Origin of the sequence: Paenibacillus sp. XY044, from assembly GCF_002257645.1 — a bacterium.
GTDB lineage: Bacteria > Bacillota > Bacilli > Paenibacillales > Paenibacillaceae > Paenibacillus_AQ.
This window is the reverse complement of sequence record NZ_NQMO01000001.1, coordinates 1-56,999: the sequence shown is the minus strand read 5'-3', so window position 1 is coordinate 56,999 and position 56,999 is coordinate 1. Positions and strand designations below refer to the sequence as shown.

Below are 56,999 nucleotides of genomic sequence, written 5' to 3'. Positions count from 1 at the left end.
CCAGCTTCACGAACGAGCTGCCATAACCTGTGCTGCCGCGGAAGTTCGGGCAGAAGATGTTGTAGCCCTGCGCGATGATATATTGGAACATCGACCGGAACTGCTTCCGCTCCGCGGCCTGCGGCCCGCCATGCGGCCAGAATACGGTATACCCGTTGGCCGCATCCGCCTTCGCCCGGTACAGAAGCGCCTCAATATCCATCCCGTCAAAAGATGAATAAGTAATCACTTCGGGAGCGGACAGATCCTCCTCGGTCAATCCCGTCAGCACGTTTTTCGTCAGCATCGTCCACTGCCCGTCTACATAACGGTACACATTCAGCGGCTTGACGGCGCCGCGGGCGAGCACGTACAAGTTCCCTGAGCGGGTTACGGTCAGCTGGTGCACCAAATCGGCGGGCAGCGGAATCGGAGTCAGCTCGCCGGTGTCCAGAGCATAGGCGTACAGCCGGTCTTCGACCCCTCGGCCCGTCACCAGATACACCGTCCGCGACTCCCGATGAAGACGGATCAGCTCCACGCTTTCCCGCTCGATGTGCAGCCGCTGTTTAAACGTGCCCGTCGTCAGGTCGAAGGAAGCCAAATAAGCAAATTCAGCGTCATAGTCAGTGGCAAAGACCACCTGCTCATCATCCAGAAAATGAACCTCGCCCGCGTTATGAACTCGCCCGGGATCAGGCGTCAGGCATAGATCCTCCTCGTCCCCTACCCGACGCAAATAACTGACATTGTATGTATTGGCATAACTCTTGGTGTAAGCGAAGGTCCGCTCATCCGGGCTGACGGCGTCAAGACTGGTCGTTGTTTCTTCGCCTTGCAGGAGCAGCCGGTCTTCCCCCGTATCCAGACGGTATACCCGGGAATTCAGGAACATCGGGTTGTCACGGGACGTGCTGTAATACAGGCGATTGCCGTCTTCGGACAGATGGACGAAGTAATGCTTCTCGTCCGGTGCGCTCTCCGGAAACAACGGCAGCGGCTGTCCGCCGTTCCACTTCAGCGCATGGAATTGATAGTTTTCGTCGCCGTCCCGGTCAAACGCCGTCAGCAGATGCTTCCCTTCCGGGTCCGGCTTAATAAAGCTGGCCATTTGATCGTTGTACGTCAGCGGGTACGGATACGATGTATCCCCTTTCAAGTCCATCGCCCACACATTGAATTTCCCGCTCAGGCTGGCGCTGAACACAAGCCGTGATTCGTCAGGGCTCACCCCGAAGCTGCTGATGACATAGCTCTGAAAAAACTGCTCCACATCCGGTTTTGGAAATGAAATCATGCCCTAGCCTCCTTTGATTAGGCAGGCGCTGCAGCGGTGCTTCATGTTGGCCGCGCCTGTGCTCTTCCTACCCATTATATCGAAAAAAAAGCCGGAGGAAGGGAGATTGTACGTACTTTTTTTCGCAAAAAAAATAGCCTCACCCTCAAGGTCCATGCATCCTTGTGCATCCTTCCTTGAGGGTATGGCTTTTTTGTCACAGCTATAAAACATCATCAAGACATCAAGATATCTTTACCTTGAATCAGGCTTTGCGGAGCAGTTGTCTTCCGCCGAGTTGACCTAGCATATCCTTCGTCATGGCGTCCAGGTCGTAACGCGCCCAGAATCCCCATTCGGCCTTCGCTGCCGAAGCGTCGATGGAATGCGGCCAGCTGTCCGCAATCGCCTGCCGCTTCGGATCGACGGCGTAGTCCAGCGTGAAGCCGGGGATCTCCTTGCGGATCGCCGCGGCGATCGCTTCGGGATCTACGCTCATGGCCGTCACGTTAAAGGAATTTCGGTGCGTCAGCCGTGATGAGTCAGCCTCCATCAGATCAATAATCGCGGTCAACGCATCCGGCATATACATCATATCCATGTTGGTGCCTTTGGCGATATAGGACGTGTACTTGCCGTGGGTGACGGCTGCGTAATAGATCTCCACTGCATAATCCGTCGTCCCGCCACCGGGAGGCGTCACGTATGAGATCAATCCCGGAAAACGGAGGCCCCGCGTATCCAAACCATATTTATGAAAATAGTAATCGCACAGCAGCTCGCCGGACACCTTATTTACGCCGTACATCGTGTTGGGGCGCTGAATCGTATCCTGCGGTGTGTTGTCCTTCGGCGTCGACGGCCCAAACGCCCCAATGGAGCTTGGCGTAAAGAACTGGCATTTCAGCTCCCTGGCCACCTCCAGTGCATTCATCAGTCCGCCCATGTTCAGATTCCAGGCCAGGAGCGGCTTCTCTTCGGCCGTTGCCGACAGCAGTGCCGCCAAATGAATGATCGTATCGACTTGATATCGCTTGGCGATTTCATGCATCGCTTTGTCATTGGTTACGTCCAGCAGCTCGAAAGGACCCGTCCGGGTAATTTCGTGTGCAGACGAACGCAGATCTGTCGCAACGACCGCGTCGTTGCCGTATAGTTCACGCAGCTTGGTAACCAGCTCGGAGCCGATTTGTCCAAGCGCCCCTGTCACCAGAATCCTTTTCACGCCTCATTCCTCCTTGGATGATTCTCACTAAAAATACGGTTTATCCGATCAGGTTCATCTCTTTGCCGACTTTTTCGTACACGGCAATGACCTGCTCCAGCATTTCCTTCGTATGCGCGGCCGTCGGCATGTTGCGGATCCGGCCCGTTCCCTTCGGAACCGTAGGGAATACGATCGATTTCGCGTAGACGCCTTCCTCTATCAGCCGTTTGCTGAACTGCTGCGTCTTTACTTCGTCTCCGATGATGCAAGGGGTGATCGGCGTTTCGCTCTGCCCGATGTTATAACCTAGAGCACGCAGTCCGTCTTTTAAGAAACGGCCGTTCTCCCACAGTTTGTCGATAAGCTCCTTGTCGTTCATCAGAATGTCTACCGCCGCGATGCAAGCCGCAATGACCGCCGGAGGCTGGGATGTCGAGAACAGGAACGGACGGCTTCTCAGCTTCAGCCATTCGATCAGCTGCTTCGAACCGGCGACATAGCCGCCCACGACGCCAATGGCCTTCGACAGCGTACCGATTTGAAAATCGATCCGGTCGGACAGTCCGAAATGCTTGACGGTGCCCGCTCCTTCGCCCAAAACGCCGGATCCATGTGCATCGTCAACATACGTAATGAGGTCAAATTCCTCGGCAATCTTCACGATTTCCGGCAGCTTGGCGATATCGCCGTCCATCGAGAACACGCCGTCCGTGATCACCATGATTTTGTTATATAAGCCGGATTCCTTGGCCGCTTTCGCTTGGCGTCTCAGATCTTCCATGTCCGAATGCTTGTAGCGGATCACTTTCGCTTTGGACAGCCGGCAGCCGTCAATAATGGAGGCGTGGTTCAGCTCATCGGACAAGATGGCGTCGTTTGCGTCCATCACCGCAGAAATGGCGGCCATGTTGCAGTTAAAACCCGATTGGTACACAATGACGGCTTCCGTATGCTTGAACCCGGCAAGCTTATCCTCCAGCTCGATATGAAGATCCAGCGTACCGTTGATCGTTCTGACGGCACCGGCTCCCGCACCGTGCGTCTTGGCTGCCTGCACCGCCGCGTCGACCAGCCGGGAATCGGTGGCGAGCCCCAAATAGTTGTTAGAGGAAAGGTTAATCAAGGACTTTCCGTCAATTTGGATCAACGGGCCGTTCGGTCCCTGAACCGTATCAATCACGTTATACAATCCCTTGGCTTTCAGATCCTCAATGTTCGAGCTTAGAAACAAGTCCAATGCCTGACTTGCCATATCAATCCCTCCTCAATATACATACGTCCTCTCTTGGTGGACAATTAAAATCCGCTTCATCCCTTGTTGTAAAAGGCTGTAATTAACTTTAATTTATCATCTTTTAATTGTTTTGTACATCCACTGAGGACAAAAAATATTTTAGTTCTTACGAAATGAAGTGGGAGCTGGGCCGATTGAGAGCTGAAATGAAAAACAACTAAACCCGAGGTATTCGGGGTTTAGTTGTTTTCTGGGTTTGCCGTTCCACAGGAAAACAGGACAGCGATGACTTGTTACCGCACGCTTACTTCATCGCCTATTTCGGCTGCTCTGCCGCTTGCTTCCTGGTCTTCCATTCCACTGCAAATTCATTCAAATCGATCGATTTTCCTTGATGCAGCCGCGATTCTTCCGCCGCAAACGCCATCAGATGGCTGCGCACCGATGCGCTTGCCGAAGTCAGGCTCTCCTGACCGTTGTAGCCGCGGACTTCCTTGAGGAAGCTGCGGACGATGCCGCTATCCCCGCCGCCGTGGCCGCTCGCCTGGGACGGGATGGCGATTTCCGTCTGCTGATGAGTCAGAAAGTCGAAGACGGTGATCTTCCCTTCCTCGCCGCGGAGCTCTCCGCGCGTGCCCATGACCTGAATCCGGCGCTCCTGCTCATAGGTAAAGCCGCACATGCTGAAGATCGCTGTGGCCCCGCCTTCAAACTCCATATTGACCACCTGGTGGTCCACGACGTTGTTGTCGCTGCGGTATACACAGCGGCCGTAGTCCGTTTCACGGAGGCCTTGGATGATGCTCGCCTTCGTCAGCTCCGGCGTAAAATGTCCGGCCCAGCCCTTGTACCGTTCGCTGAGGTAGAACCTCGGTGCCGAATACGGGCAATCCGGCTCGACGGCACAGTCCAGGCAGCGATCGGCCGCACCTTCCGGCGCATGGCCTTCATGGAAATGCATCAGGGAGCCGTACGAGCTCACCCGCATGCACGGCTTATCCATAAGCCAGGACAGCACATCCATGTCGTGGCAGGATTTGGCCAGAATCATCGGACTGGCCTTGTCCGAGTGATTCCAGTTGCCACGGACGAAGCTGTGGGCGATATGCCAGTAGCCCACGTTCTCGTTCAGCTGGATCGAAGCGATTTCGCCGATCGCCCCGCTGTCGATCACCCGCTTGATCGTGCTCCAGAACGGCGTGTACCGCAGCACATGGCAGATCGTCAGCAACCGGTTATGATCCCTGGCCGCCTGCTCCATGTCCAGGCATTCGCCCGGATCCGGGGACATCGGCTTTTCCAGCAGGACGTGATACTTTTGCCTCAGTGCCTGCATGGTCGGGCCGTAATGCATCCGGTCCTGCGTGCAGATGACGGCGATGTCCGCCATCCGTTCCGCGGCGAGCAGCGGCTCCCAGGATTCGTAGCACCGCTCCGGGCCAATGCCGTGCTTCTCGGCAAAACGGATCCGCCGCACCGGGTCCGCCTCGGCCACGGCCACGAATTCCAGCTCATGCGGATAGTCCAGCGCATATGGGGCATAGCCACCAGCTCCGCGTGCGCCCGCGCCGATCAGAATCGCTTTCAGTTGAGTCATATCTTGTTCGCTCCTTTGAGGTCACTATATAAGTTGAAAAATTGAAATCAACCTATATATTGCATTTATTTCGAATAACGGTCCGCCGCCGACTGATAAATGGCGATGTAGCGGTCCAGGCCCATTTTTTGCAGCGTGGACACGTACGAATCCCACTCGTCAAAGGAAGCGTTACCGGAGATGAATTTGTCGCGCATTTCGTCGACATAGGTCGTAATATCCGTCTGGACGCCCGTCAGGTCGGCCTGCTCCTCGGCGGTGAAGTTGAACGGCGGCCAGATTTGATCCTGCGGCACGACGTTAGGCTCCGCTTTTTTGGCATTGTCCACGGACGTCGGCAGCCCTTCGGCTCCTTTGAAGTACTTCTGGGTAACGAAGCCGGGATAATAGCCGCCTGGCCAAATCAGGTACTGCCCAACCGCCTGGTCCAGATTCATGCCATTCGGATTGTTCTTAATATCGTCCACATAGTCCACGCTGCCGTCCGCGTTTTCATTGTAGGTTTGGTCTTTCCAGCCCATAAAGAACATTTTGATGCCTTCGTCGCCGTAAAAATAGTCCATCCAGCGTATCATCGCCTCCGGATGTTTTGCTTTATCGGTCAGGACAAACATCCCGATGTTGCCGAGCGGCGATCCGGTCGCGCTGAACATTTGGTCTCCATGCGGCCCCTTCAGCACCGGCAGCCCGACATACCCTTTTTGGTTGTAAATCGCCACCGGGTCAACGTTATCAACCACCCCGATCAACCCTTCCATCCCCTTCGCATCCACTTCGGTGCTCTTGACCGACATGATGTCCTGTTCCAGCAGGCCGTCCTTGTAGAGCTTGTTGACGTACTGAAGCAGCTCTTTATACCGCGGATCGGTCGGGATAAAGCGGACTTTGCCGCTGTCTTGATCCGTATCGACATAAATGTTCGAGGTTCCGTGGTTGTTCAGGCCGAAAGAGCCGCGCAGGTAATTTACCAGCCCTGCCGCTCCGACGGCGCCCCAAGCGATTTCGTCCTTCTGTCCGTTGCCGTTCGGGTCGTTCTCCTTAAACGCCTTCAGCATGTTATAAAAATCGTCCAGCGTCTGCGGCTCCTTCAACCCCAGTTTGGTGAGCCACTCCGATTTCACCCATGGCGTGCCGTACAGCACGGACTTGAATTCCGGATCGTACAGCGTCGGTAAGCCGTAAATGTTGCCGTCCGGCATCGTAATCCCTTTTTCGATGATCGGATACTTCTCCATCAGCGCTTTAAAGTTGGGCGCATATTTGTCGATCAGGTCGTTAAGCGGAAGAAAGGCGCCCTGTTTACCGTATTTGAGCAGGTCGGCCCGGGGAAAAGCGGAGGCGTAGAACATCTCCGGGTAATCGCCGCCGGCCAGAAGCAGATTGCGCTTCTCCGCCAGATTGTCCTTCTGGACCGTGTCCCACTGGACGTGGATGTTGGTCATTTTCTCATATTCCTGCCACAGCTTGATGTTGTTCCAGTCGGCATTGGCGAAAAACTTGCCCGCAAAAGCAGTCACCGTCAGCTTGTCGTTTACGATCGGCATCCCGGTCTCATTGATCTGTCCCCCGGCCGATCCCCCGCCTTTCGATTCCGCGGCTGCGCCGCCTTCCTTGTCCCCTGAGCTGCAGCCCGCCGCCAGCGAGACCGTCAGCACGCAGGTCAGCAGCAGACTCCCCCATTGCTTCAGCTTCATCCATGATTCCTCCCTTTGATCTGATTCCAACCACGATTCCATCATTTATCCATGCAAGGAATTATCCTTTGATGGCTCCGATCATGACGCCTTTGACAAAATAACGCTGCAGGAACGGGTACAGCACAAGCACCGGAATGTTGGCCACCACCAGCACGGCGTATTTGATGCCTTCCACCTCGCGCTGCTGCTTGATCGCCGATTCGGTCGACATTTTGACCATGTCGTTCGTCTGCCCCTGGATCAAAATTTCACGGAGCACCAGCTGCAGCGGGAACTTATCTTTGTCCGTCAGGTAGAGCAGCGCGTTAAAAAACGCGTTCCAATGGCCGACTGCATAGAACAAAATCGTCACCGCAATGATCGGCATCGAGAGCGGCAGCATAATCCGTGTCAGAATTTGAATGTTGGAGCACCCGTCGATCGTCGCCGCTTCCTGCAGCTCATGCGGAATGGACTGCTGGAAGAAGGTCCGCATGATAATAATGTTCCAAATGGAAACTGCGTTCGGAATAATCATGACCCAGAGGGTGTTCAGCATGCCGAGGTTCTTGATCAGCAGGTATGTAGGGATCAAGCCGCCGCTGAAAAACATTGTGAACACCAGCAATGCCATAATGGCGTTTCTTCCGACAAAATCGCGCCGGGACAACGGGTAGGCCGCCAAAATCGTCATGACGAGATTGATTGCCGTCCCCAGGGTCGTGTAGATGAGCGTGTTGGTAAAGCCGCTGATGATGTCCTTGTTCTGGAAAATTTTCTCGTATGAGTTCAGGTTGATTCCCTTGGGCCACAGCAGCATTTCACCGCGCAGCACCGTCTGCGGGTCGCTGAACGAGGCGCTGAGCACAAACACCAGCGGGTATAGCACCACCAGCGTGACCACGATCAGGACGAAATAGTTGATGACGTTAAAAATGCGGTCTCCCTTGGATTCGATAAGCATGCCTCATGCCTCCCCTACCATAGACTTGTCTCGCTGATGCGCCGGGAAATCTGATTCACGACGACCAGCAGCACGAAGTTGATGACGGAATTGAACAATCCGATTGCGGCGGAAAAGCTGTATTCGGCATTCTGGATCCCGCTGCGGTATACATAGGTGGCGATGATGTCGGAGGATTCCAGATTCAGATTGTTCTGCATCAGCAGCACCTTCTCGAACCCGACACCCATGATGCTGCCGATGTTCAGAATCAGCAGGATGACGATCGTTGGCATGATGCCGGGGATATTGATGTGCCAGATCCGCTGAAGCCGGGTGGCTCCGTCGACGCGGGCAGCCTCATGCAGCTGGTTGTCGATCCCGGCCAGGGCGGCCAAATAAATAATCGAGCTCCAGCCCATCGTCTGCCATACGTCGGACAGTACATACAGCGACTTGAACCAGGCGGGTTCGGTCATGAAATTGATCGACTTGCCTCCGAACAGCTGAATCGCATGATTGATCATGCCGTAGCGGGGCGACAGAAAAATCATCATCATGCCGACGACGACCACGGTAGACAGAAAGTGCGGCGCGTAGGTAACGGTTTGTACGAATTTTTTGAATTTCTCGGCCCTTACCTCGTTCATCAGGAGAGCGAGAATGATCGGGATCGGAAAACCGACGACCAGGCTGTACAGGCCGATACCCAGCGTATTTTTCATCAGCCGCCAGAAAAAATAGCTGTGGAAAAAACGCTCAAAGTGGTCAAACCCGACCCATGGGCTGCCCCAAATGCCTTTGGTCGCGATAAAGTCCTTAAAGGCGATCTGGATACCGTACATCGGAACGTATTGGAACAGGATGTAATAAGCGATCACCGGGGAAATCAGCAAATAGAGCTGCCAGTTCCGGTAGATCCGGTTCCACTTCCACGCCTTGCGTTTTTTGCCGGCTGCCGTCTGAACGGCAGGCTGTACATGAATGTCAGCCAAAGGACATCACCTCGAATGAAGGATAGATAATCACTGGCCCCTGTTGAGCTGGGGATCACCAACATATGATCAATTTTTGTGTAATATAAGATGACACAAAAACGACTGACACTGAGTTTGGAGATGTTTCATGTTTACGAAAGGATTGGTTTGGATTATTTTTGGATAAATTATCGGTGATTATTTGGATAATATTTGGAGCTATACAATCATCTATTGGATAAAACCGGGAGTGTCCCGGGGAGCTATCATTAAAGGGAGGAATGACACCATTTTCATAATTCCTTTATTTAAAGCAAATGAAAACGCAATCATATAGGGTGTGGTTTGCAGATAGTTTGGATTCTTGCCCATCCAAAAGATTGAAAACGGAGCCAAACTTTGTTTAATTTTTCCCCATCATAATATAGCTTTTTGGGGATGTCAAACATTATTTTGGAATGTTTTGGTTTGAAAACCACTCCATTTTTGATTAAAAATGCAAAAAAGCACCCGCTGGATCTAATCTCCAGCCGATGCCACCTACAAAAATACGCTATTATTATGTAATATATTCAAACATATAATGTCAACTTCTGCTGTAACTGGACGACTCCCTAACGATTAACGAACAGGACAGCAAAATTTTGGTTCCTGCGGGATAATGTCCGTCCAAATAGTCGGCAATCGATTTGGCGGCTACCCGGCCGATTTCGTGTTTAGGCACCGAAACTGAGGTTAACGGAGGCGTTGTATATTGGGCGACATCGATATTGTCCATGCCAACGATAGCGATGTCCTGCGGAATCCGGCCTTGATGCTCCACAACGGCCCGCATCGCCGGGATCGCCAGCATGTCGCTGGCGCAAAAGATGGCCGTCGGCCATTCCGTTTTCGGAAGCCGGCCCAGCAGTTCGCTCATTCCGCTGTAGCTGCGGTCCACGTTCCAGCCCGTATTGATCAGCCAGTCCTGACGCAGTGTAAGTCCCTCCTCAAGCATGGCGAATTTATAACCGACAAAACGCTCCTCGCTCTCCATCTGCCTGGAATAGGCAGGCCCGCCGATAAATCCGATCCGCGTATGTCCCTGTTCGATCAAGTGGCGCACGGCCGCTCGCGAGGAGAAGATCCGGTCGCAGTCCACGACGGGCACCGACAACCGGTCGTCGTTCAGGCTCACGCCCAGGATAGCGATCCCTTCCTTCTGAATCAGGCCGAACAGCTCCTCGTCATACCAGCTGATCGCAACAACGCCCTGCGCACCGGTTTCCCTCAGCATCTGCTTCAGTCTCTCGGCATCCGAGACTTCCTCCGATGTGCGAACCATCGCCGGCGGCTGTCCCATCTCTTCCATCTTTTCATGGAAGCCGGCCAGCACCTTGGAGAAATACGGATGATCGTCCATCAGATGCTGGGGGACGATGCAGGCGATCCGCTTCGTCTCCACGGCCTGCTGCACCGTGCCCTTCGGCGACCCGTGCATTTTGTACCCCAGCTCCTGAGCCGCTTCCCGGATCTTTTGCTTCGTTTCCTCGCTGACCGGCCGGCTTGTGTCATTGCTGATTGCCCTTGAGACGGTGGAAATGGACACGCCCACCCGTTCGGCAATATCTTTTAGCTTCGCCAATCGAAGTCCCTCCTTTGCAAATTTTGGCTCCAAATTTGACAACCGCAAACTGATCATATCATAATCCCGCGGATGCGTGGCGTCAAAATTTAATGGCGGCGGCACCGCCATTAAATAAGGACCAAAGGCAAAAAAAGCTGTTCCCGGCACGGATGAATCCGCTTCAAGAACAGCCTAAAGTACCGCTATCTGTCGTAGGTGACTACATAGTTTTGAAGGCCGGTATGATAGTATCCGATGCTGTATTCGATCACCTGGCCCAGCTCGTCATAGGAGTAACGCAGCCTCTTGAGGACCGGGGTTCCCCCGTCCAAACCGAGCGTCTTTTGCACATGTTCCGGCGGAACGGCCACCGTAAATTCATCCCGCAAATTGCCGAGGGGAATATCCCTTCCCTCGAGCCACTCGTACAGGGACATGGCGTTCAGGTCTTCCATATCCACCTGGCCGGCATCCGGGGTCACATAATGCGTGTAATAAATGTACGGCCGGTCATCCAGGAAATACACCCGTTCCAGAACAAGGCTGGTCTCACCCAGCAGCCGCCAAGCTTCCGAGGATTCGTCATTGGTGACGCGCTTGACCTGAAGCCACAGCTTCCGGATCTGATGCCCTTCCTCCACCAAAACTTCCGTGAAATGCTTCCACTTGGCCAGCTTGGATACCGAGGTGTTGCGGATAACCTTCGTTCCCCGGCCGCTGCCCTTCTCGAGGAAGCCCTCGCTGACCAGCTCCGAAATGGCGGCCCGGATCGTAATTTTGCTGACCGCAAATTCCTTCTCCAGCTGCGGCTCCGAAGGGATATTCTCCCCTTTGGGATACACACCGTGCAAAATCCGTTCCTTCAAAATATGTTTGATTTGTATGTACAACGGCCTATCTTTGCGGGATAAGCTCACAGCAGCTCCACTACCTTTCTACGTCACCTGCGGATGCCGTCATCGCCTTAAGAATGTCCTGCGCGGTGGACATCGGCGTATCGCCCGTTACCGTATGGGCGAGCATGCCGGCGGCCGCCGCATAACGCACCGTCGTCTCCGGCGGCAGACCTTCCAGCTCGCCATGGATGATTCCGCTGGCAAAAGCATCTCCAGCCCCTATTCTATCATAGACGGCGAACGTCAGCAGGTCCGAATACGCAAATTGTCCGCCGCTAAACACAAACCCTTGCAGCGAATGGGTATTGTCGCCGTTCACGAAGCGGTGGGTCCCGGCGACCATGCGGATGCCGAACGTCCGGGCGGCAAGCGGAATCAGCTCTTCCAGCTGCTCCCGGCGCGCTTCCTTCTCCGTATGGAGGCCAAGCGTCAGCATGGCGTCCCGCTCGTTCATCAGGACGACGTCCGACAGATGGAGCATCTCTTCGTAATGCGGTCTTGCCCGGTCATATCCGTCTTCCCCCCACAGGGATGGACGGTAGTTGCAGTCAAAGATGACCGTGCCGCCCTGCTGCTTCACCGCCCGGGCGAGCGCCTTCATATGGGAGCGCACCCCGTCGTTCATGGCCAGGGTGATCCCGCAGAAATGAACGGCGTCCACCCGGCCCGCAATATCAGAGAAATCGTACGTTCCTTCTAGGGCGGTGTTGAAGCTGCTCTCCAGCCGATTTGTATAGGTAACCCGGCTCGGCCGGACACCAAAGCCGTTCTCGAGAAAATACATCCCGAGGTACTTGCCGCCGCGGCCAGCATAGGAGAGGTCGATACCGAGCTTGCGGAGATAGGCCGCCGCCGCATCGCCCAGCGGATTGTCCGGCAGGCGGGTCACGAGCATGCCGTCGTGCCCCATACGGGACAGCGCAGAAGCCACATTGACCCCGGTGCCGGAGAACGTGTAATGCAGCGTCCCCGACTGGGACAGCAGTTCAACGCCCGGAACCGTCAGACGCATCATCACTTCCCCGAAAGCCGCGATGCGCTTAGGCATAATTATCCGCCAGCTTCTTCATGATTCCGGTCAATGTCCGCACATGCAAGATGTTGGTATTGCCCGAATCTTTATCGATGATGGAGGAGTACACATGCGGAATCACCTGCGGCACGCCGCCCTCCAGCGCGATGCGCAGGATCGCTTCGAAATTGTCCATGTCGATACCGCCGGTCGGCTCCAGGGCAAAGCCTTCCGCGGCGCATGCCTTCACGACCTCACGATACTCGTCCTCGCGGGATAGCCCCTGCATCGGGAAATACTTGAGCGCATTCCCGCCCATATCGCGAACCAGCGCGATCGCTGCTGCTACGGGAACGATGGCGGGCTCGGATTGCGCGGCGCTGAACGGGCCGGTCGAAATATTAACATAGCCCGGGCGGCCGCATGGCGACACGAGGCTGTTGATCCAGCTGTCCTTCGCCCCGAGATTCGCCCGGGTCGCGCCGACCGCCGGGAACACCTGGTTGATGTGGCTTCCGGGGTAATGCTTCGCAATTTCCGCCACGACCGCAGCCTGGCGGTTGTCCCCGGCGCCAAGCCCGATCGACACCGCCTCGTCAATAGCCTCGCCGTACTGCTTCATCGCCGCTACGGCTTCTTCCACGCTGGCGTAGTTTTTGGACAGCACGCCGACGAGCACATGGCCTTCGGCCGCTTCAAAAATTTCCTTGGCATTCGCGATATCCTTCGCCAGTACGTTCAGGGCGACGCGGCCCTTATACCATCTCTTTTCTATATGGGACATCTTTTATTTTCCTCCTGTCAATTCACGGATTCGTGATTCAATCACGGTGATGTCATCACCCATCAACGGCCTCGGATCGATATCGAAATACCCCTGTCTTACGCCGTAATCCCGGGTATAAACCGCAATGCCGCCCTGCCTCAAGCCGTCGTTCACATCCTTGGCGGTCGTTCCCGCCTGCTGCGGATCGATCTGCACGCGCGCCCGGTAGATCGCCCGGCCGGCCTCATCCTGCACGATCGTCACCCGGACCCCCGGAACGTCGTTCAGCGGCATCAGCGCCTGCAGCGAAGCCTTCTCCTGTTCGCTCCGGTCCGCTTTGGTCATATATTCGTCCAGCGCTTGCAGCAGGCCGAACGAGGTTTCCTTGCCCACCTTCATGCTTCGTCCGATGCCGTGCAGCTGGACCTTTACCCACTCGATAAATTCCCGTTTACCGGCCACGATGCCCGACGTCGGGCCTTCGATCGCCTTGGAGCCGCTGTAAATGGCCAGGTCCGAGCACTTCACGTACTTTTGGATGTCCTCCTCCGCCGCGGCGTCCACGATCAGCGGAACGCCGGTCCGCTTGGCGACTTCCCACGCTTCTTCAACGGAGATCATGTTCTTTTGTACGGCATGATGCGATTTTACATACAGAATGGCGGACGTCTTGTCCGTCACCGCGTCTTCGATATGCTCCGCACGTCCCTCATTCGCATACCCAACCTCGACCAGCTTGCCGCCTCCGAGGTAGACCATCGTTTCCACCGGAGCGCCGTATTGCACGTTATGACCCTTCAGAATGATAATTTCGTTTTTCCCGATCGACTCCTTATGCAGCTGTTCGCTTCGGCGCCGGTTCCCCTGCGTGACGATGCCGGCCACCGACAAGGCGATGCCGCTGGATGCCGAATTGACGATGACCGCCGCCTCCGAGCCGAGAACTCCGGCGATGTAATCTCCCGCCTTGTCCACCAAGTCGGCGATTTCCACATAGCTCTGCCCGCCCTGCTTCATCGCTTCCATGACCGTGTTCGTCGGCGCGGACACGCCAAGGATGCTCATCCGTCCGCTGGCGTTGATGACCCGCTTGAGCCCATACTTAGAAAATAATGAATTCCCCATGAATGACCACTCCTTTGGTAGTAATGACTTGCTCAGCCGTTCTTTGCACGCCCTCGGAATCTACAAGCTGCGCGGGTTCGCCGCTCACCGTAAACAGGCTTAAATTCGCCGCGTCCCCGACCTGAATCCGTCCAAGTTCGGGCCGGCCAAGCCACTGCGCCGCACGGACCGTGACCCGGCTAATGGTTTCCTCTAGAGAATACCCCAGGCTGAGGAACTTGGAAAGTACATTTGCCAAGCTGTACACGGGACCGTTCAGCCGGTTGCCCCGGTAAATATCCGTGCTGATCGTATCCGGATGAATTCCGTGCCGTTTCGCATCTTCAGCCACCTGGAAGGAGAAGCTCGCGGTCCCGTGCCCCACGTCCAGATGGACGCCGCGCCGCACGGCATCGGTGAGCACTTTCAGTGGGCGGCCGTCTGCGTCAAACAGATTGTTGCTCTTGCCGTTTAAATAGTGGGTGATGATGTCGCCCTTCTCCAGAAGGGGAACCACGTCCCGGATATCCGGCGGCGCCGAGCCGATGTGCACCATCAGCGGCAGGCCGGTATCGGCCGACAAACCCCGGGCAAGGCGCAGCGGTTCAAGCCCGCTCTCCTTGACGACGCTCCTGCTGATGCGCGCCTTCAGCCCGACGATCAGCTCCGGATAGGCCTGCACCGCCTCGATCACTTTGCCTCGGTCGATCCATTCCAGCCGGGACAGTTCATCCACCCGTTTCAGACCGATCCGCGAAATGTTCAGGAAGGCGAGCAGATTCGTCTTGGCCGCACGTTTGCTCGCGGCCAGGTCAGCAATCCGGTCGGCCCCGCAGCTTCCTGCATCGACGATCGTCGTGACGCCCTGCTTGACGCCGATTTCGTCGATATCATCGCCGTAAGGGTCAAATTCGGGGAAGGCATGCACATGCATATCGATCCAGCCGCTCGACACGTAAGTGCCGCGGCCGTCCCAAACGGCGTCGCCTCTCCCCTCACCGGCAGCCGTAATGCCGGCTATGACGCCTTTAGCTATGACGATGTCGATCTCTTCTCCGCTCACAAGCTTCACTTGGCGGAGTACGGTAGTTTGCTCCATGTCATCACCTTCTTGATTATAACGTTATAATGTTTAAGATAGCACGGAAGGATCCCTAAGTAAATATAACATTATAATGTTTAAGGCGAACGACGTATTCCAAAAAAATATGGATGAAGGTTGTAGATCCGCAGCCTGCCGTCATAGATAATAGGATATGAATATTGACGATCGACGTACATTCTATGAAGCCAAGTCGCATTAAGCGGTAGTATTTCTTGCGGTATTAGGAAGCCCCGTCTCCGAAGTTTTTACTTTCTTATATCTGAAACGAAGCGTTTCCGATGGAACCGCCGTAATAAACTCCGTACGATACGGAAAGGGGAAACGGTCATGAAACTGACCCTAGCAAGGCTTACGGCCTACGGGCTGGATTTTATCATGCTTGCGCTCGTGCTCGTCGGCCTCCAGCTGGCGACCTATGAGCTGACTGGAGGATTCCCATTTGATAGGCTGGTTAAGGGCTATCAGATCGAATGCTGGGTTCTCGCCACGATGTCTTTCCCCGTGTGGATGTATTTTATCGTGACGGAGTATTTTTTCGGCGCCACATTAGGCAAAAAGCTGCTGCGACTCTCGGTGGCCCGCAGGGACGGAGGACGCATTTCCTTCATCCAAGCCGCCGGCCGGACCTGTCTTAAACTGCTGCCGTGGGAGCTGACCCATCTGATCATCTTGGTGCCGGACCCTTGGTGGGACATCCAAGAGCCGCCGGTTCCCGCTTTGATCCTGATTCCGAATGTGATGATTCTGCTGTACATCGTGTTCCTGCTGCTTAACCAAGGAATGCGGGCGCTTCATGATGTTCCCGCCGGCACTTCCGTCCGCCACCGGTGAAAGAGCTGCACAGCTCCGCTGAACGTTTATCATCTCAAAAAAACGGGCCATACCGCATGGTATGACCCGTCTTCCTTTGCTGCTATAGTCTTGCTGGAGAGCTGGCGATCGTTCGGCCCACTTGCGTCAAAATGTCGGACATGGACCGGGGATCGTGCACGTCATAGTCCTCGATGTTCAGGCGCAGAACCGGGCAGGCATGAAATCCGTTAATCCAGGCGGAATACCGTTCATGCATTTCTTCCCAATAAGACACGTCGGTCTGGATCTCCATCTCGCGGCCGCGCATCCGGATTCGGGACAGAATGGACGGCAGGCTCCCTTCGATATAGATCAGAACGTCCGGATGCGGAAAATAAGGCGTCATGACCATGGCCTCGAAAAGGCTGGTATAGGTACGGAAATCCGTTTCCGACATCGTGCCCTTGTCCGCATGCATTTTGGCGAAAATCCCGGTGTCCTCATAAATGGAACGGTCCTGGACAAAACCTCCCCCGAGTTCGAACATGCGCTTCTGCTCTTTAAACCGCTCGGCCAGGAAAAAGATTTGGAGATGGAAGCTCCAGCGCTCAAAATCATGATAGAACTTCTCCAGATACGGATTGTCGTCCACCTGCTCCAGCGAGGTTTTAAAGCCGAGCGAACCGGCCAGCGCCGCCGTCAGCGTCGATTTGCCGACGCCTACCGTACCCGCCACCGTAATGACCGCATTATCCGGGATATTATATGGATTCATACACAAGCTCCTTTATTTGCGAGGCTATGGTTTCAAATTGTTCCTCATTTTTGACAAAATCTACTTCGTCTCCATGAATCGTCAGCAGCACCGTCGATTCGCCGTCCGTGCCGGCGCTAAGCGTGTCCATCGCGGCATCATAATCTTCGATCAGCTGCTGGAGATAGGCCGGATCCATTCCTTCTTCAAAAGGGCGGCCCCGCCGGGCGATCCTTTGCATCAGCGTATCCAGGCTTGCCCGAATATAGATAATGACGTTCGGCTTCGGCAGATCGCCGGTCAGCACCTGGTAGACTTGCCGGTACTTCTCCCGCTCGACGCCGTGCAGCGTTCTTTCGCTGAAAATTAAATTTTTATAAATATGATAATCGGAGATGACCGGCTTTCCCTTGCCGATATAACCGTTCACCGTATTGGTGAGCTGCTTGTACCGGCTGCACAGAAAGAACATTTCGAGCTGAAAGCTCCAGTCGTCCATATTCTCGTAAAATGACTCGATAAACGGATTTTCCTCTACGATTTCCTTCACCACCGGAAAGCCCAATGTATTTGCCAGCATCGCAGCCAGCGTGGTTTTCCCCGCTCCAATGGGCCCTTCCACGGCGATAAACGGCACCTGTTTCATGAATGGTGTGACTCCCTCCCTACGGTATGCCAAAAAAAACGACTTACCTATTGTATCACAGCATCGTCTGTTTGATAGAAGAACATTTCTTGAAATCATAACCTTCAACGGCTCAGGCATACTGAGGCCACTGAAGACCCGGTCGGCCAGTGCTCCGGTCCTTGTTGACGAGCATGCCGACATAACACTATAATTTGTAGTGTAAAGGGAGTGCGCTGTATGAAGATGAACAAGTTTAATTATCAAGGACGGGGATTGGAGCGATTCTTCGGACCGCTTGAAGCCAAGGTCATGGAAGTGATCTGGAGCCGCCTGGAGGCGGTGACCATCAAGGAAGTGAACGCCAAGATCAGCGAAGACAAGCGCATGAGCTTCAACACGATTATGACGGTCATGAACCGGCTCGTCGACAAGGGTGTTCTTCAGAAGAAGCTTCAGGGCAAATCCTACGTGTACAGCCCCGTTCTGACGAAGGAACAGTTTCTGGAAGAACAGTCGAAAGAGCTGTCCTACGACCTGGTCAAGGAATTCGGTTCCCGGGCCGTCGCCCATATGATCGATGCGATGGAACAGGTGGACCCTGACCTGCTAGACCAGCTTGAGAAGCAAATCAAACAATGGAAAAAGGATCGGTAAGCCATGTGGGAAAAGCGATCGAAAGGGATGCTCGCCTTTGTCATGCTGACGGCCGTGTTGGTCTACGCGCAGATGACGCTGTTTGTGGTTCAGTTTATTTTCCATGTCCGCATGCCGGTGAACCTCTTTAATGTCTGCATTGAATTTTTGCGCTTTATCGGGTTCCCGGTCCGGATCAATGTCATGCTGTTTTTGCTGCTTACCTCGCTCCTGCTATCGCTTGCCGTCTGGCTCCGGGAAGGTATCGCTTCGATCCGCTGGAGAAAACTCCTGCATCGCTGCCTGGATCCCGATTTGTCGCAGGCGATCGGCGAAGAGCACGGTCTTGGGCACCAAAACTTGACCGTGATCGATCACCATGATCAGGTCGCCATGACGGTCGGACTCCTGCGCCCCCGCATCGTGGTGTCGACAGGCCTCATCTGCGAGCTGAGCGAAAGCGAGCTTGCGGCCGTCATGGCTCACGAGAAGTACCATTTGAGCGAGAGGCATCCGCTTAAAATTTTTCTGCTGACGCTGGTCGGCACCACGTTCTGGTACATACCGATCTACCGCTGGCTGATCGGCAAATACAAAATGCTAATCGAGCTGATGGCCGACCGGCAGGCCGTTCGCGCCACCGGGAGTATCGCCGATCTTGGCAGCGCCCTGCTGGTTATGCTGAAGCGGGAGACATCCGCCCCGCCGGCTCCGAGCAGCGCCTCGTTTGCCGACAATGCGATTAATCTGCGCCTGAAGCTGCTGGTGGATCCGCACTTTAAACCGCCGCTGCGTCCGCCGCTCATCCCCTGCATCGTCTCTCTGCTAGCATTCGTATTCGTCGTATTTGGCATAGGGTGATGCCGTAAAACAACGCCTTGCCGTTTCATATCAGGCAGCGGCGTTTTTTCGGAATATAAAAACTACATAATGTAGTGTTACTTAAAATTGAGGAGGAAATGAGATGAATTACTTATGGGATAACAAGCATTTTATTATTACGCATTTCCCGATCGTGCTCCTGCTGTTCAGTTTGCTGTTCGATCTGGCCGCACTGGTCTGGAAAAAACGCGAGTGGCATTCCGCCGCCCTCATCTGCCTCGTCATCGGCACGATCAGCACGATCGGTGCGGTACTGACCGGACCGAAAATGATGCGCAATCCGAACGTGGAGACCCATGAAATGTACGGGGTCTATACGATGTATTTGGCGATTGCGCTGTGCATCGTCCGCGGCGCGATTTTGCTCTGGAAGAAACGGGATATCGGCAGAAACCCGCTCTACCTTGTTGTGACCCTTGCAGCCGTTGTGCTTGTCATGTATACCGCTCATCTCGGAGGAGAAATGGTGCACCGCCCGTTCGAGCCCGGGCAATTCCCTCAAGGACAAATGGGCGGCGGCCAAGGCCAGGGCGCGCCTGCCGGGATGCCGGGCGGACAAGGTGCGCCCGACGGCCAGGGCGGTCAGCCGCCGGCAGACGGAACTTCCGGCTCTACCGGTTCGGACTCGGCTGGGTAGATCCTCCTTTTTTCCCCGCTGCACTCCCCTTTTTACGCTCTAAAACAGCAAAACAGCGGTCCCCGGCGGTACAGCCGGGAGAGACCGCTGTTTTTGTATGATCATTCATGCCGAACTCGGGACTTCCGCTCACTTCGTCGGATGACCTGCTTCAGGCGGCTTTACCCGATCCCTGCTTCCGTCCTTCCCTGCCTTTTGGATCGGGCTCGGCTTGGCCTTGGGTCCGGCTGGCCCGCCGGTCCTTGCCTGAATTTCCGCGGGGTTCGCTTCTGCCCCGTTGCCCGCCTTAGGCGCGTTGGTCTCCGCCGGCTTCTTCGGCTGGGGTTCCAGCCGGACTCCAGACCTGAGCGGCAGCCGCTTCACGTACCGGTCCGAGAGCTTCATCCGCTTTTGAATAAATTCGTAGTCCTTCCGATACCTCTCCGCGTTCGGGATGGGCAGAAGCGATCTGAGATCGTATGCTTTCCCATCCTCAAATCCGTTTTTCCCTGCGATAAACACGATGTCATCGTTAAAAAAGGAGCCGGCAGGCAGGTAATACCGCGATCCGACGATATTGTGATCGACGTTGGCTAAATCATGGCCGAACGCGGTAAATCCCTCCCGTTTCAAATCAATGCCCATCAAATTGGCCACTGTGGGCAGAATATCAACCTGACCCCCGGTCCGCTCGATCCTCTTGCCTTCGCGCTGGCCGGGCAGGTGGATGAGCAGCGGCACGTTGTACGTGCTGACTTGTTTATGATACGGAATGCTGAGCGCTTTACTGATGGTGGCGGGGTGATATAACTTTTTATGAAGGCCGAAATGGTCCCCGTAAATCACGACCACGCTGTTGTCCCAGAGCCCCGACGTTTTCAGCTTGTCGATAAAGGTCCCTAAGGCATAATCGGTATAATTGACAGCGGTCAAATAGTCGCCAAGGCGTTGATCGCCGAAGTCGGCAGGAAGATGAAGACGCTTGTTGGCTTCTTTGATTTTATAGGGAGCGTGGCTCGTCACGGTCACGAATTGGGCATAAAACCGCTTGTTCAGCTTGCGCATCGTTTTCATTTTACGGATACCGACCCGGAACAGCTCCTCATCCGACGCCCCGAACCGGCTGAATTTGACCTTGCTGAAATACGGCTTGTCATAATACGCATGGAACCCCAGTGCCGGATACAGTTGATCCCGGTTCCAAAAGGTCACGTCATTCACATGGAACGTAGCCGTGACGTAATTTTTCCTTCCCATCAGCTTGGCCAGGCTCGGGAGATTCCGGTTGGCATAGGTCGTGGACATGGCTGAAAATCCAGTGGGATAAATCGACGTATTGGCGGCGAACTCGGCGTCGGACGTATTGCCTACCCCGATTTGCTGGAATATGTATGGAAAATACAGGCTTTCTTTGGACAGCTGTTTTAATACCGGCGCAACCGGCTGGCCCTGAACCGATGCATTCAGCACAAAATTTTGAAAGGATTCCAGCTGGACGACAATGAGATTTTTACCCTGCCCGACTCCCCGAAATGACCTGGTGCTGCCCTCGGGAAGTTCCCCGAACGGGTAGGTTTGGTCGAGCTCCTGAAGTTTTTCGGGAATCGTTTTCTCGCGCTGGGGCTTAACCTCTTTTTGTGAAAGCGCATGAGGCTTGTGCTCGGAATCCAGCTTTCCCGGAGGGTTCCGGTACAGCAGGATCGCGCCTGCAATCAATGCAGCTGACAAGGCGGCGGCAATATAACGGGAATAACGAGACTTCAATCGGTTCATCAGCTCTTTAACCACTCCAAGAAGCAAGATATGGCGGTCAATTCTGGACCTGTTTTAGGGTGTCCCATCCTGCTCAAATGAATCCTCGATTTTGCGAAAAAACCAAAAAAACCCTTGGCATACAAGGGTTTGGGATTCTGTATCTCGCCGGGTACAGAATGCCGGGTATGCGCTACCCGTCATTGTCGTTCCCGGAAGGACAACCTTTACAGCGTCTCGGCAGCCTGGCTGAGCCATGCCGACAGCTGGCCGGCATCAAACGAATCCCCTTTACGCAGTTTTATCGTTTTTCTTTCCGCCGGTCCTTCAAACATGCCGTCCGGAAGGTCCAGCCCGTCCGCGTTAAAGATCGTAAAGCTGACCGCATCCTTCGAGGTTGAAATGACGGCGGCATACTTCCCGTTCTTCAAAAAATGGGGCTTCTTATACTGAATGCGCTCGCTCACGTCCGGCAAGGCCTGATGGACCACATCACGCAGACGGGTGGACAGCTCATTCTGCCATGGTTCTCTTAACGCCTCAATAAAATCAATGACTTCCTGACTCATATGTTATACGCTCCTTTGTTATCAATAGATTGGATTTTTACTTAAACATGTTTCTGCATCTGATTCAGCATATGGATCTGGTCCTGCAGGTCGGCTTCCAGTGCCTGAATCCTTGGATCCCGATCATCCCATGCCCGCTCCCTGAGCTCGCGGACATCCACTTCACCGTCTCCGTATCCTTCGGGCATTGGCATCTTCATGGCCCATTCCACTGCCTCGGCCGCCGTTGCAGCCTCGATCACGACGAATCCCGCAATAAGCCGATGATCCATCGGGAAAGGACCGGGGTCAACTTCCGGATTTCCGCCCTTGCCCGCGAGCCGGATCCGGACCCCGCTCGTGCTGGGCTGGAGCTCCTCCGCCGCAAGCAGCACACCCGCCTGCGCCAAGGACTTGCGATATTCGGCCATCGCATCCTCGAACCGGCGTGTGCGCGAAATACCTGCTTCCGAATACCCGTTTGACCTGACTACCAACATAAATCTCATCGATGTTTCCCTCCTTGTTGGAGGAAGACTTAAGGCTCCGCGTTCTCGCCTCTCTTATTCTTCCGCCTGCTATGACGACGAACGGGAAGAGCCGCAATCGACAAGCAGGATCAAAATTTATGAATTTTCTGAAGCGCTGCACTCTGCGGCCCGCTTCAAGAGCAGCTCCTGCTCGCGGCTGTTGCGGGTCAGGGAAGCCGCCCGTTCGAATTCGGAGCGGGCTTCGTCCATCCTTCCGAGCTTGGCCAGAAGGTCGCCGCGGACGCTCGGAAGCAGGTGGTACTCTGTCAAGGCGGGCTCGTGCATCAGTTCATCTACGAGCTGCAGTCCAAATGCCGGACCGAAGGCCATCGAAATGGCCACGGCCCGGTTCAGTTCGACGATCGGGGAGGGCGCCACCCTCGACAGTGCCTCGTAGAGGGCGGCAATGCGGGCCCAGTCCGTATCCGCTGCCGTGGGCGCCTGCGCATGGCAGGCGGATATCGCCGCCTGAAGCGCATAAGGGCCAAGCGGGCGGCCCAGCTTGCGGCACCGCTCGAGCGCTGCTAGTCCGCGGCGGATGAGCAGCCTGTCCCACTGCGCCCGATTCTGATCCATCAGCAGCACCGGCTCGCCGGATGCGCTGACCCGGGTTTTGAAACGGGAGGACTGAATTTCCATCAATGCCACCAACCCATGAACTTCCGGTTCTTCCGGGGCAATCTCGGCGAGAACGCGGCCCAGCCGCAGCGCTTCCTGACACAGCAGCGGGCGGAGCCAATGATCTCCGGCCGTCGCTGAATAACCTTCATTAAACATCAGATAGATGACTTCCAGCACGGCGCTCAAGCGCTCCTGCAGCTCCTCTCCGGCCGGAACCTCAAAAGGAACCTTGCGGCTGCTTAAGGTTCGTTTGGCCCGGACAATCCGCTGGGCGATGGTGGATTCTGCGGTCAGAAAGGAGCGGGCGATTTCATCCGTGGTCAGGCCGCATAACAAGCGAAGCGTCAGCGCGACCCGGGCATCCTGCGACAGGACCGGATGGCAGGTCATAAAGATCAGACGGAGGAGGTCGTCGCCGATCTCCCCGTCCAAATTCCGTTCCAGATCATCCTCGCTGTACAATTCCGTCGTCTGGGCCATCTCGGCGTATTTCTCATCCCGAAGCTTGTTTCTGCGCAGCAGATCGATGGCCCGCCGCTTGGCCGCCGTCATCAGCCAGGCTCCAGGATTGTCGGGAATCCCGGATTCGGGCCACCGCTGAAGGGCGATAACCAGGGCGTCCTGGGCTAAATCCTCGGCCAGCCCTACATCCCGGACCATTCGCGTCAGGCCGGCGATCAGCTTCGGGGATTCAATCCTCCAGATGGCGTCAATGGTCCGATGCGTTTGGGATGAAGTCACGCTTTTCTTTGCTCCTCCAGCTGTTGTCTGAGTGCGTTTTCCTTGGCGATCGCTTCCGGATTATCCGTCAGGTCCTCCACCTCAAACACCTGTCTCAGCTCAATTTGACCCTGGCCAAATCCGTGGGGATCCGGCATCCGCAGCGCCCACTCGATCGCTTCCTCTCTCGATTTGACTTCGATCAGCGTATATCCAGCGATCATCTCCTTGGCCTCGGTGAACGGCCCGTCGACCACTTTCGGCTTGCTTCCGGGTTCCGGATAGGAGATGCGGACCGCGCCGGAGCTCGGATGCAGGCCATCTCCTCCGAGCAGGACGCCGGCTCTGGCCAGTTCCTCGTTGTAGCGATGCATGGCATCGATTAACTCCGGACTTGGCAGAGCTCCCGCTTCGGAATCTGTTGTAGCTTTAACGATCATCATAAATCTCATGTTTTATTCCTCCTTGGATTGGGGTGAAGCTTCCTTCCGCTGCACTCTTCACAGCCTCTCTCATTTCAGCTTCTATGATTTCGACGAACGGGAGAGATTGAAATCGACAGCGGAGCTTCATTTTTTCAATTTTTTTTATTTTTTCGGTTTAGATCGGTTTTAGCCATGCTCTTACATACCGGATGCCTGCGCCTTGTCAGAAAAAAATGCCGCAAGCTCGGCCGATATTTTTGGAGCGTCGAGCTTTTTCGTATGACCGAGCCCCTTTTTGCTCAGCAGGCTGGCGTTCGGCAGGCCTTGAGCCAGCGCACCGGCGGCATGGCGGAGCGACAGCGGACTATCCGGCCCTTCCAGTACCAGCGTCGTCATCGTCACGCTGCTCCACTGTTCAAATGGCAGCGGTTTGCCTTCCCAGTAACCTTCAAGCAGTGCGGCATCATAGGGCAGCGTGTGAGCTACCGCCATCAGGTTCGCCCACACCTTCGGCATCATCCGCATCATGCCGACAACAAACCCCGGCGCCCCCATCCCTTTGACCATAAAATACTTGATCGCCTCGGCGCGGCGGCCGCTTCGGATCAGCTCCGTCACCTGCGGCAAAAAGTCCTGCGGCGGCGTGCGGTCCGAAGCATTGACCACAAACGGCGGTTCGTGGAGGGCCAGCTTCGTAATGGCCGCACCTCTGGCGGCAGCCTGAAGAGCCAGTACCGCACCCGATGACAGCCCCCAGACATACGCGGAGCCGCCGGCCGCTTCGATGATGGCCTCCAAATCCTCGATCTCGCGTTCCACGGCGTAAGGCTGGGTGTCTCCGCTGTCGCCCCGCCCGCGGCGGTCGTAGTTATAGACCGTAAACTGCCTGGACAGCAGCTCAGCCAACTGAACCTGTGCCGGAAATTTGCGGTAACTGAATGCTCCTGCCACCAGGATGAGGGCTGGCCCTTGGCCGATTTTATCGTACACGATCTTGGTGCCGTCTTTTGAAATTGCAGTATGCATAAGAAATATCTCCTTTTTCTTGGTCTTTATTAAGACGACGAACGGCCGGCTCCCCGATCGACATATCTTCAAAAAAAATTTTAAAAAAAACTTATTTAACCCGTCCGCATGCGGTCTATCATACGATTGCGCTTTTCATGCCCTATTGTTTTCGGCAGAGTATACCCGATTTCCTCTCCCTAATCCATGGAGTGCTAATGGCATCCCTGATTCCTGTTGGTCGCGCCAATTGATTTTTACACAAACAAAAAAGCGGCTGCCGGGAAGGATCCCCTGCATCGCTTTTCTAATCAGATATGCAACAGCCCGTTGAAGCTTCTTATTTCTCGGAACGATCAAACGGATCATTTTAACGTAATGGTTTTCTGCCAGGTTAATGTTTTGCCTTGATCGTTGGTGAACACGAATTTCACTTGGCCTTCTTCGCCTTTTAATGCATCGGGATAGAAGAAGCCCATGAACTGTCCGTCCCCGCTGATATAAAATCCGTCCTCGCCGTTCTGTCCGTGCTCAATCGCTTCCTGAAGCGTGTTATTGATTTGGTTTTTCGCGGAAACCCACTGCATTTCCCAGAGCATATATCCTTCCGGAAGCTTGTTAATGACAAAATCGAAGCTGTTGTTGCCCGTCGTCGGCTTCGGTGTCTGGTCGATAATAATCAGGATCGCTTTGCCCGCATCCGAATCGGCAGCCGATTGATCAGAGCTTCCTGCTGCCGTATCCTTGCTTCCGGTTTCGGCTTGATCCGCTTCTCCCGAAGGGTCCTTTGCGTCATTGTCTTGTCCGCCCCCTGCCGCCGGTACCTGTGCCGTTGAGGAACTTTCCTGACCCGCTCCGGCAGATGGCGAACCGCTATCAGTCACCGCCGTATTTTTCGCCCCGCACGCACTGGTCAATAAAAGTACCAGCAGCGCAGAAGCTAAATAGATCGTTTTTGTTGTATGCATCATGTGTCTCCTTTGGATTGCTTTAATGTAAAATAAAATGCCACGCCCTCGTCCGTATTCGCGGCACCAAAGTCTGCGTCATGAAGCTCCAGAATATGCTTCACGATCGCAAGCCCAAGACCGGTTCCTCCCGATTTGCGGTCACGCGAGCGCTCGGCCCGGTAGAACTGGTCCCAGATCCGGTCCAGATCGCTTGCGGCGATATGCGTTCCGGCGTTTTCGATCATCGTGGTGACCCGGTCCGGATATGACCGGTGCATCCGCACGGTGATCACGCTGCCCTCGACCGCATGCCGGATGGCGTTGCTCAGCAAATTGAGCAGCACCTGCTCCATCCGTCTGGGATCCGCCTCCACCCATAATTGTACGGCTTCGGTGTCCAGCTTTAATTTAAGATGCTTCTGTTCCAGCAGCTGTGCAAAAGATGCGGCCGCCCTCTGCGCTAAATCCGGCAGGGATAGGCTTGCCGGATGCAGCTTCACAGCCTTGACTTCAAATTTGGAAAGTTCCAGCATATCCATAATGAGCGCGTTCATCCGATCGGTTTCGTTTACGATCAGCGACAGGTACCGCTCCCTTTTATCTTCCGCTACCCCGTCCTGCAGCCCTTCCGCAAATCCCTTCACAATGCCGAGCGGTGTCTTCAGCTCATGCGAAATGTTGGCGACCAGCTCCTTGCGCAGCTCCTCGGACCTCAGCTTCTCCCGGAGTTCTTCCTGAAGCCGTTCATTCGTGCGGGTCAGTTCCTTCAAGGCCGCATCCAGGTTGTGGGATAACGTGATCATGTGTCGGGACAGATCCCCGAACTCGTCCCTGGACTTAATTTCCGGCTGCTTGGCGAAATCAAGCCTGGCCAAACGGGAAGCGGACCGGCTCAGCGTAATTAGCGGACGGGTGATCATTCTGGAATAGATCAGGGAGAATAGAATCACGAGAACAAGAATCATCGGCGCAATGACAATGTAATATTTTTTAAGAATACCTACCGCTTCCCCGACGGGCTGCATCGATGTCATCGCCATCAAATACCGGTTTCCGCCACTGTCCGTCAAGGGCTGCATCAGTACCGCATATTGAACTCCGCTCCACGGATCCTTCCAATTCTGCTGAATCTTCGATCCGCTTTGCAGTTTCTGCTCATACGGAACGCCCTGGCTGTTCCAATCCTTCAGTACATCATCAGCCAAAGCGTCCTGGTATAACGGATTGTACGACCGTTGTTCCGGCAGCATGAAGTCCGTCACCTTGCCGGTTACCCATGTCAAACCTTGTTCCGGATCGTGATCTGCCGGCTGAAAATCAATGGGCTGCATAACGGTATCATCTTCGTCCATGAATATGCCGTCGACCGTTAGCATCCCTCCGATCTGAATCCCGCCCGGAATGGCGTCGGTTGTCATCCCTTCCGCCGGAATGGGAAGGGTTACCGTCTTGTTCCCCGCCTGCAGCACTACATAGTACGGATTGATGGCGGACCGTTGAAATTGGCCGGACAGAACCCAGATGCTCGCATCATGCCCGTTCATGAATTCACCGAGCAGCCGCGAGATCTTCAGTTCATTTACCGGTTCCGTCTGCTCAAGCTGCCGGGCGAATTGCCCCATCCCGCGATCCAACGCCCCCAGCTTTGAGGATCGGTAAAACCGATCGAAGAACAATCCTTCCGCCAGCATAACCAGGGAAAACACCAATAAAATGAGCACCGATGTGACGGCGAACAGTTTAAATACAACGCTCCGCCTTCTCATTCGTCCACGTCGAATTTATAGCCCGCACGAATCATGGTCCGGATATACCGGCCTTCGTCTCCCAGTTTGGCTCTTAATTTTTTGATATGGGTATCTACCGTTCGGACATCCCCCAAGTAATCATACCCCCACACCGCATCCAGAATCGATTCCCTGGCCAGAACTCTGCCGTAATTTTTGATGAGGTAGAGCAGCAGCTCGTACTCTTTCGGAGACAGGTTCTTCTTCACATCTCCCACGGTGACCGTGTGTGCTGCACGGTTTACGGATAATGCCCCGTATACCAGCAAATCGGGAGTCCGTCCCACCGTTCCTTCCGTTCTTTTCATTAAGGCGGTTGCCCGGGCTACGAGCACCCTTGGACTCAACGGTTTGGTAACATATTCGTCGGCGCCGAGCTCAAAGCCCATCACTTGATCATCATCATCGGACCGGGCGGTGATGATGATGATCGGTACATCCGACTTCTCGCGGATCCGGCGGCATACCGACCACCCGTCCATTTCCGGCATCATGATGTCGAGGACGACCAAGTCGAAGGCTGCCTCCCCGAACTTCTCCAGCGCGATTCTACCGTTCTCCGCTTCATGGACGTCCCACTGCTCCTTTTTGAAATAGTCGGTAATGAATTCCCGCATCAGCATATCATCTTCAACCAACAAAATTTTTCGTCTCATCCCGTTCACTCCGTATCTGCCTATGTTGTGTGATGTCGCCGCTTATCCATGGAAGGGTCTCTATTTGATTCCATGTTATCACATGTTCTTGATCCGGTACGGAATGCCATCATGCACCGCAGCTTCAGCTAAGGCTCTGATTGCTGCCATCTAACCTTTAATATCTCTATATATCCGTCATTATAAAGGCACCCTGTGTACTTCGTGTGAACATGGAATGAACTTGCGTTGTGAATAAAGTATCCACCTACAAAACATGATGATGTGCATATCGATATGAATTGTTCAACATGAACGCCAAAACCGCCCCCTTTCGGGAGCGGCCCTGGTTCTTTCGTGTGCACTTTTACCTTCGGTTGTCCGGGCTGCCGCTTGTTTACGGATCATGCCCGCCTTGCTGAATCTACGAATAACGCTTTAGTTCTGTCGGTATGTAAGCAAGTAGCCGGTCAATGTCCTCGAACCATTCCTGGTTAAAAGGAAGCCGTTGGCCCCGGAGGAACCGGCGGGTTATACAGCTGGTAAGTCGTCTTGCTGGAGTAGCCCCAAACCATCCACAGAATCACATATACCGGAGCCAGGAAAACGGCGAAGAGAACATAGGCTCCGTTCTTGCCAAACGCGTTCAGCAGCTTCACCTGCCAGATAATACCGAACACGATATTGGCAATCGGAACGAAATTAATCAGGATCCACCATGCACTCTCTTTGATCAGCTTCAGCTGGAGAATATAATTCAAAATCGGAACAAACGCAAACCACGCGATATCGTCCCGGCCCGCCTTTTTGGCAAGCTGGAAATACGCTCCGCAAATGGCGATATAAATTGCTAGGTACAGCACACTCAATACAACGATCATCAAACATCCTCCTGAAAAATGGGTGTAAAGGTAAAAATGCACTTTTCCTTATTCGATGCGTTTCCTCAAATTCCTTCTTTAATTGTGCTTTTTTCGACATAAAACTACGTCCCCGGACCGATGTTTTTTTGGCAAGCTCCTAGTCCAGCTGGTATTCTGTACTGCTCGAATAGCCCCAAACGATCCATAAAATCGTATAGACCGGTGCCAGGAAGACGGCAAACAGCACGAAAGCGCCATGCTTGCCAAACGCGTTCAGCAGTTTGACCTGCCAGATGATCGCAAACACGATGTTCGCGACCGGCACAAGCATGATCAGGATCCACCAGGCGCTAATTTTAATCAGCTTCAACTGCAAAATCACGTTCAACACGGGAATGAACGCAAACCAGGCGATGTCCTCGCGGCCAGCCTTCTTGCCGAGCTGATAGTACGCGCCTGCTACTACAAAATAAATGATGAGATAAATCAAAATCAGAACTGCTGACATGGAATCCTCCCCCTCCGGACAAAACATCCCGGCCAGTGGCCTTTAATAACTTATTGCCGGCCGCCGTTTTTATGACATAAAGCGATTCGCCAGAAAAAAACACCTGTATATCCCTGTCCAGAGAAAACAGGCGGCAGCTGGAACGCATTGGAAAGATTCGTTACAATAGGAAGTTGAAAATAGTCGATAGGAGAAGAGGAACATGACGAGTGAGGTAGTGGAGGAAGAACAGGATTTTGGATTTTCGCGGGTATATGCGATTGAACTGAAGTATCGGCAAAAGCCGGCAATCGACCGAACCCGTCTGTATGCAAACATGGAGCTCTACACCGGCACGACCCAGCAGGCGGGAGAAAGCGAAAGGGCCGGGCTTGCGGTGTGGGAGCCGCACGAGTCCGGTCCGGATGATTTGCTGCACTTCTTCCACCTGAATTACATGATTTCTTATTCGGAAGGCGAGATGCCTGCGCAAACCAGCTTGATGCCGGTCGACAACCGCCCGGAGGGCGACTACGCCACTGCCGTTCAGCAGTCATGGCACTGGAGAGAAGCCGGCGAGGTCATGGGCGGATGCGGCTATACGCTGCTGCTGACCGACCTTATGGCTTCCGGCCTTGAGCCCCAGGACAGATTACGGCTGATCACAGGCGCCCTGCGGGCCGTACTAGAGACGGCTCCTTGCGATGCCGTCTACTTCCGGGCCAGCGACAAGCTTGTCGAGCCGCAGGCTTACCTGGCGGCGGTTGAAGAAGGCGCGCTGCTGTACGGCGCGATGAACATCCGCTTCTATAACGTGGAAGGAACCGGGAGCGGGCGCAGTGAGGGGCTGATGGACTCGCTCGGGTTGGCCGCGCTCGGAATCCCCGACGTCCAGTGCCACTTCTATGACCTCGACCCTTCCGAGCTGGCCGGCCAGCTGACGGATGCGGCTTACTATTTGTTCGGTCAGGGAGACGTGATCGAAGACGGCGAAACGATCGGCTTCACCGAAGATATGCGCTGGCGCTGCGAGCATCAATATGCGCTGGCCCAGCCGCAGCGCGTCGTGATCGACATCGATCCGGGCGATCCCTACTACGCCGGACGGCAGGCGAACAGCCGCTAAGGGCCTGAGCCCTGCGAACGCTGCGTATTCAACCACATTATAGCTTTACCAACCCAAAACAGGCGGAGTGCGTCGGCACTCCGCCTGTCCTATTTTAGCGGGAGGTTGGAATCTGTTTAATGCGGGTCTTCCCGCCTTCTTGCACCACGATCAGTTTGCCTCCGCCTTTTCTGCGCGAAGCGAGGATCCGGTTCACCAGCAGGACCAGAGCCGCCATGCCGGTCACCGCATACAGCACAAGCACGGGAGTTTGCCTGCTGTCACTTCCCAGCATGATCCCGTGGATCAACGCCATAAGATAGGTGGGCATCGCCAGAAAGTGAATCAAGCGCCAAGCTTTTCTGCCGAGTTTCTTCATCAGATCCGAGCTGATGATCAGCAGCAGCATCAAGTACAGCGACAAGATTCCCAGTCCCATCCACAACCGGTCTTCGCTTGCCTTAAAGGGAATCAAAATATCCGCCAGGGAATACCCGACATACCGATCGAACAGCAGTACAAGGCCGTGAACCATGCCGAATAACAGGCCGAACCAGCCGCACCATTGATGGACCATATTCAGCTTGGCCTTGACCGGTCCTTTGGCCCATGCCCCTCCCTGCAGCAGCCCTGCCGCGATGGAGGCGAACAGGAGCATATAGGAAGTCAACCCCGCCGCCCTCGTCGTCACCCATACCGATAAAATTTGACTGATGCTGCTGCCGAAATGATGAAAGATTGCCATCATCCCGCCTCCTTTCCGTTCTCCTGTCGATATTGCTCAATGTTACCCGCCGTCCGGACGGAGCCGTCTTCGCAGACCAGCACCGCCGCCGCAGCGGGATGTTTGCGCTCAAGCCATTCTTCCCCGGCCTGAAAGCCAAGGATCAGCAGGCATTTGGCATATACTTCAGCCGCCGTCAGCGACGGATGGATGACCGTGGCCTGTACCACATCCGTCAGGCTCGGCATCATCGTGCGGGGATCGAGGATGTGGTGCCGCTGTTGTCCATCCCCGTCCAGCCACTTCCGCTTTAACCGGCTGCTTGTGGCAATGCCCGCGTTTCTGCGAATGAAGAGAGAATATATGTCGCGATCCAAAGCGAATGGATCCGCGATGCCCACCTGCTGCGGGCGGCTCTCTCCGCCCCACAGCATCATGTCCCCCCCAGCGCTGACCGCCCCTTGCGCAATGCCCTTTCTGCGCATCATGCCCGCGAACTGCTCAGCGCTCCAGCCCTTGGCAATGCCTCCGAGGTCCACCGACCACTCCGGAGGCAGCTCCATGCTGCGGAGCAGCGGGTTCAGCTTGACCGCGTTCTCCGGACCAAAAGCGCCCAGCAGCTTCGCACAAGCCTCCGGCCGGTCGGACGGCCGCGAACGACTCGCCGCTTCCGCGGCCGTCTCCACGAAACTTTCGCCGTAGCCCAGTTCTGACAGGAGCCGTCCGAGAAAAGGATTGAAGAGGCCATCTGCCCTCTTGTAATAATCCACAGCCACGCTGACGGCTTCGAACAGGATCGGCGTCGCTATAAACGGCCTTCCTGCCGAACGGTTCAGCCGGGACAGCTCGCTGCCCGGATCGAAACGGGTCAAATGCTTTTCTACAAAAGCAAACCAAGACTCTGCTTCCCTTTGCTCCGCCTCTGGCAGTCCCTGCGTGACGAAATCCGTATTCATTGCCCTGAATGTATGCATCTTTGATCACCTCCGTCCAGCGCCTGCAGTCAGGAAGCGTGGGTGCGCATGGAGCCTTCCCCGCTGCCGCTTTGCCCGTTACCGAAATTCATGTCCGACCGGGATCGGCCTCCCATAAAGCCGCGTTCCTGTCCGGAAAATCCCGCGTCTCCGCCGGATGCTTCATCCCGCCATTGGTTTTCCAGATCGCCGCTTGAGTCGTCTTGTCCCGCACCGAAGATCGGGGAAGCGTTCGTTACGCTCCCAGAAGCATCCGCCGGACTAAATTTGGAGATATATCCGACGAAACCCGTAAACATGACCACGCCCGCCATGCCTGCCGTCCATTTGATCCATTTGGAATTTGCCATATAAAGACCACCTTATTTCAAATATGTTCATTTCCGTTATGCTGTCATTGTACGGGTCATTGGTGAAAACATGGTGAAAATAACGGTGACTTTCCATAAACCCGAACGTCCGGCAGACAGATTGCCCATAGGATTACAAAAAAAAGATGATCCCTGTCCTTGCAGGGATCATCATTGGCTGGCGTTCAAACCCGCCTCATAGGTTCATGTTCGCACACGGATTGTTCGCATGATATTTTATGCCGCCTTTACCGCCGTCAATCAACCTTTCTCGGTCGTAACCGGCTCCAGCCGGGCTTCAATGTCACCGCGCTGCGGTTCAAACCATTCCGGCAGCATCAGCTTCCGCCCAAGTGCATCCGGCGCTTCGTCCCGGGCGAAGCCGGGAGGATCCGTCGCAATTTCGAACAGGATTCCCCCGTGTTCCCTGAAATAGATGGCCTTAAAATATTGGCGATCCTTAATCGGTGTGACGTCAAAGCCATTGACCGATACGCGTTCTCTCCACGCTTCATGCTCCGCATGATCGCTTGCCCGCCAGGCGATGTGGTGTACGGTCCCCGCTGTGCCGTGTCCCGCTTCCATGTTCTCCAGCGGAACATCGATCAGATTTCCGAACTCGGCCGTCGACTGAAACCTGGCGTATCCGGCGTCTTCCCCGATTTTGGCCAGTCCCAGAATGTTCTCCAGCACGTCAATCGTCTTGGCATATGCCTCGCTGAACAAAACGGCACCGCCTAAACCCTTGATGGCCTGGTCATCCGGAATGCTTTCAAGCGGGCTTGCGCCTGAGCCCCCTTCTTCCCTCTCTACCAGCTCGAGACGAAGTCCGTCCGGATCAGAGAACTGCAGGTAGCTTTCGCCAAACCGCTCGCTGCTGGTTGCGTCTATTCCGAACCAAGCAAGCCGCTCCTGCCAGAAGTCCGTGGACCCGGACGGAATGACAAAGGTGATGATGCCAACCTGACCGCCCCCGATCCGGCCTTGCCGGGCCCGTGGGTACGGGAAGAAGGTCAGGATCGTTCCCGGAGATCCGGCCGGGTCGCCGAAATACAAATGATACACCGTTGGATCATCGAAGTTGACCGTCTTCTTCACCAAGCTGAGTCCGAGAATGCCGCTGTAGAAATCAATCGTTTCCTGAGGATTTCTTGAAAATGCCGTAATGTGATGAATGCCTGCCGTCCGTGTAAACATCTTTATCGCTCCTTAAGGGATTTTGGATCCCGATTTTTATTTCGAAATCATTTATCTTAAATTAAAGATATATGATCTTATTCTTATTGTCAATCCATTTTTCCGGAGTTCATCCAATCCGTCACTTTCTCAAAAAAATCAGGGCTGCCGGCACTCACCGGCAGCCCTGTCCCTGTCATTGCAATCCTATTTCCCTGCCAGATAAGCAGCGACCTCCGCCAATCTGGAGGCATAACCCCATTCGTTATCGTACCAGGTGGCGACGGACAGCATTTCGCCCTGCACCTGGGTTAACGGCAGGTCAATAATCGAGGAATGCGGATCGGCGACGATTCGCGACGAAGCCCATTCTCCTTCCAGAACGTCTAGAACACCCTTCAGCTCGCCTTCAACAGCGGCTTCCCGGAACATATTATTGATCTCCTGAACGGTGCAAGGCTTCTCCGTGATCAGGTTCAACTCGGCAATGCTGCCCGTACGCGTCGGAATGCGGTACGCCTTGCCGGTAATTTGCAGATCGTTCCAAATGAACTTGAGCGCTTTGGCGGCGCCGGAAGACGATGGAATGATGTTCTCGGCCGCGGCCCAGGAATCCCGGCGGTCCTTCATCGGCTGATCGGTTAACGATTGCGTGTTCGTATACGAGTGCACCGTGGAGAATAAGCCGTATTTGATCCCGTAGTTTTCCCGGACCAATTTGACGACCGGAGCCAGCGCATTCGTCGTGCAGCTCGCCATGCTGATGATTTTATGCTTCTCCGGATCGAAGCTGTCGAGGTTGATTCCTTTAAGCAGAACAGCGTCACATTCATCAAGCGTTTTGCTTGGTCCGCTGACCAGCACCCGCTTGGCACCCCGCTCCAGATGCTGTTCGGCGACCGGCCGCGTGACGGCACGTCCGGTGCAGTCGATGACCAGATCTACGCCGAGTTCGCCCCAATTAGGCATTTCGCTGGCCGAATTCAAATACTGGATTTCCCTGCCGCCGATCACGATCGTGCCTTCGCCGCCCGATACGCTCTCATGCCAGCGCTTGTAATTGGTGTCCACTTCAAACAGCGCCGCCAGCGTCGCTTCATCTTTGATATCGGAGATGGAATAAGGAACAAATAAATTTTGTTCCAGCGCCGCCCGAAGCAGCTGTCTTCCGATCCGTCCGAATCCATAAACCGCAATTTTACCCATAATGGCCTCCGCTCATGATTAAAATGGTTACTGCCCGTTCAGCTGCTGAGCCTGGTCGATCCACTGGATAAACGACCGCACGTAACGCTGTACATACCTGCGGGTCGTTTCATCGGTCAGCTTCTGGCTCTCCGGATCAACCTTCTCCATCGCCTGCGAAATATACATTTTTTGAAAAGGCATCACATGAGACTGGACGGCCTCCAAGGTTTGCCTGATTTGCTGCTGCGACAAAATCGTTCCTTTGACGCCCGGCGTCGCTCCGATGACCCCGGTCGGTTTGTGTATTAGTACCGCAGTCTTAGTCGGGGTCGAGGCCCAATCCAGCGCATTTTTCAACACGCCCGGAATGCCCGAGTTATATTCCGGGCTCACGATGATGATCCCGTCCACCCTTTGAACGGCTTCGCGATAGCGCTTGACCGGCTCGGGTCCTTCCTCGCGGTCCAAATCCGCGTTGTAAAGGGGGAGGTCCGCAATCGAGATATATTCATATTCCGCGGAATCCACGAGTTCGGGGATCGTATTCGCAATCATCCGGTTATACGAATGCTCCCTTAAACTCCCCACCATAATCCCTAGTGTTGTCGCCATCTCAATACTCACCGCCCCCGACTATTCTTTGAGCCAAGCATTTGCCAGTGCAATCGCACCTCTGGCAGCGGCCGTGTCCGCGAGGGCATTCAGCATGACAAAGTCGTGAATGATCCCCTGGAAACGGGCAGCAGTAACCCGCACGCCGGCTTCGCGCAGTTTATTGGCATAAGCTTCGCCTTCATCGCGAAGAACGTCTGCTTCAGCGGTAATGACCAGTGCGGGGGGCAAGCCTTCGAGCTGTTCGCGCGTTGCCCGAAGCGGCGAAGCATAGATTTCCTCTTTATCGCTCGGCTTCGTAATATATTGCTCCCAGAACCAGGCCATGCCGTCCCGGCGCAGGAAATAACCTTCGGCAAATTGATGGTAGGAGTCCGTGTCGTTGCCCGCATCCGTTACCGGGTAGAAGAGCAGTTGTTTATGAATGGCCGGACCTTTGCGTTCTTTCGCCAGCAGCGTGATGGCCGCGGTCATATTTCCCCCGACGCTGTCTCCTGCGACATATAGGCGGTCCGTATCCAAGCCGTACTCCTCCCCGTTTTCCGCCACCCAGGTCAGAACCGCGTAGATTTCCTCGATCGCGGTCGGATATTTGGCTTCCGGGGACAAGCTGTAATTCGGGAAGACGACGCATGCTTCCGCACCGACGGCAAGCTCCCGGATCAGGCGATCATGGGTATGCGCATTTCCGAACACCCAGCCGGCGCCATGGATATAAAGAATGACCGGCAGCTTTTTTGTAACGTTTTCGGGGCGAAGAAGTCTGACCGAAACCTGCCCGCTCGGTCCCCCCTCTACGGGGATATCTTGAATTTCAACCGGCAGCTTCGGGACGTCGCCCGATTGGACCTCGTCAACGATTTCACGGCCTTTTTCAGGTCCAAGATCAAACAAATACGGCGGATTGGCGGTATCCTGTGCGAACTTTAAAGCAGCGGGTTCCAAAATAACCTTCTTCGTCATATGTATTACCTCCCAGAGTTTACACTACGATGCGTAGTCTTTAATGAAATGCGGTTGATCCGGATAAGGCATCGGCATCCTGGATGCTTGTCCACCTGCTTAGGGTTCTAACATCTTTTGGCAAAGCTAGAATAGCATATAATTTTTTTCATGTATATAAAATTCTTATTAACTGAGTTTTTCTCTCTAATGTACAAAAAATTAGTAAAAAAGGTCGTTGTATTTACTTCGCCTTAACATTCCAGTACTTCCGGCCCACAGGCCCAATTCCGAAAATGTAGTAGACCGTGATTTGAAAATTGATATAATAAATTAATTCTTCGGATGAGCGGCGGCTTCGCTTGTAACTCATTTGATTGCATTCATCACATAAAGGAGGGGATCTATAAGGATATGATTGAAAAAAAGGTGACATGGTTGGAGCTATTTTACGATCTTCTCTTAGTCGCGGCCGTATCCAAAGCAACGCATGTCTTGCTGCATGCGGAACATGGGAACATATCCGTAGAATACCTGAGTAAATTCGTGTTAATTTTTATCCCGATCTGGTGGGGTTGGGTGGGACAAACGCTCTTCATCAATCGGTTCGGCCAGGATATTTTTGTTCACAGGGTCTTCATGATCCTTCAGCTGTTTTTTATTCTCGTGATGACGGCGAGCTTATCCCCTGACTTTGACCAATATTATATCCCCTTCTTTGTAGGATATATTGGCTCGAGGGCGCTGACAGCTCTGCAGTATCTTCTGTTACATCGGGCAAAAGCAGCCCATCAGCAGGTGACCGCCTCCTATTTGGGCACCCACTTTTTATTCGGCATCTTGATTTCGGCCTGCTCGCTGTTCTTCGACTCATGGATCCGGTATGCCGTCTTGTACGCAGGGATCGCCGTAGATATCCTGCTTCCCTTAATCGGGCGCCGGCATCTGGTCAAAACGCCTATCAATACGCATCACTTGTTCGAACGCTTCGCCCTGTTTACCCTGATTCTTCTGGGCGAATCGGTCGTCAGTATCCTTGCCGTGCTGCAGTTTAATCAATGGGACCTGTCATCCGTTTTGTTCGTCGCCTTTACCAGTCTGCTGGTCATTGCCATGTGGTGGCAGTACTTTGATAACATCGACAAGAAGATAAGCCGGGAAATTCAAACGGCCGGCCAAATGATTATTTACGGTCACTTATTCGTATATTTGTCCATGAGCATGATCGCAGCAGCCATTCAGCTGTTATACAAAGATCAATTGGATTATTCCTTTATGCTGGCATTCGTCTTTGGGTCTGTGCTCCTGTATTTCTTATCGACCACTCTGGTCTTTCACCGGTACAGACACAAACATTTGCGACTGAAGCCCTATCATTTGGCTGTATTGCTGGGGATCCTTGCTTGCTGCGTCGTGATTGACCTCATTTATCCGGTCCCTAATTACGCCATCGTCGGAGAGGTCATGATCTTCTTCATCGTCTATGCGAAAATCACTACATGACCTGTCGTTCATTTATAAGCGCATCTCTTCCAGTGGTATGACGGGGCAAACCGCTCTTTCACCAGCCTCAAACCTTCGAGGGCTCTCAATGCCTAAGGTTTTGGGGCTTTTATTATGAACGGGGCCCGATTCTTGACTCGGTTTAGCCACCGGAAGTATGCTCTTATTAAACTTTAACATGGGCACGATTGGAGAGTTTTATGCGGGAAAGGATCGAACATGGATGAAAATATTACTGGCAGAAGACGATCTGCGGCTGGGAGAACTGGTCGTACACATGCTGAAGAAAAAAGGCGGCCACGCCGCGGATTGGGTCACCACCGGCAAGGAAGCCTGCGAATATGCGGGCGCCTCCAATTACGACGTCCTGATTCTGGACTGGATGATGCCGGAGGGTGACGGCGTCTGGGCTTGCCGCCGGCTGCGGCAGGAAGGTTACATGGGCGCCATCCTGATGCTGACCGCCAAGGACGGACTGCAGGACCGGATCGACGGGCTGGACGCAGGCGCCGACGATTATTTGGTTAAGCCGTTTGAAATCGATGAGCTGCTGGCCCGGCTCCGCGCCTTGTCGCGGCGGAATTTTGCACCCATCCAGGGGGAAGAAGTCCAGGTGCCCGGTCTCATCCTGAACCGGACCAACCAGACGGCAAGCATCGGCGGAGAGCTGGTTCAGCTGACGCCGCGGGAGTTTCAGCTGCTTGATCTGCTGATTCAAAACAAGGGCATCACCTTGACCCGGGAAGTCATTTTGGACCGGATTTGGGGACTCGACGCCGATGTCGGCCCCAAAGCGATAGACGCCATGATCAAGCTGCTCCGCAAGAAGCTCAGTGGACTGGATAAAGAGCTGATTCAGAGCATCCGGGGGGTCGGCTATAAAATTGAAGCCTAAATGGAAAGTTCTTTTCGCTTGGCCCCGGCAGGGGAGTGATTTGTTCAGAAGAACCCAGAACCGTCTGACGCTGCAGTACACTGCCGTGCTTATTGCTTTCCTGGCCCTGTTCATCGGAACGGTGTACGGTCTGCTATATTTTCTGCTCATCAACGATCAGAAAAATCAGCTGAACGACTGGATTCAGGATATGTCCTATGCGTTTCATGAATCGATGGAGCATACCGGCTCCTATAATATTGAAAGCAATCTCGGGAGCAGCTATCAATCGTTAGCGAACCAGACGGTGGGCTGCTTCAAGGACCCTCAAGGGAATTTTCTATACGAAGCACAGCAGCGGATGGGACTGAGCGCAGCGGTCGGCAGCGCGGTGGCGGAGTGGACGCCCGGAGGCGACCAGACGCAGTACAAGACCGTTACGATCAAGGAATCCGGCCGGAATGATGGGCCGCCCAGACACGGGAACGGTCCCCGCAAGGAAGCTCCCGGAAATGTCCGCATGCTTCTGGCCGGCAAGGCCGTCTACGATAACGGGGTCTTTATAGGCACGCTGTACGTGGCCAAGGAGGTAGGCAGCCAGTACCGGCTGTTCGGCTGGCTCCTGCTCGTACTGATCGGCCTCGCGCTGCTGTTCTGCGTCCTGGCCGTGTTTCTCAGCCGGAACATGTCGGTCAAGGCGATGGTTCCGATCGCCAGCTCCTATACGAGGCAGCGCGAGTTCGTCGCGGACGCCTCGCACGAGCTGCGTACGCCGCTCAGCGTCATCCTGTCCTCAATCGAGGTACTCGAAATGGAAAACAGCCTGAAGGACGACCCGTTCAGCCGGAGGGTGCTGGACAACATGCGGGAAGAAGCCAAGCGGATGACCGACCTCTCCAGCCATCTTCTGACGCTGGCACGCTCCGACTCGGATGAGGTTCAGCTGAGCATAACCGACTTTGATATAACGGCTGAAGCCTCGCGGACGGTGGAATCGCTGCTTCCTTTGGCGCAGGCCAAGCAAATTACACTGGAACTTCATGCGGAAGACCGCATGACGGTTCATGGCGACGCCCAGCGCCTGCAGCAGCTGATGGTCATCCTGCTGGACAATGCCATCAAGTATACGCCGGAGGGCGGCATCGTCTCCCTCACCCTGGAAATCCGGGAGGACAAGCGGAAAATGCTGCACATGAACGTCAGCGACAACGGAATCGGCATACCGCCGGAAGAACAGCCGCGCATTTTTGAGCGCTTTTACCGCGTGGACAAATCCCGCGCCCGGGAGCTGGGCGGCCACGGCCTTGGGCTGTCCATCGGCAGATGGATTGCCGAATCCCACGGCGGCACGTTGCGCGTGCAGAGCACGCCCGGCCAAGGCAGCAGCTTCACTGCCGTCATTCCTTGTTAAGTCTTCCGGCGCCGAAAGAAAAGGACATGCTTATCCTGTACCTAGCAGGAAGCATGTCCTTTTCTACATCAAGCTCCGCAAGTTCATGTTACATCTCTCGGGTCATAAAGGTACTGTAAGGATCGAGTGTATAGTCCGCAAACGGCCCGCATTCCTCGAACCCGAAGGCTCGATACAACTTCCTGGCCGGCTCAAACGACGCCATCGATCCCGTCTCCAGGCTCAGCCGCCGGTAGCCCCGGCGCCTTGCCTCCTCTATGATGTGGGCCAATATGGATCTGGCCACACCTTTGCGCAAATGGGCCGATGCGGTCCGCATCGATTTGATCTCGCCGTGACCGGGGTCGAGCTCCTTCAGTGCCCCGCAGCCAAGCAGCTCGCCCTGCTCCCATGCGCTCCAGAACGTCACGTCCGGCTGCCGCAGCCCGTCCAGATCAAGAGCGTGCACGCTCTCCGGCGGCGACTCCTCCGCCATGCCCTGAAGGTGCTCGCCGATTAATGCGGCAATTTCATTCCCTGACAAATCATCCAAAACGATTTCCATACCGTTCCCCCCGCTGGCAAATTTCATCGATGTGCTGTGATCATTGTACTGCCGGACAGGTCTGAAAAAAAGGTAATCTTTCCGGGGAACATTTCCCCTTTCGTCGAATGTCATGTTTTCCTGTACCGTATCCGCCAAAGATCTCCCTCCATCACCCTTCGCCTTTAAACCAGATGTCCTTAAAATCTACCCACCCGGCAGCATTCAGACGTACGCCCTGCTGCGCCGGATGAGACAGCACCCGGGCCTCGTTATAGGTCAAATAGACGGCCGTGCTGCGTTCCATCAGCCACGCCTCCAGCCGCTGAAACGCCTTGTTCCTGGCTTCCGGTTCCGGCTCCTGAAGCAGCTGCCCCGCAAGCCGATCTACTTCCGCCTGCATTCCGGCATCCAGCGCGCTGCGAATGAAACTGTACCGGGACAGAAAGTATTCGATTTGCCGGAGCAGCCCCTCGCTCAGAAGCGCCTCGAACAGGATCAGGTCCGCCTCCCGGATCCGCTCTTCCTTCATCAAGTCCTCCCAAGGCAGAATATGCACGTCCAACCGGATACCGGCCTGTCCATATTGCTGCTGCAGCCAGTACGCCGCTTGTTCATGACGCCGGTACGCATACAGCTTCAGCGCCTCTCCGCCGTACCCCGACCGTTTCAATTCCCGGGCAGCCTCTCCCGGATCATACAGCGGATCAGCAGCACCCGGCTGCGGCTCAAGGTGAAAACCGAGGCAAGGGGAAGCATGCGGGTACCCCAGCTCCCGGACCATGCGGTTCCGGTCAACCGCATGCCCCAAGGCCTTGCGGAAAGCGCCGTTTTGCAGAATCCCCGGCTTCGCGAAATTCAAGGTCAGCATGCTGCATCCGGTGACGAGACGGCTGCGCCGCCATGTTTCCAGCTCCTGGCGCTCGGCTTCTCCCGTCTCGACAACCAGCACGCCCGGATTTGTCTCCACCGCCCATTCTCCGCCGGTGTCCGGGATGATCATCACTTCGACACGGTCCATTTGCCCCCGGGCCCCATAATAACCCGGGAATACCTCAAGCACGCATATCCCCGGCGTAAACTTGGCGATCCGGTACGGACCGGCCCCGACCGGCAGGCTGCCGGGAATAGCTCCGGTCCCGGACTCCCCGCTTCCGCGGGAAAGGATCGATGCCGCCGTGTGCGACATGAACGAAGCAAACAGAACATTGGGCTGACGCAGCTCAATCCGAACCATATAGCGCGATTCCGCATGGATTTCGACGATATCTCTGACCAGCCAACAATGATTTTTCGATGCCTGCTGTACACGCTGCAAGCTGTATTTGACGTCATCGGCCGTAAGCTCCGTGCCGTCGTGAAACGTCACGCCTTTCCGTAAATAGAACGTCCATCTGCAGGCATCGGCACTCGATTCCCAGTGGTGCGCGACGCCGGGACAAACCTTGCCCGTCCCGATCTCCGGCTCGACCAGGGTCGCATGGATCTGGCGGATCATATGCGTATCGAACGCATACATCGCATCCGCCGGGTCCAGTGTCACGATCGGCCGGTGTATTGGCAGCCGGAGCGTCTCCATCATGCGGTCCTCCCCGACCGTTTCCGTCCGGTAGCCGAAATACCGGGACAGCCAGTCCATAAACCGCTCCCTGACCTCAGGTTCGTCCGCCTGCTCTTTTACCCAGATCAGTGCGCTCTGCACGTCCCCTTGCTTCACAAATTGCTGCGCTTCCCGGATCACGAGCTCCCGTTTGTCCGCCAGAAACGTCACCTCGGACAGGTGGCCCCTGCCCCGCCCGGCCGCATACCGGATCATGCCGGCATCCTCCATTTTGCGCAGAATCAGCCTCGCATTGCGGGGCGTGCAGTACAGGGCGCCAGACAGCCCGTCAATCGTCACCCGGAACGGCTCCCCTTCCTTCCGGCCGGAAAATGCTTTTCGCAGCCGAAGATAATCTTCTGCCAATTTCACCGGACATGGCCCCTTTTGCTCTAAGAATTTGTATGAATCCAACATACAAATTTTGTTGGCGCATTTCAATCCAGCCGGCCAGGCTTTTCCTCCGACAGTAAAAAGGCAGCCTTCGGGCTCGCTCGGCCTTCAGACTGCCTGTAATTATTTATAGTTACGCGCTATTACCGCAGCAGTTCCAACGCCTGCGTATCCGGAATCGGCATCCACATCTGCTTCACCTTAATGGTCAACGGCTGCGGATAGTCCACCGCATCCTTGCCGAAGTTGTACCCGTAGTCATCCGCCATCGTGTCTTCCTTGTTGGACCAGCTGTGCCCGCCTTGGGAGTAGCCTTCCGCAGACTGCATCGGATGGACGTTGCCTTCGGCATCCGTGAAGCTGTTATCCAGCGACAGCGACAGGCTCTCGCCAGCGTAGGCGTGTTCAAGCTCACGGTGAATCAGCACCTCGCCCGCACCTGCAGGCCTGGTGTACGAAATCAGGGTAAACCGGTCGTCCGGCGCCTCCACGATCTGCTTTTTCTTTAAGTCGATCACGATTTGCAGCTGGTCCTTGTCCACGGCGGAAACGCCTTCCGTCTTGAGCGAGACGGAGTCCAGCTTGGCGTATTTCTCGCTGCTGCCGTACATCAGCATCGCATCTGCGCCTTCCGTGAGAGCCTCCGAGTTTTCCGGAGAATACCACTTCGGATAGTACAGCTTTTCGATCTTGTCGCCGACTTTCCCGATGAGCACCGGACTGAGCAGACGGAATACTTTTTTCCCATTCGCCTGATCATAGTCCAGGTCCACATACGTGTGCAGCGGCGTGTACAAGACCTGAGTCACGCGAACCCGCTGGCCGTCAACCGTTAGGGTCCGGTCGGGATACAGCATACGCTCTTTGTCCTTGAACATGGCGGGGTCGAGCTCAAACGAAATGTCGAACGCCGTCCGGTATTTATTGGAGCTGGACATGAGCGCTTCGTTCGACGTCTCCGTCAATGTCACATGGAACTTGGCATCCTTGGTATATTGAACGGACGGGTTTAGGGGCACGGTGTAGATAAAGTGATTGGCTCCATTCGCTGGAATTCTGCTGCTGCCACTTGCCGCCAATTCCACCGATGCCCCTTTGGACGGGGCTTCAACACCGCCAAGTTCAAGAGATATATCGGCGTTGATAACCTCTTTATCCGTTTGGTTGCGGACGCCGAACAGCACATAGGCCATCCGGCCGTCCGTGACGGCTCCGTCTACCTCTACGCGGTAACCTTTCTGTTCAACGCTCTGGGCAATCGGCTTGACGAGTCCCCGATCCATCGCGCTCGCCAGACCATCCAGCGTGGTGGATCGGTACGGCTCTAAGGTGGCCTGGCTCGGAATCCCCGCCGTCTGCTCCGGCGCAGGCTCCGCTCGATCCGCCAAGCTGCCGATGGAGTAATTGATGATTAGCAGGGCCGCCGCCAAGGCCATGACCGTCCCCGTACTCCAAAAATAGAAACGCCGTTTCTCACGCATTTTTCCTCTCTCCATTCCTTTGCGCATGGCCTGAGTCAGCTTCATTTCAGGCAACGCTTCAGCATGCTGGTTCACTTCATGGGCATCCTGCAGCAGGATGCGCTGTTCTTTTTCGGGCATATCTGTCCCTCCCTTCTGCTCAGCCTCTACATATATTTCCGGAGCTGCTTCAGGCCTTCCCGCAGCCATGTCTTGATCGTTCCTTCCGGCTTGCCCAGCACCTTCGCGATTTCCACGGACGTCATGTCCTGGTAATATTTCAGCATCACGACATGCCGGTACTTCGGCTTCATCCGCTCCAGCGCGCGCTGCAGGTCGATCCGCTCGCTGCTTTTCATCTCCTGCACGGCCCCTTCCTGCGGCTTCTCCACTGGAAATACCCGTTTCTTGCGCCGCAGCTCGTCCATGCAGCAGTTGATCGTAATGCGGATGAGCCACGGGGTGAAGGACTGCGGGTCCTTCAGCTTCTTCCGCTTTACCCACGCCCGGTATGACGCCTCCTGCACAGCTTCCAGCGCGTCGGCTTCACTGCGCAAATAGCTGTAGGCAATGGAATACAATTTTCGCTGCTCGGCGGTCAGACGCTCAAAAAACGCTTCCGCCTCCGTCAGCGTGGTTCTATTCATATGGATTTCGCTCCATGTACTTTCCGCATTCAGCGTCCCCACTCCCCCCTCTTTATCTCTACCACCCGTTCACCGACGGGTCTCTTGGCGGCCGCTCTATAATATAGACGCGCGAGATTGGAAAATCGATTGAAATTTTTTAAATAAGATTAATCTATATAACGACGATCACATGAAAAGAAAAAAGAAGATTAACACGTGTATACTTAAAAGACTGATGATATTGCCTAAAATATTAAATAACGTTTTAATACAGCAAGGAGAGATAGACCCACCATGAAATTTGTTTCCTTACAATATAATGAGTTTGGAGATCCCCGGAAAGTCATAGAAACGGAATATCGGGAGCATGTCCCGCTCCAGTACGACGAAGTTTTGGTTCGAATGTCGCTGAGTCCAATCAATCCTTCCGACTTAATCCCGATTCGCGGCGCCTATAAACATCGAATTCGACTGCCGGCAATTCCAGGCTATGAAGGCGTGGGCATTGTTGAAAAAATCGGTTCGTCTGTATCAGCGTCTTTATTGGGCAAGCGGGTACTGCCGCTTCGTGGTGAAGGGACTTGGCAAGAGTATGTCAAAACCAAAGCCAATTTTGCCGTCCTTGTTCCGGATGGAATTGAAGACGAAACGGCCAGCCAAATGTACATCAATCCTGTAACGGCGTGGCTCATTTGCTCGGATGAACTGCAGCTGAATACGGACGACGTATTGCTCGTAAATGCTTGCGGATCTGCAATCGGCCGTCTGTTTGCGCAATTTACAAACATTTTTGGATTCAGGCTCATTGCTGTCGTACGAAATGATGTTCATACCGAGGAACTGCAATCGCTAGGTGCTTGGACGGTGATTAATACAGCGAAAGAACCCTTGATCGATAGAGTAATGGAATTAACGAATGGGGCAGGTGCAACCGCAGGAATAGACAGCATAGGCGGGCCAGATGGAGAATCACTTATTGATTGTATTCGTCCAAACGGCACGGTCTTAAGTATTGGTCTCTTATCCGGAATTCAAATCAACTGGATGAAAATCCACGAGAACAATCCGAGCATCAACGTAATGCCCTACTGGCTTCGAAGATGGGTTGAAGGCGTTTCCGATGCACAGTGGCATCAAACATTCAATAATTTATTTCAAATGGTAAAGGAGAATAACTTGGTCATTCGGCAAGAAAGAAAGCGGTTTAGGCTCACAGAGTATGATCAAGCGATAGATATGGCGGAACAGGATGGCGAAAAAGGGAAAGTCCTTTTTGCACCTACCCAAAACGAGGGATAAATGACTGCCAGCTGCCGCGTCGCCCCATGGGGCTAAACTTTCGCTGCGCGCGTCCGGACGAACGATTTCCTCCCCGAAAAAACAGTTGCTCATTACGTAACGTCATGTGATGTAATGAGTGTGGAGGTGTGAAGCATGCATACTGACGACAAAACTTATTTGGTCGGAGAAATATCCGCAGCTACCGGCGTAACGGTACGGACCCTGCAGCACTATGACAATATCGGGCTGCTGCCCACAACCGGCCGTACGGCAGGTGGACGGCGGTATTATACGAAGGACGACCTTCTTTGCTTGGAGCAAATCATCTTTTACAAATCTTTAGGGCTCTCTCTTCAAGAAATCCGCGACAAAGTCATCAAGCGTCCCGACATATCTCAAATCGAACAAATTCTGCAAGAGCAGGAACTGGCGCTATATCGAAAAATAGAAGAAGCCTATGCAGGCATTGCAGCCATCGAGGCCCACCGGACGGCGGTCGCTGCCGGAAATGATGCACCGTGGCATCTTCTGACCTTTTTTATCCGGTGTTTCAACAACAGCAGCCTGATCGATTGGAAACAATATGCTTTTAGCGAAACCCAAAAAGAAATTTTCGGCAGACGATTTACAACGTCACAAAGTGCATTCGATTTGTATCATACCTGGAGAAAACTTGCTTTAAAAGCCGTTACGCTGGAGAAGGCAGGCGCAGGGCCGGACGAGCCCGCTGCACAAGATTTGGCCAAGGCTTGGTACACCATGGTGCAAGAGGCAACCGGCGGAGAAAGCGAACAAACGGATGCGTTTGCACAAATGCAAGGTGATCGGGCATCTTGGCCGGAGGGCGACCGAGAGCTTTTTGAGGCATCCCAAGCTTTTATCGACAAGGCGGTAAACCATTATTTATCCAGTCAATCATCAGGCGACGACAAGGATGGAGGAAGCAGCCGTGAATCATAAAAATTACGAGCCTACGCGGGAGTCGCTTAACGCTCACCCGCTTCCGCAATGGTTTGACGAAGCAAAATTCGGCATCTTTATACACTGGGGTCCCTATTCCGTACCTGGTTTTGCACCCGTAGGTAACTTTGCTGATACATTAAAGACCGATTATGATCGGGCAATGCTCGTCTACCCTTACGCTGAAGGCTACTGGAATGCGATCAAAGACCAGACCACACCGTCTGCACGCTATCATCAAGAAGTATATGGCAGCATGCCCTACCAAGGATTTAAACCGCTGTTCATGGACGGCGTGAAACAATGGGACCCCATGGCTTGGGCCAAAATTTTCAGGAATGCCGGTGCAAAGTACGTCGTGATTGTATCGAAGCACCATGACGGATTTTGCCTATGGCCAACGAAGGTGGCCAACCCGCACGAGCCGAACTGGTTTAGCGAGCGCGACATCATTGGCGAATTAGCAGACGCTGTACGCAGCGAAGGACTGCGCTTTGGCATTTACTATTCGGGTGGAATCGACTGGACTTTTCGGAGAAGGATTTCGAGAACGTTTATGGACTACTCCTTTTCCACGCCCGGGGGCGATTATGCAGCATACGCCGATGCCCAGATCCGCGAACTGATTTCCCGATACCGCCCTGATATTCTATGGAACGATATATGCTGGCCAGACGATGAGGACTCTCTGTTTCGATTGTTCGCCTACTACTATAACGCTGTACCCGAAGGCGTGATCAATGATCGCTGGAAGCATTCGATTTCCGCTAACAAGCTGTTAAGTCTCAAACCTGTACGCGTATTGATGGACATGATGATCAAACGAATGATCAAGAACAATCCGGATATTCATTCTGCCCTGGCGCAGCCAGCAATCCCTCATAGCGATTTTTCGACTCCGGAATATACCAAACACAAGGAAATACAACCCGGAAAATGGGAGATGACACGCGGAATCGGCAATTCATTCGGCTACAACCGCAATGAGCAGGAGGAAGACTATTCATCCTTTGAAACATTGCTAATCGATTTTATAGATGCCCTGTCCAAAAACGGAAACCTCCTGCTGAATGTAGGCCCGCGCGGCGAGGATGCTCAAATTCCTCCCGAGCAGTTAAGCCGCTTGTCCAAATTCGGGGATTGGTTAAAACAGAACGGGGAAGCTGTATATGGTACGCGTCCCTGGATCCGTGCGGAAGCCCAAACGGAAAGCGGTGAAACGATCCGGTTTACGCGAAAGGACAATCGGCTGTACCTGATCATCCTAGGACGTCCTAAAGGAATTACGGTCAAGGTAAAGGGATTTTTCTGTGAAGGCACAGCAAATCTGCTAACGGATGGCAGTCCTGTTCAACTGAAGCGGGAAGGCGAGGATATGAACCTAATATTCAAACACCGGCTTGAACATATTTTCGTTCCTGTAATCGCAATTGAAGGAGAGCATCGCGATGGAAAGCAATGATCGCGCCTGCCGGTGCTGAGGAGGCGGATCTTACAGACTGTCTGCGAGATGAACCGCAAAAACAAACCCACAAAAGAGCACCTTTTTCCAAGGGCTCGTTTTGTGGGTTTCGCCTTTTACTTTTTTCTAAATGAAAAAGATATCAACCATTAGTTCCCTCGTTACCTCTCTTCAACCATTCCACCATTTCCAAATAGTGCCGATTATACATGATCCCCAGCACATTGCCAAAGGGGTCCTTAACCGAAGCCGTAACGAATCCCTCGCCACGCGGCGTGACCGGTTCGTATTCCTTTGCTCCCATTTCCAACAATTTCGTAAGTGTAGCTTCCACATGATCAACATGCCAGTACATGATGGCACCTCCGGGACCCGGCATCGCTTGCGAAGGAGCAAAACGTCTGTTGACCAGACCCAGCTCCTGCTGGTAGTCACCAACGCGGAACTCGGCATAGGCAAGCTCGCCAGCCGGTCCGGTTCGTTTGAAGTACGGGGCGATGCCGAGCAATTCCGAATACCACGACACCGCTGCCTCCACATCATCTGCCCAATAATTGATCGTCGCCATGCCTCTTAACGTATGTTTCTCGCTCATTTTTATTTTCCTCCTTCGTTTGTTCCCTCATCCTCTAAGGCCATTATAAGAGGCAATGGTTGACAACTGTATGTCATGGTTTGAACAACGCAAAAACACCTCCAGGTGATGTCCATATCTCACGACATGGCTGTCATCACTTGAAAGGTGTCACGTTGTGCCTCGGGGATTCTCATAAAAACCCGGTCAGCTTTTCATAGATTTTCAGCAGCTGCTGCCTTTCTTCCTCGGTCAATTTTTCGAAAAGATTTCTACGCAAAATCTGCCCATCCTGATTCGCTTTTTGCACGATGTCCAATCCCTTGTCCGTAATCCCCAAATAAATAATGCGGCGATCTTGTTCATCGATGATTCTGATGGCTAACTGCTTGTGCACGAGTTTTTCCGATAAATGGGTAAGCGTCGGCGGGGTTAATCCCAGGGCCTTGGCTATATCCGAGGGTCGGCTGTTCCCATGGTGCTGCAGGTGGGCCAGGACGAGAATATGGGAAATCCCGAGGTCCTCGTTGAACAATTTTCCCCACTGAATGATGAGGTTGTTCGTCACTTTATCCATATTGTGAATGATTTCAAAAATCGTCTGTTCTTCCATGAGGCAAATCCCCCTTTCTGCAAGTAAAAGCCTCTAATCAAAATTAGAGGCCCTAACAATCATACATGCTTTTCCGCTAAGAATCCACCTTCCTAGCACCCTTTGAAGCCTGCGAATGCTCGTTTAAAATTTAACGCAGTTTAATGGAACCCCCGTCAACCATAAAGGTTTGACCCGTGATATAGTCGGCGTCGCTGCTGGCCAGAAACACGGCGACACGACCGATGTCCTGCTCGGGGTCGCCGAGCCGGCGCAGAGGAATTTTATTCAGCATCGCCTCATAGAGTTCCGGGGCATTCTCGCGCCACTGTTCCACGCCTGGCGTCAGTGCGATCGGGGAAATCAGATTGACGTTGATTCCTTCCGGACCCCATTCATTGGCCGCAACGCGCGACACGCCCCGGATCGCTTCCTTGGCGGCGGCATACGACGTTTGCGTGACCTGTCCGTCAATGCCCGCTCCCGATGCAAAATTGATGACCTTGCCTTGGGTTTTCTTCAATTCCGGATACGCCGCCTGCATGAAATGAACGGTAGGATAGAAGCCTGTTCCAAAGGATAAATCAAACAGCTCCTGCGTAGTTTCCATAAAAGCAGCCTGTCTCGAAACATGCGCATTATTCACCAGAATATCCAGCTTGCCGAATCGCTTGACCACGTCGGCTACGATTTCATGCGCGCTCTCCTGCTTGGAAATATCCTTGATAAATAGCATTCCCTCCGTATATTGGCTAATCTCGGCGAGGGTCTCTTTTCCTTTCTCCTCGTTCACGTCGACGATCGCGATATGTGCGCCTTCCTTCGCCATGGCCAACGCCATACCTCTGCCGATGCCTGAAGCACTGCCGGTAATGATGCCGACTTTCCCTTGTAATTTCATACTGCACCCTCTTTTCGCTATATATTTAGTCATCTAATTATTTTATATCTAAATAATATCAGACCTCTACATGGCATGCAAGTTGGAAGAAGCTACAAGAGATTATAGAAAGGGCACGCTATGAAAACAAAAAAAGCCGCGGATTCCGCGGCATTCAAGATAGTTTATCGACCTGCTGTTTACCTTCATAGGCGAATGGGCTCTGCTATTTTCCTTCAAGGCAGCTAAGTACTGCTGTTATAAATTAGGAAGGCGAAAATAATTGGACATCACGGTCCGCTTCATTTCCTCCTTCATCCCTTCGGCATGAGCGAACCGATCCGACAGCTGCGCTGCATAATGGGGCGTAGAGGCGACCAGCGACACGGAATAGATCAGCATGAGGAAAAACAGGACCGGATCCTGCTGCCGGATTACCCCGACTTTCATGCAGCCTTCGATAAAAGGCTTCATTTCCTGAAAAGTGGGCTGGAGCATGGTACTCATCAAATATTCCGACCGTTCGTTGGGATTGACGGACTCATGGGTAATCAGCATGCCATGGTACGGATATTCAAAGCTGAAATTGACGAAATCCTCGACAAAGGTCTCGATGACCGGGCGGATTTCCGCCTCATTTTCAAAGGAAAAATGGCGATTAAACGGGGCTCTTTCCCGAATACGGCCCGCCAGATCGTCGACCACGGCTTTCCAGAGATCCAGTTTGGAGCCGAAATGGTGCGAGATCAGGGCAACATCAACCTGCGACAAGTTTGCAATCGTCCGCAGGCTCGTCCCCTCGTAGCCGTGCTTGCAAAATTCAATCAGCGCGTTGGACAGCAAAAATTCGCGTCCGAATTCGGTTTTTTTCGGGGGACGGCCAGGACGTCGCTTTGCTTCATTCATCACTATAACCCGCTTTCCCAAAATTTAATTAATTCATCATTCGTTGACTTTTATTATTCAACAGTTGTAGAATAAACACAAGAAATCATATATATTCAACTTATTTGGAAGGATGAACGACGTGGAAACAACAGCTTCAATGCCAGCAAACCAAGCAGAAAAATCCGTACGCGTGCTGCCGATCATGATCTCGCTCTGCATCGCCGGATTCATCGGCATGTTCAGTGAGACGGCCCTGAATATCGCGCTCAGCGATCTTATGGAGAGCCTCCATCTCACGGCCAGTACCGTACAATGGCTGACGACCGGCTACCTGCTCACTTTGGGCGTGCTCGTTCCGGTTTCCAGCCTTTTGATGCAGTGGTTTACGACCCGGCAGCTTTTTATGACTTCCCTCTTGTTTTCGATCATTGGCGCCATCATTGCCGCCTTATCGCCTGACTTCAGCCTGCTGCTGATCGGCCGCCTTCTCCAGGCCGTCGGTATCGGCATCACGTTACCATTAATATTCAATACGATCCTTATCATTTTTCCGCCCGAAAAACGCGGCGCCGCCATGGGAACGATCGGACTCGTGATCATGTTCGCTCCCGCGGCCGGACCGACGCTGGCGGGCCTGACCATTCAGTACCTGTCCTGGAACTATATTTTCTGGTTCACCGTACCGTTCTTGTTCATCTCTCTGCTGTGCGGCATCCGCTACATGCAAAACCTGACCACCCTGACGAAACCGCGGATCGACGTGCTCTCCATCCTGCTCTCGACCATCGGCTTCGGCGGCATCGTCTTCGGATTCAGCCACGCGGGCGAAGGAGACGACGGCTGGGCTAATCCGATCGTACTCGCATCCTTAATCATCGGCGTTCTCGCGCTGGTTGTTTTTTGCTTCCGCCAGTCCCGGATGAAACAGCCTATGCTTAACCTGCAGGTGTTCAAATACCCGATGTTCGTGGTCGGCCTGCTGACGGTTTTCATCTGCTTCATGATCATTATGTCCACGATGCTGGTCCTGCCGATGTATTTCCAAAATTCATTGGCCATGACCGCCATGGCCGCCGGCCTGATGATGCTGCCTGGCGGGATCGTGAACGGACTGCTTGCTCCCGTAACGGGACGGCTGTACGATGCGTTCGGGCCCAAATGGCTGGTGATTCCCGGCCTGCTGGTCATTTCGATCGTCCTGTGCCTGATGTCCGGCTTTGATACGCACACGTCGAAGGTTTACATCATCGTGCTGCACTGCTTGTTAATGGCGGGGATCTCGATGTCCATGACGCCGGCGCAAACCAACGGCCTTAATCAGCTGCCGCCGCATCTCCACCCTGACGGCACGGCATTTATGAACACGCTGCAGCAAATTTCCGGGGCCATCGGCACTGCCGTGGCGGTCAGCATCATGTCCAAAGGCATATCTAGCTACATGAGCACATCGTCCAATCCGGCAGCGGCCGGAGAATCGGCCCATGCCATGGCATTCGGCGCCCAGCACGCCTTCGTATTCGCCTTAATCGTAGCGATCGTCGGCTTTGTCGTCTCGTTATTTATCCGCCGGGTCAAGATTAAGCTGGGCGCTGGCGGACATACGCCGATGCACTGAGCGGCTTGTACAATTTTATCATAAACGACAACCCCGTTCTGCTACGCTGAAAATTAGTAAATTCTATAAACTAGAAAAAAGCAACCGCATCCCATTTACCGGATGTGGTTGCTTTGTTTTGTTTCAGCTCAGCGATGCCCCATGATACGGACAGATGGAACAAGGTTCATATTTAAATAGTAAGTTCGTAAATGTCGAACGAATCGATGAGCGCCTCCTCATCGTCCGCCGCGAGGAACAGCCCAGTGGACGCCTGATCCGGATAGATCAGATCGGTAAGAACTGCAAAGCCCTCGCCGGCGAACACCTCCACCGAAGACCGGTCGATCAGGATCCGCAGGTCCACCTTCCCGTCCACCATATTCAGAACGGCCGTATGTCTGCCGGCAAACAGCGGATGAAAATCCGCCGTACCTGCCCGGGTCCGGTCGATATAAACTTCACCCGCCGCACCGCTGTAACCGATCACCGTCTCCTGGCCGGTACCTGCCCGCACCTTCATTTCCAGAGACGAGCCGGACTCAAAGCGGATCCGAATCTCTCCGCTTTCCAGCTGCAACCCGGCCATCTTCGCGGATGCCTGAGCAGCGGTTACCTTTATCAGGGACAGCACCTCCTTGCGGTACGCCTCCAGCTCCCGGGCGGGCTGCTGGATGAGTTCGGCGGAGCCGCTGCGCGACTGCAGCTTCAGCTCCCGCGGCACGGTCATCGCGCCCCGCCATCCGCCAGTCGGCGTCTGGCCCGCATACTTCCAGTTGCTCATCCAGCCAATGAACAAGCGTCTGCCGTCCTCCGCCGGCACGTCCGACCAACTGACGCCGGCATAGTTGTCCCGGCCGTAATCGATCCATCGCACGCGGGTCTGCGAAGCCACATCCGGCGTAAAGCACTCCCCGTCGAAGTCTCCGGTAAAATATTGTGTGCGCGATCCTTCCGCCGAGCCCGGATGATCGCCGATGCTGACGAACATGACCCATTTCGTCTGATCCGACTTCCCATCCACCGGCAGCGGAAACAGATCAGGGCACTCCCAGACGCCGTCATGGCTGCCAATGCCCTCCCCGAATTCACTGGACAGCGTCCAGTCGATTAGGTTCGGCGAACGGTATAGGCAGACGGTCTGACCGCAGGCAACAATCATTACCCACTGCGCGGAAGCCTCGTGCCAGAATACCTTCGGATCGCGAAAGTCCACGAAGGTGTCATGTGCCAGTACTGGGTTGCCGGCATACTTCGCCCAGGTTCGTCCCCCATCTGTGCTGTATGCCAGGCTCTGGCGCTGCACCGGCGCCTCGCCTTCCGCTCCATCGGCATGCTGCGTAAAAATGGCGACAAGCCCGGGCTCCTTGCCGAAAAAGCCGGTCGTGTTGTTCCAGTCGACCACGGCGCTGCCGGAGAAAATCGTGCCATGCTCATCCGGCGCCAGGGCGATCGGAAGGTCCTCCCAAACGACCAAGTCCCGACTGACCGCGTGTCCCCAATGCATCGGTCCCCAACTCGTACCATAGGGATGATACTGGTAGAACAGGTGGTATTCCCCCTGGAAAAAGACCATTCCGTTGGGATCGTTCATCCAATTTTCCTTCGGGGAAAAATGATACGCCCCGCGGTAGTTGTGCGATAGGAATGTGGACATCAGCTTAGCTCCTTTTTATTCATTTGGTAATATGGGGCGGACCCGGCCGTATCTTGGTCAAAGGCAGCCTGCGGCCGCATCCGTACTTTACTGCTTACGTCTATGCACCCGGCAGTTGCAGATATGCGGGTTTATTGCGCGCTGCGGTCATCCCCCGTCTGCTGATCATCAGCCAATCCTGTTTGGCCGTCTCCTCCAAGTGTTTGTTGGTTACCGGTTATCCTTGCCTTTCGCCAAATAGATGCTCCGTTCCTGCTTCTTGATAACCTTCTTCCGCTGCGGTGAAGACAACCTTGCCGTCATGGGTCACGATGGTGTGGTCCCCGTTCTCCTTAAGGCCTAAAGGAACCGTACAGGAAAGCCAGGATCATTTCGGCTGTTGTGCTAACCAAAGATAGCACAAATGAACAGGCGGAACGGACTGGATTGAGATAACGTAACAGATGAAGGATGTCTTCAAACTTGATTCATGAAAAGGAGACTCAGAGATGGTTAAAGAAACGAAACCGTTTTGGTTCAAACGTCTGCCGGTCCTTAAATCGAATCCAGCGGTATGGGCTTCCCATATCGCTCAGCACTGGAATATGGATGTATTCCGCCCTCAGGATCCCATGGATCCCGAGGAAGTATGGGTTGCTCTCAGCCATTTCATGCCCGAACTGCTCCCCGAATATGAGGCCCTGCTATCGGTCTCGCCCAACCGTCCCGGTGAGGCTCAGCTGCTAGCCATGTATAACCTCCCTCCCTTCTTCTCCGGCTGCAGCAACTCGATATCCCACCGATTAGGCCATCCAACCTTAATCCGAAATTACGACTTCGGCATGGATGAGTTCAGCGGCGTATTCCGTTACGAGCCACTGCCTGATGGAGGGTGGATCATGGGTTCCGCCGAAGGCGGCTGGGGCTATCTGGACGGCTTGAACCATCACGGCCTCGCAGTGGCCATCACGTTTGGCGGGGACTTCACAGTAGGTAACGGTTTCAGCATTCCGCTCATTGTCCGCTATCTCTTGGCCACTTCGGCAACGGTTCCCGAGGCAGTGGAGCGGCTCTATTCGATCCCCCATCGGCTGGTTCAAAACCTCTCGCTTTTAGATCGGGAAGGCCGTTTCAGCGTCGTCTACACCTCGCCGGAAGGCATGAGCGTAGATCACAGCCTCATTTGCTGCACGAATCATCAGAGACAAGTTCAGGATTCCGCACACACTGAATACCGGACCGTGGAACGGTTTGACCATCTCTTCAGAATGGGCGGTGCCGTATCGCCCCAGGATTTTCTTAAAGACCCGTTGTATCATCGCAAGTTCTCGAATCATTTCGGCACACTTTATACGGTCGAGATCGATCCTGTGACGGAAACCGTTCATTACCACTGGCCTGAAGGACAGCAGCTTCTCGCTACGCCAGCGGCGCCAGAGGCTGAGATTAGCATTCTATTCTCCGAAAACTAGGCGGGTACGCACGTCCTTAGCACTGATGATTGAGACATTACAAAAGTCTATCTTGAGGCAGGACACCCTCAATAAGAAAAACGTCTATCGACGTACCTTCAAAGAAGACAGACCGCGTTTAAAGGTAATTTTTCTTGCAATATCAGGAAGCAATGCCTCTGGAGTTTATACTTTCTGATATTATAAGAAA

55 protein-coding genes (1 of these 55 running past the window's edge) are annotated in these 56,999 nt (G+C 54.1%); 13 read left to right on the top strand and 42 right to left on the bottom strand.

The genetic code is table 11. The annotated features are described in order from the left end of the window. From CJP46_RS00275 to CJP46_RS00215, 13 genes are all read right to left on the bottom strand, one after another. A protein-coding gene (locus CJP46_RS00275) for a S9 family peptidase (RefSeq protein WP_094593622.1) crosses the window boundary here: on the bottom strand, positions 1–1,276 show its 5' portion. It extends 527 nt beyond the left edge of the window; the window shows 1,276 of its 1,803 coding nt (coding positions 1–1,276); the start codon lies at positions 1,274–1,276; its stop codon lies off the left edge, out of view. Positions 1,277–1,520: 244 nt separating this feature from the next. Continuing rightward, positions 1,521–2,480, bottom strand: a complete 960-nt coding sequence (locus CJP46_RS00270; protein WP_094593621.1) for an L-threonine 3-dehydrogenase — start codon at positions 2,478–2,480, stop codon at positions 1,521–1,523. Between the two features lie 40 nt (positions 2,481–2,520). After that, the gene (locus tag CJP46_RS00265; RefSeq protein ID WP_094593620.1) at positions 2,521–3,714 is read right to left on the bottom strand and encodes a glycine C-acetyltransferase; all 1,194 of its coding nucleotides are present in this window, start codon (positions 3,712–3,714) and stop codon (positions 2,521–2,523) included. Between the two features lie 298 nt (positions 3,715–4,012). Further along, the gene (locus CJP46_RS00260; protein WP_094593619.1) at positions 4,013–5,293 is read right to left on the bottom strand and encodes a Gfo/Idh/MocA family protein; all 1,281 of its coding nucleotides are present in this window, start codon (positions 5,291–5,293) and stop codon (positions 4,013–4,015) included. A 65-nt stretch (positions 5,294–5,358) separates the two neighbouring features. Further along, on the bottom strand, positions 5,359–6,987 hold the full coding sequence (locus CJP46_RS00255) for an extracellular solute-binding protein (RefSeq protein ID WP_094593618.1): 1,629 nt from the start codon (positions 6,985–6,987) through the stop codon (positions 5,359–5,361). A 61-nt stretch (positions 6,988–7,048) separates the two neighbouring features. Further along, positions 7,049–7,933: a carbohydrate ABC transporter permease gene (locus CJP46_RS00250; protein ID WP_094593617.1), complete on the bottom strand. Its 885-nt coding sequence runs from the start codon at positions 7,931–7,933 to the stop codon at positions 7,049–7,051. Positions 7,934–7,947: 14 nt separating this feature from the next. Next, positions 7,948–8,907: an ABC transporter permease gene (locus CJP46_RS00245; protein WP_094593616.1), complete on the bottom strand. Its 960-nt coding sequence runs from the start codon at positions 8,905–8,907 to the stop codon at positions 7,948–7,950. Positions 8,908–9,475: 568 nt separating this feature from the next. After that, positions 9,476–10,513, bottom strand: a complete 1,038-nt coding sequence (locus CJP46_RS00240; protein ID WP_094593615.1) for a LacI family DNA-binding transcriptional regulator — start codon at positions 10,511–10,513, stop codon at positions 9,476–9,478. 185 nt (positions 10,514–10,698) lie between these two features. Beyond that, positions 10,699–11,412, bottom strand: a complete 714-nt coding sequence (locus CJP46_RS00235; RefSeq protein WP_094593614.1) for a GntR family transcriptional regulator — start codon at positions 11,410–11,412, stop codon at positions 10,699–10,701. A gap of 10 nt (positions 11,413–11,422) precedes the next feature. After that, positions 11,423–12,439 (bottom strand): sugar kinase, encoded by a 1,017-nt coding sequence (locus CJP46_RS00230; RefSeq protein WP_094593613.1) that lies wholly within the window; start codon positions 12,437–12,439, stop codon positions 11,423–11,425. Beyond that, positions 12,432–13,187: a 2-dehydro-3-deoxy-phosphogluconate aldolase gene (gene dagF / locus CJP46_RS00225; RefSeq protein WP_094593612.1), complete on the bottom strand. Its 756-nt coding sequence runs from the start codon at positions 13,185–13,187 to the stop codon at positions 12,432–12,434. The genes CJP46_RS00230 and dagF overlap by 8 nt, the downstream gene beginning before the upstream one ends. A gap of 3 nt (positions 13,188–13,190) precedes the next feature. Then, entirely contained in the window at positions 13,191–14,294 is a 1,104-nt protein-coding gene (locus tag CJP46_RS00220; protein ID WP_094593611.1) for a DgaE family pyridoxal phosphate-dependent ammonia lyase, read from the bottom strand. After that, complete coding sequence (locus tag CJP46_RS00215; protein WP_094593610.1) at positions 14,272–15,372, bottom strand: amidohydrolase/deacetylase family metallohydrolase; 1,101 nt, start codon at positions 15,370–15,372, stop codon at positions 14,272–14,274. Before CJP46_RS00215 ends, CJP46_RS00220 begins: the two co-directional genes overlap by 23 nt. A gap of 333 nt (positions 15,373–15,705) precedes the next feature. Between CJP46_RS00215 and CJP46_RS00210 the strand changes: the two genes are divergently transcribed. After that, positions 15,706–16,209, top strand: coding sequence for an RDD family protein (locus CJP46_RS00210; protein ID WP_094593609.1), 504 nt, complete (start codon positions 15,706–15,708; stop codon positions 16,207–16,209). Between the two features lie 82 nt (positions 16,210–16,291). Here the strand turns inward: CJP46_RS00210 and CJP46_RS00205 are convergent, their stop codons facing one another. After that, positions 16,292–16,945, bottom strand: a complete 654-nt coding sequence (locus tag CJP46_RS00205; RefSeq protein ID WP_094593608.1) for a deoxynucleoside kinase — start codon at positions 16,943–16,945, stop codon at positions 16,292–16,294. Next, a complete protein-coding gene (locus CJP46_RS00200) occupies positions 16,932–17,570 on the bottom strand; it encodes a deoxynucleoside kinase (RefSeq protein ID WP_094593607.1) in 639 nt (212 codons plus the stop codon). Before CJP46_RS00200 ends, CJP46_RS00205 begins: the two co-directional genes overlap by 14 nt. Before the next feature lie 219 nt (positions 17,571–17,789). Here CJP46_RS00200 and CJP46_RS00195 point away from each other — a divergent pair, with 219 nt between their 5' ends. From CJP46_RS00195 to CJP46_RS00185, 3 genes are all read left to right on the top strand, one after another. Beyond that, complete coding sequence (locus CJP46_RS00195) at positions 17,790–18,206, top strand: BlaI/MecI/CopY family transcriptional regulator (RefSeq protein ID WP_094593606.1); 417 nt, start codon at positions 17,790–17,792, stop codon at positions 18,204–18,206. Positions 18,207–18,209: 3 nt separating this feature from the next. Beyond that, the gene (locus CJP46_RS00190; RefSeq protein WP_094593605.1) at positions 18,210–19,046 is read left to right on the top strand and encodes a M56 family metallopeptidase; all 837 of its coding nucleotides are present in this window, start codon (positions 18,210–18,212) and stop codon (positions 19,044–19,046) included. Positions 19,047–19,149: 103 nt separating this feature from the next. Beyond that, on the top strand, positions 19,150–19,704 hold the full coding sequence (locus CJP46_RS00185) for a DUF2231 domain-containing protein (RefSeq protein ID WP_094593604.1): 555 nt from the start codon (positions 19,150–19,152) through the stop codon (positions 19,702–19,704). A 129-nt stretch (positions 19,705–19,833) separates the two neighbouring features. Here CJP46_RS00185 and CJP46_RS00180 read toward each other — a convergent pair whose 3' ends face one another. From CJP46_RS00180 to CJP46_RS00130, 11 genes are all read right to left on the bottom strand, one after another. Beyond that, positions 19,834–21,456, bottom strand: a complete 1,623-nt coding sequence (locus CJP46_RS00180) for an LTA synthase family protein (protein WP_094593603.1) — start codon at positions 21,454–21,456, stop codon at positions 19,834–19,836. 206 nt (positions 21,457–21,662) lie between these two features. Next, a complete protein-coding gene (locus CJP46_RS00175) occupies positions 21,663–22,004 on the bottom strand; it encodes a DUF1801 domain-containing protein (protein WP_094593602.1) in 342 nt (113 codons plus the stop codon). A 41-nt stretch (positions 22,005–22,045) separates the two neighbouring features. Beyond that, positions 22,046–22,492: a YciI family protein gene (locus tag CJP46_RS00170; RefSeq protein ID WP_094593601.1), complete on the bottom strand. Its 447-nt coding sequence runs from the start codon at positions 22,490–22,492 to the stop codon at positions 22,046–22,048. Positions 22,493–22,609: 117 nt separating this feature from the next. Continuing rightward, positions 22,610–23,875 carry an RNA polymerase sigma factor gene (locus tag CJP46_RS00165; protein WP_094593600.1) on the bottom strand — a complete coding sequence of 422 codons (1,266 nt, stop codon included), beginning with the start codon at positions 23,873–23,875 and terminating at the stop codon, positions 22,610–22,612. Beyond that, positions 23,872–24,306, bottom strand: coding sequence for a YciI family protein (locus CJP46_RS00160; RefSeq protein WP_094593599.1), 435 nt, complete (start codon positions 24,304–24,306; stop codon positions 23,872–23,874). Before CJP46_RS00160 ends, CJP46_RS00165 begins: the two co-directional genes overlap by 4 nt. 171 nt (positions 24,307–24,477) lie before the next feature. Continuing rightward, complete coding sequence (locus CJP46_RS00155) at positions 24,478–25,305, bottom strand: alpha/beta fold hydrolase (RefSeq protein ID WP_094593598.1); 828 nt, start codon at positions 25,303–25,305, stop codon at positions 24,478–24,480. Positions 25,306–25,649: 344 nt separating this feature from the next. Next, positions 25,650–26,255: a hypothetical protein gene (locus CJP46_RS00150; RefSeq protein ID WP_094593597.1), complete on the bottom strand. Its 606-nt coding sequence runs from the start codon at positions 26,253–26,255 to the stop codon at positions 25,650–25,652. Further along, a complete protein-coding gene (locus CJP46_RS00145) occupies positions 26,252–28,000 on the bottom strand; it encodes a sensor histidine kinase (protein ID WP_094593596.1) in 1,749 nt (582 codons plus the stop codon). The genes CJP46_RS00150 and CJP46_RS00145 overlap by 4 nt, the downstream gene beginning before the upstream one ends. After that, positions 27,997–28,677, bottom strand: a complete 681-nt coding sequence (locus CJP46_RS00140; RefSeq protein ID WP_094593595.1) for a response regulator transcription factor — start codon at positions 28,675–28,677, stop codon at positions 27,997–27,999. The genes CJP46_RS00145 and CJP46_RS00140 overlap by 4 nt, the downstream gene beginning before the upstream one ends. Positions 28,678–29,150: 473 nt before the next feature. Beyond that, positions 29,151–29,537 carry a DUF5684 domain-containing protein gene (locus CJP46_RS00135; protein WP_094593594.1) on the bottom strand — a complete coding sequence of 129 codons (387 nt, stop codon included), beginning with the start codon at positions 29,535–29,537 and terminating at the stop codon, positions 29,151–29,153. A 139-nt stretch (positions 29,538–29,676) separates the two neighbouring features. Continuing rightward, a complete protein-coding gene (locus tag CJP46_RS00130; RefSeq protein ID WP_094593593.1) occupies positions 29,677–30,027 on the bottom strand; it encodes a DUF5684 domain-containing protein in 351 nt (116 codons plus the stop codon). A gap of 202 nt (positions 30,028–30,229) precedes the next feature. Here CJP46_RS00130 and CJP46_RS00125 point away from each other — a divergent pair, with 202 nt between their 5' ends. After that, a complete protein-coding gene (locus CJP46_RS00125; RefSeq protein ID WP_094593592.1) occupies positions 30,230–31,132 on the top strand; it encodes a DUF4261 domain-containing protein in 903 nt (300 codons plus the stop codon). A 94-nt stretch (positions 31,133–31,226) separates the two neighbouring features. Here CJP46_RS00125 and CJP46_RS00120 read toward each other — a convergent pair whose 3' ends face one another. The 7 genes from CJP46_RS00120 to CJP46_RS00090 all read right to left on the bottom strand — a co-directional run bounded on the left by CJP46_RS00120 (position 31,227) and on the right by CJP46_RS00090 (position 37,098). Beyond that, a complete protein-coding gene (locus CJP46_RS00120) occupies positions 31,227–31,859 on the bottom strand; it encodes a ferric reductase-like transmembrane domain-containing protein (protein WP_256992135.1) in 633 nt (210 codons plus the stop codon). Beyond that, positions 31,856–32,809 carry an FAD:protein FMN transferase gene (locus CJP46_RS00115; RefSeq protein WP_094593590.1) on the bottom strand — a complete coding sequence of 318 codons (954 nt, stop codon included), beginning with the start codon at positions 32,807–32,809 and terminating at the stop codon, positions 31,856–31,858. Before CJP46_RS00115 ends, CJP46_RS00120 begins: the two co-directional genes overlap by 4 nt. Positions 32,810–32,838: 29 nt before the next feature. Further along, complete coding sequence (locus CJP46_RS00110; RefSeq protein WP_094593589.1) at positions 32,839–33,159, bottom strand: hypothetical protein; 321 nt, start codon at positions 33,157–33,159, stop codon at positions 32,839–32,841. 261 nt (positions 33,160–33,420) lie between these two features. After that, on the bottom strand, positions 33,421–34,356 hold the full coding sequence (locus CJP46_RS00105) for a ring-cleaving dioxygenase (protein WP_094593588.1): 936 nt from the start codon (positions 34,354–34,356) through the stop codon (positions 33,421–33,423). A 186-nt stretch (positions 34,357–34,542) separates the two neighbouring features. After that, on the bottom strand, positions 34,543–35,541 hold the full coding sequence (locus CJP46_RS00100) for a type I glyceraldehyde-3-phosphate dehydrogenase (RefSeq protein WP_094593587.1): 999 nt from the start codon (positions 35,539–35,541) through the stop codon (positions 34,543–34,545). A gap of 27 nt (positions 35,542–35,568) precedes the next feature. Next, positions 35,569–36,135, bottom strand: a complete 567-nt coding sequence (locus CJP46_RS00095) for an NADPH-dependent FMN reductase (protein WP_094593586.1) — start codon at positions 36,133–36,135, stop codon at positions 35,569–35,571. A gap of 21 nt (positions 36,136–36,156) precedes the next feature. Continuing rightward, a complete protein-coding gene (locus CJP46_RS00090) occupies positions 36,157–37,098 on the bottom strand; it encodes an alpha/beta hydrolase (protein WP_094593585.1) in 942 nt (313 codons plus the stop codon). A gap of 393 nt (positions 37,099–37,491) precedes the next feature. Between CJP46_RS00090 and CJP46_RS00085 the strand changes: the two genes are divergently transcribed. The 3 genes from CJP46_RS00085 (at position 37,492) to CJP46_RS00075 (ending at position 40,865) form a co-directional block, all read left to right on the top strand. Beyond that, a complete protein-coding gene (locus CJP46_RS00085) occupies positions 37,492–38,580 on the top strand; it encodes a low temperature requirement protein A (RefSeq protein WP_094593584.1) in 1,089 nt (362 codons plus the stop codon). Positions 38,581–38,803: 223 nt separating this feature from the next. Then, on the top strand, positions 38,804–39,475 hold the full coding sequence (locus CJP46_RS00080) for a response regulator transcription factor (protein ID WP_094593583.1): 672 nt from the start codon (positions 38,804–38,806) through the stop codon (positions 39,473–39,475). A 40-nt stretch (positions 39,476–39,515) separates the two neighbouring features. Beyond that, positions 39,516–40,865, top strand: coding sequence for a sensor histidine kinase (locus CJP46_RS00075; RefSeq protein WP_094593582.1), 1,350 nt, complete (start codon positions 39,516–39,518; stop codon positions 40,863–40,865). Positions 40,866–40,953: 88 nt separating this feature from the next. Here the strand turns inward: CJP46_RS00075 and CJP46_RS00070 are convergent, their stop codons facing one another. From CJP46_RS00070 to CJP46_RS00055, 4 genes are all read right to left on the bottom strand, one after another. Further along, positions 40,954–41,409, bottom strand: a complete 456-nt coding sequence (locus CJP46_RS00070; RefSeq protein WP_094594998.1) for a GNAT family N-acetyltransferase — start codon at positions 41,407–41,409, stop codon at positions 40,954–40,956. A 151-nt stretch (positions 41,410–41,560) separates the two neighbouring features. Then, positions 41,561–43,360 carry an ABC transporter substrate-binding protein gene (locus CJP46_RS00065; protein WP_179280971.1) on the bottom strand — a complete coding sequence of 600 codons (1,800 nt, stop codon included), beginning with the start codon at positions 43,358–43,360 and terminating at the stop codon, positions 41,561–41,563. Positions 43,361–43,524: 164 nt separating this feature from the next. Further along, entirely contained in the window at positions 43,525–44,982 is a 1,458-nt protein-coding gene (locus tag CJP46_RS00060) for a DUF4179 domain-containing protein (protein WP_179280970.1), read from the bottom strand. Between the two features lie 26 nt (positions 44,983–45,008). Next, the gene (locus tag CJP46_RS00055; protein ID WP_094594997.1) at positions 45,009–45,488 is read right to left on the bottom strand and encodes a sigma-70 family RNA polymerase sigma factor; all 480 of its coding nucleotides are present in this window, start codon (positions 45,486–45,488) and stop codon (positions 45,009–45,011) included. Positions 45,489–45,764: 276 nt separating this feature from the next. On the opposite strand from CJP46_RS00055, the gene CJP46_RS00050 reads away from it, so the two are divergent. From CJP46_RS00050 to CJP46_RS00040, 3 genes are all read left to right on the top strand, one after another. Continuing rightward, positions 45,765–46,769 carry a zinc-dependent alcohol dehydrogenase family protein gene (locus tag CJP46_RS00050; protein ID WP_094593579.1) on the top strand — a complete coding sequence of 335 codons (1,005 nt, stop codon included), beginning with the start codon at positions 45,765–45,767 and terminating at the stop codon, positions 46,767–46,769. A 135-nt stretch (positions 46,770–46,904) separates the two neighbouring features. Continuing rightward, entirely contained in the window at positions 46,905–47,711 is an 807-nt protein-coding gene (locus CJP46_RS00045) for a MerR family transcriptional regulator (RefSeq protein ID WP_094593578.1), read from the top strand. After that, positions 47,701–49,173, top strand: a complete 1,473-nt coding sequence (locus tag CJP46_RS00040; RefSeq protein ID WP_179280969.1) for an alpha-L-fucosidase — start codon at positions 47,701–47,703, stop codon at positions 49,171–49,173. Before CJP46_RS00045 ends, CJP46_RS00040 begins: the two co-directional genes overlap by 11 nt. Before the next feature lie 142 nt (positions 49,174–49,315). Here CJP46_RS00040 and CJP46_RS00035 read toward each other — a convergent pair whose 3' ends face one another. From CJP46_RS00035 to CJP46_RS00020, 4 genes are all read right to left on the bottom strand, one after another. Further along, positions 49,316–49,768, bottom strand: a complete 453-nt coding sequence (locus CJP46_RS00035; protein ID WP_094593576.1) for a VOC family protein — start codon at positions 49,766–49,768, stop codon at positions 49,316–49,318. A 172-nt stretch (positions 49,769–49,940) separates the two neighbouring features. Further along, on the bottom strand, positions 49,941–50,360 hold the full coding sequence (locus CJP46_RS00030) for a MarR family winged helix-turn-helix transcriptional regulator (RefSeq protein WP_094593575.1): 420 nt from the start codon (positions 50,358–50,360) through the stop codon (positions 49,941–49,943). Positions 50,361–50,490: 130 nt separating this feature from the next. After that, positions 50,491–51,240, bottom strand: a complete 750-nt coding sequence (locus CJP46_RS00025) for an SDR family NAD(P)-dependent oxidoreductase (RefSeq protein WP_094593574.1) — start codon at positions 51,238–51,240, stop codon at positions 50,491–50,493. A 237-nt stretch (positions 51,241–51,477) separates the two neighbouring features. Then, a complete protein-coding gene (locus CJP46_RS00020) occupies positions 51,478–52,125 on the bottom strand; it encodes a TetR/AcrR family transcriptional regulator (protein ID WP_094593573.1) in 648 nt (215 codons plus the stop codon). Positions 52,126–52,237: 112 nt separating this feature from the next. Between CJP46_RS00020 and CJP46_RS00015 the strand changes: the two genes are divergently transcribed. Then, the gene (locus CJP46_RS00015) at positions 52,238–53,722 is read left to right on the top strand and encodes a DHA2 family efflux MFS transporter permease subunit (protein ID WP_143812900.1); all 1,485 of its coding nucleotides are present in this window, start codon (positions 52,238–52,240) and stop codon (positions 53,720–53,722) included. Between the two features lie 172 nt (positions 53,723–53,894). Here CJP46_RS00015 and CJP46_RS00010 read toward each other — a convergent pair whose 3' ends face one another. Further along, entirely contained in the window at positions 53,895–55,358 is a 1,464-nt protein-coding gene (locus CJP46_RS00010; protein ID WP_094593571.1) for a glycoside hydrolase family 32 protein, read from the bottom strand. Positions 55,359–55,846: 488 nt separating this feature from the next. Here CJP46_RS00010 and CJP46_RS00005 point away from each other — a divergent pair, with 488 nt between their 5' ends. Further along, the gene (locus CJP46_RS00005) at positions 55,847–56,809 is read left to right on the top strand and encodes a C45 family autoproteolytic acyltransferase/hydrolase (RefSeq protein ID WP_094593570.1); all 963 of its coding nucleotides are present in this window, start codon (positions 55,847–55,849) and stop codon (positions 56,807–56,809) included. Positions 56,810–56,999: the final 190 nt, after the last annotated feature.

Excerpts from the sequence above, each read along its gene's own strand:
- CJP46_RS00020 (WP_094593573.1), bottom strand. The coding sequence starts at position 52,125 with ATGAATGAAGCAAAGCGACGTCCTGGCCGTCCCCCGAAAAAAACCGAA.
- CJP46_RS00135 (WP_094593594.1), bottom strand. The coding sequence starts at position 29,537 with ATGATCGTTGTATTGAGTGTGCTGTACCTAGCAATTTATATCGCCATT.
- CJP46_RS00260 (WP_094593619.1), bottom strand. The coding sequence starts at position 5,293 with ATGACTCAACTGAAAGCGATTCTGATCGGCGCGGGCGCACGCGGAGCT.
- CJP46_RS00005 (WP_094593570.1), top strand. The coding sequence starts at position 55,847 with ATGGTTAAAGAAACGAAACCGTTTTGGTTCAAACGTCTGCCGGTCCTT.
- CJP46_RS00100 (WP_094593587.1), bottom strand. The coding sequence starts at position 35,541 with ATGGGTAAAATTGCGGTTTATGGATTCGGACGGATCGGAAGACAGCTG.
- CJP46_RS00220 (WP_094593611.1), bottom strand. The coding sequence starts at position 14,294 with ATGGGGAATTCATTATTTTCTAAGTATGGGCTCAAGCGGGTCATCAAC.
- CJP46_RS00170 (WP_094593601.1), bottom strand. The coding sequence starts at position 22,492 with ATGAGATTTATGTTGGTAGTCAGGTCAAACGGGTATTCGGAAGCAGGT.
- CJP46_RS00205 (WP_094593608.1), bottom strand. The coding sequence starts at position 16,945 with ATGAATCCATATAATATCCCGGATAATGCGGTCATTACGGTGGCGGGT.
- CJP46_RS00180 (WP_094593603.1), bottom strand. The coding sequence starts at position 21,456 with ATGAACCGATTGAAGTCTCGTTATTCCCGTTATATTGCCGCCGCCTTG.
- CJP46_RS00150 (WP_094593597.1), bottom strand. The coding sequence starts at position 26,255 with ATGATGCATACAACAAAAACGATCTATTTAGCTTCTGCGCTGCTGGTA.
- CJP46_RS00090 (WP_094593585.1), bottom strand. The coding sequence starts at position 37,098 with ATGACGAAGAAGGTTATTTTGGAACCCGCTGCTTTAAAGTTCGCACAG.
- CJP46_RS00130 (WP_094593593.1), bottom strand. The coding sequence starts at position 30,027 with ATGTCAGCAGTTCTGATTTTGATTTATCTCATCATTTATTTTGTAGTA.
- CJP46_RS00085 (WP_094593584.1), top strand. The coding sequence starts at position 37,492 with ATGATTGAAAAAAAGGTGACATGGTTGGAGCTATTTTACGATCTTCTC.
- CJP46_RS00070 (WP_094594998.1), bottom strand. The coding sequence starts at position 41,409 with ATGGAAATCGTTTTGGATGATTTGTCAGGGAATGAAATTGCCGCATTA.
- CJP46_RS00200 (WP_094593607.1), bottom strand. The coding sequence starts at position 17,570 with ATGAAACAGGTGCCGTTTATCGCCGTGGAAGGGCCCATTGGAGCGGGG.
- CJP46_RS00010 (WP_094593571.1), bottom strand. The coding sequence starts at position 55,358 with ATGTCCACATTCCTATCGCACAACTACCGCGGGGCGTATCATTTTTCC.
- CJP46_RS00080 (WP_094593583.1), top strand. The coding sequence starts at position 38,804 with ATGAAAATATTACTGGCAGAAGACGATCTGCGGCTGGGAGAACTGGTC.
- CJP46_RS00145 (WP_094593596.1), bottom strand. The coding sequence starts at position 28,000 with ATGAGAAGGCGGAGCGTTGTATTTAAACTGTTCGCCGTCACATCGGTG.
- CJP46_RS00045 (WP_094593578.1), top strand. The coding sequence starts at position 46,905 with ATGCATACTGACGACAAAACTTATTTGGTCGGAGAAATATCCGCAGCT.
- CJP46_RS00160 (WP_094593599.1), bottom strand. The coding sequence starts at position 24,306 with ATGAGATTTATGATGATCGTTAAAGCTACAACAGATTCCGAAGCGGGA.
- CJP46_RS00230 (WP_094593613.1), bottom strand. The coding sequence starts at position 12,439 with ATGCCTAAGCGCATCGCGGCTTTCGGGGAAGTGATGATGCGTCTGACG.
- CJP46_RS00115 (WP_094593590.1), bottom strand. The coding sequence starts at position 32,809 with ATGCATACATTCAGGGCAATGAATACGGATTTCGTCACGCAGGGACTG.
- CJP46_RS00250 (WP_094593617.1), bottom strand. The coding sequence starts at position 7,933 with ATGCTTATCGAATCCAAGGGAGACCGCATTTTTAACGTCATCAACTAT.
- CJP46_RS00255 (WP_094593618.1), bottom strand. The coding sequence starts at position 6,987 with ATGAAGCTGAAGCAATGGGGGAGTCTGCTGCTGACCTGCGTGCTGACG.
- CJP46_RS00035 (WP_094593576.1), bottom strand. The coding sequence starts at position 49,768 with ATGAGCGAGAAACATACGTTAAGAGGCATGGCGACGATCAATTATTGG.
- CJP46_RS00125 (WP_094593592.1), top strand. The coding sequence starts at position 30,230 with ATGACGAGTGAGGTAGTGGAGGAAGAACAGGATTTTGGATTTTCGCGG.
- CJP46_RS00185 (WP_094593604.1), top strand. The coding sequence starts at position 19,150 with ATGAATTACTTATGGGATAACAAGCATTTTATTATTACGCATTTCCCG.
- CJP46_RS00175 (WP_094593602.1), bottom strand. The coding sequence starts at position 22,004 with ATGAGTCAGGAAGTCATTGATTTTATTGAGGCGTTAAGAGAACCATGG.
- CJP46_RS00195 (WP_094593606.1), top strand. The coding sequence starts at position 17,790 with ATGAAGATGAACAAGTTTAATTATCAAGGACGGGGATTGGAGCGATTC.
- CJP46_RS00025 (WP_094593574.1), bottom strand. The coding sequence starts at position 51,240 with ATGAAATTACAAGGGAAAGTCGGCATCATTACCGGCAGTGCTTCAGGC.
- CJP46_RS00120 (WP_256992135.1), bottom strand. The coding sequence starts at position 31,859 with ATGATGGCAATCTTTCATCATTTCGGCAGCAGCATCAGTCAAATTTTA.
- CJP46_RS00050 (WP_094593579.1), top strand. The coding sequence starts at position 45,765 with ATGAAATTTGTTTCCTTACAATATAATGAGTTTGGAGATCCCCGGAAA.
- CJP46_RS00030 (WP_094593575.1), bottom strand. The coding sequence starts at position 50,360 with ATGGAAGAACAGACGATTTTTGAAATCATTCACAATATGGATAAAGTG.
- CJP46_RS00140 (WP_094593595.1), bottom strand. The coding sequence starts at position 28,677 with ATGAGACGAAAAATTTTGTTGGTTGAAGATGATATGCTGATGCGGGAA.
- CJP46_RS00190 (WP_094593605.1), top strand. The coding sequence starts at position 18,210 with ATGTGGGAAAAGCGATCGAAAGGGATGCTCGCCTTTGTCATGCTGACG.
- CJP46_RS00105 (WP_094593588.1), bottom strand. The coding sequence starts at position 34,356 with ATGTTTACACGGACGGCAGGCATTCATCACATTACGGCATTTTCAAGA.
- CJP46_RS00110 (WP_094593589.1), bottom strand. The coding sequence starts at position 33,159 with ATGGCAAATTCCAAATGGATCAAATGGACGGCAGGCATGGCGGGCGTG.
- CJP46_RS00095 (WP_094593586.1), bottom strand. The coding sequence starts at position 36,135 with ATGGCGACAACACTAGGGATTATGGTGGGGAGTTTAAGGGAGCATTCG.
- CJP46_RS00210 (WP_094593609.1), top strand. The coding sequence starts at position 15,706 with ATGAAACTGACCCTAGCAAGGCTTACGGCCTACGGGCTGGATTTTATC.
- CJP46_RS00215 (WP_094593610.1), bottom strand. The coding sequence starts at position 15,372 with ATGGAGCAAACTACCGTACTCCGCCAAGTGAAGCTTGTGAGCGGAGAA.
- CJP46_RS00015 (WP_143812900.1), top strand. The coding sequence starts at position 52,238 with ATGAACGACGTGGAAACAACAGCTTCAATGCCAGCAAACCAAGCAGAA.
- CJP46_RS00155 (WP_094593598.1), bottom strand. The coding sequence starts at position 25,305 with ATGCATACTGCAATTTCAAAAGACGGCACCAAGATCGTGTACGATAAA.
- dagF (WP_094593612.1), bottom strand. The coding sequence starts at position 13,187 with ATGTCCCATATAGAAAAGAGATGGTATAAGGGCCGCGTCGCCCTGAAC.
- CJP46_RS00055 (WP_094594997.1), bottom strand. The coding sequence starts at position 45,488 with ATGAATAGAACCACGCTGACGGAGGCGGAAGCGTTTTTTGAGCGTCTG.
- CJP46_RS00265 (WP_094593620.1), bottom strand. The coding sequence starts at position 3,714 with ATGGCAAGTCAGGCATTGGACTTGTTTCTAAGCTCGAACATTGAGGAT.
- CJP46_RS00060 (WP_179280970.1), bottom strand. The coding sequence starts at position 44,982 with ATGCCCGAAAAAGAACAGCGCATCCTGCTGCAGGATGCCCATGAAGTG.